This is a genomic window from Alsobacter ponti (assembly GCF_024294805.1).
Classification (GTDB): Bacteria; Pseudomonadota; Alphaproteobacteria; order Rhizobiales; family Beijerinckiaceae; genus Alsobacter; species Alsobacter ponti.
Genome location: NZ_JANCLU010000025.1, coordinates 1 through 54,170, shown reverse-complemented (window position 1 = coordinate 54,170; position 54,170 = coordinate 1). Strand labels below are relative to the sequence as shown.

At 71.4% G+C, this 54,170-nt stretch carries 54 protein-coding genes and 1 tRNA gene; 43 read left to right on the top strand and 12 right to left on the bottom strand.

Translation table 11 applies throughout. The annotated features are described in order from the left end of the window. A partial coding sequence (locus NK718_RS19510; protein WP_254745754.1) for a hypothetical protein occupies positions 1–673 on the top strand: 673 nt, incomplete at its 5' end. An 8-nt stretch (positions 674–681) separates the two neighbouring features. Continuing rightward, complete coding sequence (locus NK718_RS19505) at positions 682–2,175, top strand: M48 family metalloprotease (RefSeq protein WP_254745752.1); 1,494 nt, start codon at positions 682–684, stop codon at positions 2,173–2,175. 18 nt (positions 2,176–2,193) lie between these two features. On the opposite strand, the gene NK718_RS19500 is transcribed toward NK718_RS19505, so the two are convergent. Beyond that, positions 2,194–3,060, bottom strand: a complete 867-nt coding sequence (locus NK718_RS19500) for an RNA polymerase factor sigma-32 (protein WP_254745750.1) — start codon at positions 3,058–3,060, stop codon at positions 2,194–2,196. Positions 3,061–3,224: 164 nt separating this feature from the next. Between NK718_RS19500 and NK718_RS19495 the strand changes: the two genes are divergently transcribed. The 4 genes from NK718_RS19495 (at position 3,225) to minE (ending at position 6,422) form a co-directional block, all read left to right on the top strand. Further along, entirely contained in the window at positions 3,225–4,091 is an 867-nt protein-coding gene (locus tag NK718_RS19495; RefSeq protein WP_254745748.1) for a dienelactone hydrolase family protein, read from the top strand. Positions 4,092–4,493: 402 nt separating this feature from the next. Next, entirely contained in the window at positions 4,494–5,267 is a 774-nt protein-coding gene (minC, locus tag NK718_RS19490) for a septum site-determining protein MinC (RefSeq protein WP_254745746.1), read from the top strand. A gap of 22 nt (positions 5,268–5,289) precedes the next feature. Beyond that, positions 5,290–6,108, top strand: a complete 819-nt coding sequence (gene minD, locus NK718_RS19485; protein ID WP_254745744.1) for a septum site-determining protein MinD — start codon at positions 5,290–5,292, stop codon at positions 6,106–6,108. After that, the gene (minE, locus tag NK718_RS19480) at positions 6,105–6,422 is read left to right on the top strand and encodes a cell division topological specificity factor MinE (RefSeq protein ID WP_254745742.1); all 318 of its coding nucleotides are present in this window, start codon (positions 6,105–6,107) and stop codon (positions 6,420–6,422) included. Before minD ends, minE begins: the two co-directional genes overlap by 4 nt. A gap of 81 nt (positions 6,423–6,503) precedes the next feature. On the opposite strand, the gene NK718_RS19475 is transcribed toward minE, so the two are convergent. Continuing rightward, on the bottom strand, positions 6,504–7,406 hold the full coding sequence (locus NK718_RS19475; protein ID WP_254745740.1) for a CYTH domain-containing protein: 903 nt from the start codon (positions 7,404–7,406) through the stop codon (positions 6,504–6,506). 76 nt (positions 7,407–7,482) lie between these two features. Here NK718_RS19475 and NK718_RS19470 point away from each other — a divergent pair, with 76 nt between their 5' ends. The 4 genes from NK718_RS19470 to NK718_RS19455 all read left to right on the top strand — a co-directional run bounded on the left by NK718_RS19470 (position 7,483) and on the right by NK718_RS19455 (position 10,358). Then, on the top strand, positions 7,483–7,836 hold the full coding sequence (locus tag NK718_RS19470) for a hypothetical protein (protein WP_254745738.1): 354 nt from the start codon (positions 7,483–7,485) through the stop codon (positions 7,834–7,836). Between the two features lie 286 nt (positions 7,837–8,122). Continuing rightward, on the top strand, positions 8,123–8,857 hold the full coding sequence (locus tag NK718_RS19465; protein WP_254745736.1) for a Crp/Fnr family transcriptional regulator: 735 nt from the start codon (positions 8,123–8,125) through the stop codon (positions 8,855–8,857). A 233-nt stretch (positions 8,858–9,090) separates the two neighbouring features. Further along, positions 9,091–9,717, top strand: coding sequence for an undecaprenyl-diphosphatase (locus NK718_RS19460; protein ID WP_254745734.1), 627 nt, complete (start codon positions 9,091–9,093; stop codon positions 9,715–9,717). Continuing rightward, positions 9,717–10,358 (top strand): DedA family protein, encoded by a 642-nt coding sequence (locus tag NK718_RS19455; RefSeq protein WP_254745732.1) that lies wholly within the window; start codon positions 9,717–9,719, stop codon positions 10,356–10,358. The genes NK718_RS19460 and NK718_RS19455 overlap by 1 nt, the downstream gene beginning before the upstream one ends. A gap of 103 nt (positions 10,359–10,461) precedes the next feature. Here NK718_RS19455 and NK718_RS19450 read toward each other — a convergent pair. Together NK718_RS19450 and NK718_RS19445 are read right to left on the bottom strand one after the other, a co-directional pair. Further along, a tRNA-Ser gene (locus tag NK718_RS19450) sits at positions 10,462–10,551 on the bottom strand. Positions 10,552–10,671: 120 nt separating this feature from the next. Beyond that, positions 10,672–11,640 carry an NAD(P)/FAD-dependent oxidoreductase gene (locus tag NK718_RS19445; RefSeq protein WP_254745730.1) on the bottom strand — a complete coding sequence of 323 codons (969 nt, stop codon included), beginning with the start codon at positions 11,638–11,640 and terminating at the stop codon, positions 10,672–10,674. A 121-nt stretch (positions 11,641–11,761) separates the two neighbouring features. On the opposite strand from NK718_RS19445, the gene NK718_RS19440 reads away from it, so the two are divergent. The 15 genes from NK718_RS19440 (at position 11,762) to NK718_RS19370 (ending at position 25,842) form a co-directional block, all read left to right on the top strand. Beyond that, the gene (locus NK718_RS19440) at positions 11,762–13,489 is read left to right on the top strand and encodes a SulP family inorganic anion transporter (protein WP_254745727.1); all 1,728 of its coding nucleotides are present in this window, start codon (positions 11,762–11,764) and stop codon (positions 13,487–13,489) included. 194 nt (positions 13,490–13,683) lie between these two features. Beyond that, the gene (gene rplU / locus NK718_RS19435; protein ID WP_254745725.1) at positions 13,684–14,097 is read left to right on the top strand and encodes a 50S ribosomal protein L21; all 414 of its coding nucleotides are present in this window, start codon (positions 13,684–13,686) and stop codon (positions 14,095–14,097) included. Positions 14,098–14,167: 70 nt separating this feature from the next. After that, a complete protein-coding gene (rpmA, locus tag NK718_RS19430; RefSeq protein ID WP_254745723.1) occupies positions 14,168–14,434 on the top strand; it encodes a 50S ribosomal protein L27 in 267 nt (88 codons plus the stop codon). A 203-nt stretch (positions 14,435–14,637) separates the two neighbouring features. Further along, positions 14,638–15,318 (top strand): GNAT family N-acetyltransferase, encoded by a 681-nt coding sequence (locus tag NK718_RS19425; protein WP_254745721.1) that lies wholly within the window; start codon positions 14,638–14,640, stop codon positions 15,316–15,318. Positions 15,319–15,409: 91 nt separating this feature from the next. After that, entirely contained in the window at positions 15,410–15,946 is a 537-nt protein-coding gene (locus tag NK718_RS19420) for a DUF3833 family protein (RefSeq protein WP_254745719.1), read from the top strand. Between the two features lie 65 nt (positions 15,947–16,011). Continuing rightward, the gene (gene obgE, locus NK718_RS19415; protein ID WP_254745717.1) at positions 16,012–17,046 is read left to right on the top strand and encodes a GTPase ObgE; all 1,035 of its coding nucleotides are present in this window, start codon (positions 16,012–16,014) and stop codon (positions 17,044–17,046) included. Further along, positions 17,043–18,218 carry a glutamate 5-kinase gene (gene proB / locus NK718_RS19410; RefSeq protein WP_254745714.1) on the top strand — a complete coding sequence of 392 codons (1,176 nt, stop codon included), beginning with the start codon at positions 17,043–17,045 and terminating at the stop codon, positions 18,216–18,218. Before obgE ends, proB begins: the two co-directional genes overlap by 4 nt. 5 nt (positions 18,219–18,223) lie before the next feature. Continuing rightward, complete coding sequence (locus tag NK718_RS19405) at positions 18,224–19,507, top strand: glutamate-5-semialdehyde dehydrogenase (RefSeq protein ID WP_254745758.1); 1,284 nt, start codon at positions 18,224–18,226, stop codon at positions 19,505–19,507. Positions 19,508–19,531: 24 nt separating this feature from the next. Next, entirely contained in the window at positions 19,532–20,164 is a 633-nt protein-coding gene (locus tag NK718_RS19400; protein ID WP_254745711.1) for a nicotinate-nucleotide adenylyltransferase, read from the top strand. Positions 20,165–20,304: 140 nt separating this feature from the next. After that, entirely contained in the window at positions 20,305–20,658 is a 354-nt protein-coding gene (rsfS, locus tag NK718_RS19395) for a ribosome silencing factor (RefSeq protein ID WP_254745709.1), read from the top strand. A gap of 18 nt (positions 20,659–20,676) precedes the next feature. Then, entirely contained in the window at positions 20,677–21,156 is a 480-nt protein-coding gene (gene rlmH / locus NK718_RS19390) for a 23S rRNA (pseudouridine(1915)-N(3))-methyltransferase RlmH (protein ID WP_254745708.1), read from the top strand. Positions 21,157–21,167: 11 nt separating this feature from the next. Further along, positions 21,168–22,553 (top strand): murein hydrolase activator EnvC family protein, encoded by a 1,386-nt coding sequence (locus tag NK718_RS19385; protein ID WP_254745707.1) that lies wholly within the window; start codon positions 21,168–21,170, stop codon positions 22,551–22,553. Further along, a complete protein-coding gene (locus NK718_RS19380) occupies positions 22,553–23,899 on the top strand; it encodes a S41 family peptidase (protein ID WP_254745756.1) in 1,347 nt (448 codons plus the stop codon). The genes NK718_RS19385 and NK718_RS19380 overlap by 1 nt, the downstream gene beginning before the upstream one ends. Before the next feature lie 229 nt (positions 23,900–24,128). Beyond that, complete coding sequence (locus NK718_RS19375; RefSeq protein WP_254745706.1) at positions 24,129–25,304, top strand: divergent polysaccharide deacetylase family protein; 1,176 nt, start codon at positions 24,129–24,131, stop codon at positions 25,302–25,304. A 1-nt stretch (position 25,305) separates the two neighbouring features. Next, positions 25,306–25,842 (top strand): RNA pyrophosphohydrolase, encoded by a 537-nt coding sequence (locus tag NK718_RS19370; RefSeq protein ID WP_254745705.1) that lies wholly within the window; start codon positions 25,306–25,308, stop codon positions 25,840–25,842. Positions 25,843–25,852: 10 nt separating this feature from the next. Here NK718_RS19370 and NK718_RS19365 read toward each other — a convergent pair whose 3' ends face one another. After that, the gene (locus NK718_RS19365) at positions 25,853–26,158 is read right to left on the bottom strand and encodes a hypothetical protein (protein WP_254745703.1); all 306 of its coding nucleotides are present in this window, start codon (positions 26,156–26,158) and stop codon (positions 25,853–25,855) included. A gap of 113 nt (positions 26,159–26,271) precedes the next feature. Between NK718_RS19365 and recQ the strand changes: the two genes are divergently transcribed. Next, a complete protein-coding gene (gene recQ / locus NK718_RS19360; RefSeq protein WP_254745701.1) occupies positions 26,272–28,104 on the top strand; it encodes a DNA helicase RecQ in 1,833 nt (610 codons plus the stop codon). A gap of 6 nt (positions 28,105–28,110) precedes the next feature. Here recQ and NK718_RS19355 read toward each other — a convergent pair whose 3' ends face one another. Both NK718_RS19355 and NK718_RS19350 read right to left on the bottom strand, forming a co-directional pair. Further along, a complete protein-coding gene (locus NK718_RS19355) occupies positions 28,111–29,277 on the bottom strand; it encodes an acetyl-CoA acetyltransferase (protein ID WP_254745698.1) in 1,167 nt (388 codons plus the stop codon). A gap of 85 nt (positions 29,278–29,362) precedes the next feature. Beyond that, positions 29,363–30,265 (bottom strand): DMT family transporter, encoded by a 903-nt coding sequence (locus NK718_RS19350; protein WP_254745695.1) that lies wholly within the window; start codon positions 30,263–30,265, stop codon positions 29,363–29,365. A gap of 183 nt (positions 30,266–30,448) precedes the next feature. On the opposite strand from NK718_RS19350, the gene NK718_RS19345 reads away from it, so the two are divergent. The 3 genes from NK718_RS19345 to NK718_RS19335 all read left to right on the top strand — a co-directional run bounded on the left by NK718_RS19345 (position 30,449) and on the right by NK718_RS19335 (position 34,189). Further along, positions 30,449–32,083: a serine hydrolase gene (locus NK718_RS19345; protein WP_254745693.1), complete on the top strand. Its 1,635-nt coding sequence runs from the start codon at positions 30,449–30,451 to the stop codon at positions 32,081–32,083. Positions 32,084–32,189: 106 nt separating this feature from the next. Then, positions 32,190–33,062: an EamA family transporter gene (locus tag NK718_RS19340; RefSeq protein ID WP_254745691.1), complete on the top strand. Its 873-nt coding sequence runs from the start codon at positions 32,190–32,192 to the stop codon at positions 33,060–33,062. After that, positions 33,059–34,189: a CobW family GTP-binding protein gene (locus NK718_RS19335; protein WP_254745689.1), complete on the top strand. Its 1,131-nt coding sequence runs from the start codon at positions 33,059–33,061 to the stop codon at positions 34,187–34,189. Before NK718_RS19340 ends, NK718_RS19335 begins: the two co-directional genes overlap by 4 nt. A gap of 54 nt (positions 34,190–34,243) precedes the next feature. Here the strand turns inward: NK718_RS19335 and NK718_RS19330 are convergent, their stop codons facing one another. Further along, complete coding sequence (locus NK718_RS19330) at positions 34,244–34,480, bottom strand: sulfurtransferase TusA family protein (RefSeq protein WP_254745687.1); 237 nt, start codon at positions 34,478–34,480, stop codon at positions 34,244–34,246. Between the two features lie 134 nt (positions 34,481–34,614). On the opposite strand from NK718_RS19330, the gene NK718_RS19325 reads away from it, so the two are divergent. Further along, complete coding sequence (locus NK718_RS19325; protein WP_254745685.1) at positions 34,615–36,417, top strand: long-chain-acyl-CoA synthetase; 1,803 nt, start codon at positions 34,615–34,617, stop codon at positions 36,415–36,417. An 18-nt stretch (positions 36,418–36,435) separates the two neighbouring features. On the opposite strand, the gene tlpA is transcribed toward NK718_RS19325, so the two are convergent. Then, a complete protein-coding gene (gene tlpA / locus NK718_RS19320) occupies positions 36,436–37,119 on the bottom strand; it encodes a thiol:disulfide interchange protein TlpA (protein WP_254745683.1) in 684 nt (227 codons plus the stop codon). 42 nt (positions 37,120–37,161) lie between these two features. Here tlpA and argH point away from each other — a divergent pair, with 42 nt between their 5' ends. The 11 genes from argH (at position 37,162) to NK718_RS19265 (ending at position 48,404) form a co-directional block, all read left to right on the top strand. After that, entirely contained in the window at positions 37,162–38,553 is a 1,392-nt protein-coding gene (gene argH, locus NK718_RS19315; RefSeq protein WP_254745681.1) for an argininosuccinate lyase, read from the top strand. A gap of 68 nt (positions 38,554–38,621) precedes the next feature. After that, complete coding sequence (gene lptM, locus NK718_RS19310; RefSeq protein WP_254745679.1) at positions 38,622–38,903, top strand: LPS translocon maturation chaperone LptM; 282 nt, start codon at positions 38,622–38,624, stop codon at positions 38,901–38,903. Positions 38,904–38,922: 19 nt separating this feature from the next. Then, positions 38,923–40,215, top strand: coding sequence for a diaminopimelate decarboxylase (gene lysA, locus NK718_RS19305; protein ID WP_254745677.1), 1,293 nt, complete (start codon positions 38,923–38,925; stop codon positions 40,213–40,215). 96 nt (positions 40,216–40,311) lie between these two features. Beyond that, a complete protein-coding gene (locus tag NK718_RS19300; protein WP_254745675.1) occupies positions 40,312–43,101 on the top strand; it encodes a TIGR02302 family protein in 2,790 nt (929 codons plus the stop codon). An 86-nt stretch (positions 43,102–43,187) separates the two neighbouring features. Beyond that, complete coding sequence (locus NK718_RS19295; protein ID WP_254745673.1) at positions 43,188–43,379, top strand: twin transmembrane helix small protein; 192 nt, start codon at positions 43,188–43,190, stop codon at positions 43,377–43,379. Between the two features lie 175 nt (positions 43,380–43,554). Continuing rightward, the gene (locus NK718_RS19290) at positions 43,555–44,166 is read left to right on the top strand and encodes an acyloxyacyl hydrolase (RefSeq protein WP_254745671.1); all 612 of its coding nucleotides are present in this window, start codon (positions 43,555–43,557) and stop codon (positions 44,164–44,166) included. Between the two features lie 76 nt (positions 44,167–44,242). Next, positions 44,243–44,821 carry a cob(I)yrinic acid a,c-diamide adenosyltransferase gene (locus tag NK718_RS19285; RefSeq protein WP_254745669.1) on the top strand — a complete coding sequence of 193 codons (579 nt, stop codon included), beginning with the start codon at positions 44,243–44,245 and terminating at the stop codon, positions 44,819–44,821. A 155-nt stretch (positions 44,822–44,976) separates the two neighbouring features. Next, on the top strand, positions 44,977–45,726 hold the full coding sequence (locus NK718_RS19280) for an electron transfer flavoprotein subunit beta/FixA family protein (RefSeq protein WP_254745667.1): 750 nt from the start codon (positions 44,977–44,979) through the stop codon (positions 45,724–45,726). Then, positions 45,726–46,661, top strand: coding sequence for an electron transfer flavoprotein subunit alpha/FixB family protein (locus NK718_RS19275; protein WP_254745666.1), 936 nt, complete (start codon positions 45,726–45,728; stop codon positions 46,659–46,661). The genes NK718_RS19280 and NK718_RS19275 overlap by 1 nt, the downstream gene beginning before the upstream one ends. Positions 46,662–46,822: 161 nt before the next feature. Continuing rightward, positions 46,823–47,704, top strand: a complete 882-nt coding sequence (locus NK718_RS19270) for a 3-hydroxybutyryl-CoA dehydrogenase (RefSeq protein ID WP_254745665.1) — start codon at positions 46,823–46,825, stop codon at positions 47,702–47,704. A 130-nt stretch (positions 47,705–47,834) separates the two neighbouring features. Further along, positions 47,835–48,404: an HNH endonuclease gene (locus NK718_RS19265; protein ID WP_254745664.1), complete on the top strand. Its 570-nt coding sequence runs from the start codon at positions 47,835–47,837 to the stop codon at positions 48,402–48,404. A 33-nt stretch (positions 48,405–48,437) separates the two neighbouring features. Here the strand turns inward: NK718_RS19265 and NK718_RS19260 are convergent, their stop codons facing one another. From NK718_RS19260 to NK718_RS19250, 3 genes are all read right to left on the bottom strand, one after another. Further along, positions 48,438–49,829, bottom strand: coding sequence for an amidase (locus NK718_RS19260; RefSeq protein ID WP_254745663.1), 1,392 nt, complete (start codon positions 49,827–49,829; stop codon positions 48,438–48,440). A gap of 64 nt (positions 49,830–49,893) precedes the next feature. Next, positions 49,894–50,433, bottom strand: coding sequence for a disulfide bond formation protein B (locus NK718_RS19255; protein ID WP_254745662.1), 540 nt, complete (start codon positions 50,431–50,433; stop codon positions 49,894–49,896). Next, a complete protein-coding gene (locus NK718_RS19250) occupies positions 50,433–51,011 on the bottom strand; it encodes a YqaA family protein (RefSeq protein WP_254745661.1) in 579 nt (192 codons plus the stop codon). Before NK718_RS19250 ends, NK718_RS19255 begins: the two co-directional genes overlap by 1 nt. A 182-nt stretch (positions 51,012–51,193) precedes the next feature. On the opposite strand from NK718_RS19250, the gene NK718_RS19245 reads away from it, so the two are divergent. Both NK718_RS19245 and NK718_RS19240 read left to right on the top strand, forming a co-directional pair. Further along, on the top strand, positions 51,194–52,147 hold the full coding sequence (locus NK718_RS19245) for an acetyl-CoA carboxylase carboxyltransferase subunit alpha (protein ID WP_254745660.1): 954 nt from the start codon (positions 51,194–51,196) through the stop codon (positions 52,145–52,147). Between the two features lie 149 nt (positions 52,148–52,296). Continuing rightward, entirely contained in the window at positions 52,297–53,682 is a 1,386-nt protein-coding gene (locus NK718_RS19240; protein ID WP_254745659.1) for a L,D-transpeptidase family protein, read from the top strand. The last annotated feature ends 488 nt before the right edge of the window (positions 53,683–54,170 follow it).

Here is a 54,170-nt window from a genome sequence, read left to right as displayed (position 1 = left end):
CGGCCCCGTGCGCGTGGTGGAGGCGGGCGGCGCGCGCGGCGACCTGCTGCTGCCGGCCGGGTCGCGCGCCCGGCACGCCGGGCTGGCCTGGCCGCTGCAGCCGGCCGGCGAGGGCGACGGCGTCGCCGACGTGGCGGCGCGGCTCGCCGGCGGCGCGGCGGTCGCGGTCCCGTCCGGCGCGGCGGCGGACCGCTGGGAGAGGCGGCCGGTGCACGTCGTGGCCGGTGGGGCGCTGGTCTCGGCGGAGCTCGTGGCGGAAGGCCGCGCGGCGGTGCGGCCCGGGGACCTGACGCCCGCCTGCCGGGCCACGCTGCTGGCGCTGGAGGCCGAGGCGCGGCGGGCGCGGCGAGGCGCGTGGGCCGAGGGCGGCGTTTTTTGGGCCGCCGGCGACACCGGTGGCTTGCGCGCCCGCGACGGACGTTTCACGGTGGTGGAGGGCCGCGTCGCCAGTATCGGCGAGGCGGGCGGAAGGTTTTACCTCAATTTCGGCGCGATCCGGAGCGAAACCTTCAGCGTATCCGTGGCAAGAGCGGCCTTGCGCAGGTTCGAGGCATCGGGCATGAGGTTGACATCGCTGGAGGGGCGCAGGGTCCGCGTGCGGGGCGTCGTCCTGGACCGAAGGGGGCCCGCGATGGAGATCGCGAGCCCCGACGAACTGGAACGTCTGGACTGAAGCGGCCCGTGTCACTGCCTCGCGTCATGTTTCCCGATCCGACCGTGCGTCCGTTGCGGCGGCTGCTGGCCGCGTGCGGCGTGGCGCTGGCGCTGGCCGGCTGCGCGTCGGATCATGTCGGGGTCGGCACCTTGCGCGGCAAGGCGCCGGCCGGCGCGCCGCGCGTCGCGGGCGTCGACACGCCCGGCTCGCGCGACCACCGCAACCTGGTGTCGATGTTCGGCGGCGAGTACCGCTACGGCCAGGCCGAGCGCATGCTCAACGACGTCATGGCGCGCCTCACCGCCGCCAGCGAGCGGCCCGACCAGTCCTACCGCGTCACCATCCTGAATTCGCCGGCGGTCAACGCTTTCGCGCTACCCAACGGCAATCTCTACGTCACGCGCGGCCTGCTGGCGCTGGCCAACGACACCTCCGAGATCGCCGCCGTCATGGCCCACGAGGTGGCGCATGTCAGCGCCAACCACGCCGTCGCGCGGGCCGAGCTGCAGCGCCGGGCCGAGCTGGTCAGCCGCGTCGTCGCCGAGGTGCTGGAGGATCCCGCGGCCGGGCAGGCCGCGCAGGCGACCGGCCAGTTCAACCTCGCGAGCTTCTCGCGCGCCCAGGAGCTGGAAGCCGACCAGATCGGCGTGCGCACATTGGCCAAGGCGGGCTTCGACCCGTTCGGCGCGGCCCGCTTCCTCGGATCGCTCGGCCGGCAGGCGGCGATGCGCTCCGCCCTGCTCGGCGAGAAGCCGTCGCAGCAGAGCATGAACTTCCTGTCGACCCATCCCTCGACGCCGGAGCGCGTGGCGCAGGCGCTGGCGGCGGCGCGGGCCATCGGCGGGCCGGGGCTCGGCGAGAGCGACCGCGGGCGCTATCTCGCGGCCATCGACGGCATCACCTACGGCGACGACCCGGCCGAGGGCATGGTGCGCGGCACGCGCTTCCTCCACCCGCATCTGGGCTTCACCTTCACGGCTCCGCCCGGCTTCGTGCTGGAGAACTCGGCCGTCGCGGTGGTCGGCCTCGCGCCGGGCGGCGCGCAGGCGCTGCGCTTCGACAGCGTCAAGCTGCCCGACGACACGACGCTGGAGGCCTATCTGTCGAGCGGCTGGATCGAGGGCGTCAAGGTGTCGCCGCCGGAATCGCTGGAGCCCGAGGGGCTGGACGGGCTCACCACAGTGGCGCGGGGCGACGACTGGACCTTCCGGCTCGCCGCCATCCGCTCCGGCGCGGCGGTCTACCGCTTCATCCTGGCGGCCCGCACGCTCACGCCGGAGGTCGACCGCCAGTTCCGCCGCAGCATCGCCAGCTTCCGCACGCTCACCGCGCAGGAGATCGCCTCGATCCGGCCGCTGCGCGTGGCGCTGGCGTCCGCCAAGCCGGGCGACACGCCGGAGACGATGGGCGGACGCATGGCGATCCCGGACCATCCGGTCGAGCGCTTCATGGCGCTGAACGGGCTGGAGCGGAACGCCGCGATCCGTCCCGGGCAAACCTACAAGATCGTCGTGGAGTGAGGCGGCGGCGCGGGGCCGTCAGGCCAGCGCGGCGCCGACGTTCGGGTGGCTCTCCAGCAGGGCGCGGCGGAGCTTCTCCATCGCGCGGCTCTCGATCTGGCGGACGCGCTCCTTGGAGATGCCGAGCCGGTCGCCGAGCGACTCCAGCGTCGCCGAATCCTCCGACAGCCGCCTTGCGCGCAGGATGTTCAGCTCGCGGTCCGACAGCACGGTGAGCGCCGAGCGCAGCCACTTCACCCGCCGCTCCGAGTCGATGGCCTCGCCGACCGTCTCGTCCGGCAGCGGAGCGGTGTCGATGAGGAAGTCCATGCGGGCGCTGGAGTCCTCGCTGTCGCCGAGCGGCGCGTTGAGCGACATGTCGGAGCCGGACAGGCGCGCCTCCATCACCGCGACGTCGGCCCGCGACACGCCCACCGCGGTCGCGATCTGCTGCTGGATGTCGACGAGCCCGTCGCTGCCGGCGGCCTGCGCCATGCGGGCGCGCAGCCGCCGCAGGTTGAAGAACAGCGCCTTCTGCGCCGAGCTGGTCCCGCCGCGCACGATCGACCAGTTGCGCAGGATGTAGTCCTGGATCGAGGCGCGGATCCACCAGGTCGCATAGGTCGAGAACCGCACCTCCCGGTCCGGCTCGAAGCGCGCGCCGGCTTCCAGCAGGCCGACATGGCCTTCCTGGATCAGGTCGGCCATCGGCAGGCCGTAGTGTCGGAAGCGGGCCGCGATGGCGATGACGAGCCGCATATGGGCGGCGGCGAGGCGATGCAGCGCATCCTCGTCCTTCTCGTCCTTCCAGCGCACCGCCAGCGCGTGCTCGTCCTCGCGCGTCAGGAAGGGGGCGTCCATCGCCGCCTTCACGAACTTGCGCCGCACGCCCGCGATCTCACCCATGACCGCCTCCTTTGATTGGAGATGACCGAGATACGCCCGCCGCGGGGCCGCGGATCACAATTGTGGGCCCGCGCCCACGTGAGCGTGATCGCGCCGCGCCTTGACGCGGTTCGCCACGGTCCGGATTCTGGCGGCTCAACCAAGAAGCACGCAGGGGAGGACACATGGCGCTGCACCAGTCGATCATCGATCTCTATGACGAATACACGCACAAGCCGCTGGGCCGGCGCGTCTTCCTCGAGCGGCTGACGGCGATGGCCGGGTCGACGGCCGCCGCCTCCGCCGCCCTGGCGGTCCTCGAACCGAACTACGCCCGCGCGGCGGTGGTTCCCGAGGCCGACCCGCGCATCCAGACCGAGCGAATCAAGACCCGGATCGGCGACACGGAGCTGGTCGGCTATCTCGCCGCCCCCAAGGGCGCGTCCAAGGTCGGGGCCGTCATCGTCGTCCATGAGAATCGCGGGCTGAACGCCCATATCGAGGACGTGACGCGCCGGCTCGCGGTCGACGGTTTCGTGGCGCTCGGCGTCGATTTCCTCGCCCCCTTCGGAGGCACGCCCGAGGACGCCGACGCGGCGCGGGCGATGTTCGCCAAGATCACCGGCGAGCAGGTGGTGGCGCAGGCCTCCGCCGCCGTGACCTTCCTCGAAAAACGAAACGGCTCGAACGGCAAGGTCGGCGCGGTCGGCTTCTGCTGGGGCGGCGGCATGGTCAGCGTCATCGCCGCGCGCGAGCCGCGCCTCGACGCCGGCGTGTCGTTCTACGGCGTCGCGCCGCCGGCCGACGCGGTGAAGAACATCAAGGCCAGCATGATGCTGCACTATGCCGGCCTCGACACGCGCGTGAACGCCACCATGGCCGGCTACGACGCCGCGCTGAAGGCGGCCAACGTGCCGCACACGATCTATGTCTACGAGGGCGTGAACCACGCCTTCAACAACGACACCAGCGAGGAGCGCTACAACAAGGACGCCGCCACGCTGGCGTGGTCGCGCACGGTGGAGTTCTTCCGCCAGACGCTCGGGGGGTAGGCGGGCGCGTCCACGGAAGGGCTTCTCGATGCGGGCCTCCGGCCCGCTTCATGAAGCGCCGCTTCGCGGCATCATCCATGCGCTGGACCCCGGACACCCCTCCGCTTTCGCTCCGGGGTTCCGGGGACGGGCGGACAGGCGTCCGCCCTTTGGGTTCGGGCGACGGACGGGCGAGGGCCCGCCCTTTGCGCTATCGTCCGGCGGCCTGCGAGCAGGGCCAACGTATTTTCATTAACTTTCACGACTTCCCGTAAGATCTTGTAAAATAACGCATTCACCACCTGTTAACGGCGCTCTCGGCCAAGCTCGTGGTTCATTTCGGGTCAAATCCGTCCACTCGTTTACCGCTCGTTAACCGTAGACAGGCCTAATCGATGCACCTCCGGAATCGAGGGTCATCGAGTGTCCATCGCAGAACGTCCCCGCCATGCGCTCCGGTTTCGCGGCCGTTCATTCCTCGCCCTCGCGCTGGCTCCCGAGCCGCCGCTGGCCGACTGGATGGCGGATCTCGACGCCTGGAGCGACAAGTCCCCGGGCTTCTTCGTGTCGCGGCCGGTCGTGCTCGACCTGTCGGCGCTGCCGATCGACCGTGACGGCGTGGCCGCCCTGGTCGCCGACCTCTATCGCCGCGACATCCGGATCATGGGCGTCGAGGGCGTCGACGCAAACTGGCTCGGCCTCGGTCTGCCGCCGCCGCTGACCGGCGGACGCCCGGCCGGTCCGCTGGAGACGATCGACGCGCAGCGCGCGCGGCGCGAGGCGGCCCGCACGGTCGTCGCGCCGGAGCCCGCCGAGGCCGCGCCGTCCGCCGCCGCCCCGGAGCCGCCGGCGCGCGCGCCGGAGGGGCCGCATTCCCTGCTGCTGCGCGAGCCGGTGCGCTCGGGCCAGACCATCATGTTCCCGGAGGGCGACGTCACCGTCGTCGGCTCCGTCGCGTCCGGCGCGGAGATCGTCGCCGGCGGCTCCATCCACGTCTATGGCGCGCTGCGCGGCCGCGCCATCGCCGGGGTCACGGGCAACCCCCGGGCCCAGATCTTCTGCCGCAGGTTCGAAGCCGAGTTGCTGGCCATCGACGGGCTCTACAAGACCGCCGACAGCCTGGAGTCGTCACTGCGCCTCCGCCCGATCCAGGCCTGGGTCGACGGCGACGCCATCCAGATAACAACCCTTGATTAGAAAAGCTTAGGAGACGGCGGCAATGGCCAAGGTTCTGGTCGTCACATCAGGTAAGGGAGGGGTCGGCAAGACGACCTCGACCGCAGCGCTCGGCGCGGCGCTGGCCCAGCAGGGCAAGAACGTGGTCGTCGTCGATTTTGACGTCGGCCTGCGCAACCTCGACCTCGTGATGGGCGCCGAGCGGCGCGTGGTCTACGACCTCATCAACGTCGTGCAGGGCGACGCCAAGCTTGCGCAGGCGCTGATCCGCGACAAGCGCATCGACAATCTGTGCCTGCTGCCCGCCTCGCAGACGCGCGACAAGGACGCGCTGACCGAGGACGGCGTCGCCCGGGTGATGGAAGAACTCAAGGAGAAGTTCGACTGGATCATCTGCGACAGCCCGGCCGGCATCGAGCGCGGCGCGCAGCTGGCCATGCGCCACGCCGACGTCGCCGTCGTTGTCACCAACCCGGAAGTCTCCTCCGTGCGTGACAGCGACCGCATCATCGGCATGCTCGACAGCAAGACGCTGAAGGCCGAGCGCGGCGAGCGCATGGAGAAGCACCTGCTGCTGACGCGCTACGACCCGCTGCGCGCCGAGCGCGGCGACATGCTCAAGGTCGACGACGTGCTCGAGATCCTCTCGATCCCGCTGCTCGGCATCATCCCCGAGAGCCAGGAAGTGCTGCGCGCCTCCAACATCGGCCAGCCGGTGACGGTCAGCAATATCTCCAGCGCGCCGGCGCGGGCCTATATCGACGCGGCGAAGCGCCTGCAGGGCGAGACGCTGGTGGTCACCATCCCGGCCGACCGCCGCGCGGGCCTGTTCGGGAAGCTCTTCGGCCGGAGGGCGGCATGAACATCCTCAGCCTGTTCCTGAAGCGCAACACCGCGCCGGTGGCGCGCGAGCGCCTGCAGATCCTGCTCGCCCACGAGCGCGCCGTGGTGGGCGGATCGGACCTCGTCGCCGTGCTGCGCGAGGAGATCCTGGCCGTCATCGCCAAGCACATGCAGATCGACCCCGGCGCGGTGCGCGTGAAGATGGACCGCAACCAGTCGCTCTCGACGCTGGAAGTGGAGGTCGACATCCCGGCCCCGAGCGGCGCGCGCCCCGGCGACAAGCCGGCCGAGACGGCCGCCGAGGACGAGACGCCGAAGGCCAAGGTCGCCTGAGCGGCCCGCTCCGTCGCAGACCAAAAAAAGCCCCCGGCCTCGGCCGGGGGCTTTTGCTGTTTCAGGGCCGGTCGGCCGCGCTCAGCGGCGGCGGCCGCCCCAGCGGTCCAGCTCGACGATCGCCTCGCCCTCGGCCGGCAGGCCGGGCTCGCGCAGCACCTTCGAGAGGCCCTGGATGATGGTCTCCATGCGCTTCGACGGGGTCTGGTCCTGCGCGGCGGCGGGCTCGGCTTGGGCAGGCGTCTCGGCCTGGGGCTCGGGCGCCCGGCGGGCGGCGGCGGCCGGCTCGCGCGGTGTGGCCGGCGACTGGGCGGGCGCGTCCTGCCGAACCGGCGGCGCGGGGCGCTGGGCGGCGGCGGCCTGCTGGGCGGCGGGAGGCGGCGGCGGCGCGGGCGCGCGCTGCGGCGGTTCCGGCTGGCGCTGCTGCGGCTCGACCGGCCGGCGCTGCGGCTCGGCGGGACGCGCGGGCTCGAACATCGCGCCGAAACGGTTCTCCAGTGTGTCGATCAGCGCCGTGAGCGCCGCGTCCGAGATCGGCGTCTCGACGGGCGGGATTCCCTCCAGCGCCAGGGCGCGGTTGTTGAAGGCGCGTTCCGCGCCAACCTCGCGACCCAGCCACGGCGGGGCCACGAAGTCGCCCTCGGCGTCGACGCTGGCGATGTCGATGCTGCGGCCGTTGCCGGCGATGCGCTCGAAGCGCAGTTCCTTGCCGCCGACCGCGAGCGAGGTGCGCTCGATGTCCAGACGGCCGGCGCACACGTCGAGAAGCGCCTCGGCCGGCTTGCGCGGCACCACGGTGACTTCCTCGACGGTCTGTCCGGCATCGTCCTGTCCGGTGAGGATCAGCTGGCCTTCGTCTCCCTCCAGCCGCACGTGCGAGTTGCGCGATTGCTGCGTCGGGAAATAGCCTTCGACGACGCGGACGCTCCCCCTTTCCCGGCGGATCAGCCTGGCCATCGACGGTGCTACGATGAAACGACGCATGGAAACCCCCTGCACGGACCGGAAACACCAACGCGGCGGCACGCCTTTCGGTTCCATGCCCACGCGCGAGCGGGAGATGGCCCCGAAGCTGACAGGGGAACCGATTCGCCGGGGCCCGGCCTATCGCCGCGCGCTCATGGCGGCATTGCTCGCGATCCCCTTGCTAACCGGAATGTTGCCGCAATCCCAGGTTGCGCGCGGGCTGGCGCAGAGCGAACCGGCGACGGATCGCTACGAGATTACCTCCGGGCCGTTCGGCGCGTCCGGGCCGATCTGGCTGATGTTCGACCGCCAGACGGGCCGCTCGTGGCAACTCGTGTGCGGCGCGGGCGCGCCCAACCTGCCGTCGCCGCCGCCGGGCGGTTGCGCGCTCGAATGGCAGCCGGTGACGCACAGCGCCCGCACTCCGCCGGCCCGCACGCCGCCGTGAGGCCTTGCGGGCCCGTCGTGGTCGACGAAAGACAGCATTCCGCCACTTTTTGAGCGGTTTTTAGGGGTCGTGGTCGCGTCTAGTTGGCCATTGAGCGTGCTTTCGGCCTCGGATTACTGCGCCGCCGGACGATTTCAGTCCGTGCCGCGCTGTGTTCGTTTTCGTACTGGCAATGTTCAAGGTGCCGCCGAAAGTTTATTATTTTCGCGCCGAAGCCGAATCGTGCGCGGATCGCTTCGACCGCAATGCGCAGGCGGCGGTGCCGCTGGCGATCCGAGGATGAGAGTTGACCGGCGGCGTACATAACCTTCTTCTCCGGGTTCTCCCCGAGCGCGAGCGCGGGCTGCTGTTGGCGAACGCCGAGCGCGTCGCCTTCCGCAAGCGCGAAAGCGTCGACTGCGGGCCGGCGGGGCACGAATGCGTCCTGTTCGTCGAGAGCGGCATGGTCTCCGTGATGCGCGAGGCGGCGCCCGGGCTCGCCGCGGAAGTCGGCATGATCGGCTGGGAGGGGCTGGTCGGTCTTCCGGCGCTGCTGGACGCCGATGACACGCTGCATCGCTACGTCGCGCAGACGCAGGTCGAGGCGCTGCGCGTCTCCGCCGCCTCGGTGCGCGCGCTGATGGCGTCGAGCGAGGCCGTCCACGCGCTGGTGCTGAGGCTGGCCCATTGCGCCGCGGCGCAGTTCGCCGCCACCGCCTTCGCCAACGCCGCGTTCAATGTCGAGGCGCGCCTCGCCCGCTGGCTGCTGATGGCGCACGACCGCCTGCCCGGCGGCGACATCGCGCTGACGCACGACATGCTGTCGACCATGCTGTCCGTCCGGCGCGCAAGCATCACCCTGGCCATGCACGAACTCGAGGGGGCGCAGGCCGTGCGCGGCAGCCGCGGGCTCGTCACCATCCGCGACCGCGCGAAGCTCATCGCCATCGCCGGGGCGAGCTACGGGGAGGCCGAGGCCGAGTACCGTCGGCTCATCGGCGCCACGCCCGCCACCGGCCACCTCGCGCCGATGCCGGCGTAGAGCGCTCGCCCCGCCTGCAGGCGGGTCACCAGCATTCGACCCGCGCGAACGGGCGCCGAGCTGACGGGCGCGCGCCTGTCAGAAGGTCGGGCCGGCGAGTCCATCGCGGGGATCCAGGCGCGATGCCCAGACGTTCTGCCGTGGAGCCGATGCTGCTCCGGACCAAGCGGCAGCCTCGAATCCGGCCGATTGTGGAGTGACACTGAAAAATCGACTTCGAAGAACAACGAGCCATGCTGGCGGTCAACGACCATCTTTTCCTGCTGATCAATGCCTCCGAACGCGCTTGGCCGATCACGGTCCTGATCGCTGAGGTTCTTGCCACTGGGCTGGTCTTCGCGGCCGCGCTCTTGCTTGTCGTCCTGTGGGTATGGGGCGCTCCGGCGCGCAGAAGCGCCCTCGCCGCAACCGGCGTTGCGGCCGCGCTGGCGCTGGTCTCAAACCAGATCGTCGGCCTTCTCTGGTACGAGCCGCGCCCGTTCATGGTGGGGTTGGGGCGAACACTGTTGGACCATGCGCCCGAGAACTCGTTTCCGAGCGATCACACCACGTTCATGCTGACCGTGGGGTTCGCGCTGATTGCGACCCGCGCCGCGCCCGGCTGGGGAAAGTTCATCAGCGGCTTGGGCGTGCTGGTCGCCTGGTCGCGCATCTTCCTGGGCGTGCATTTCCCTGTCGACATGCTGGCGTCCGCCCTTGTCGCATCGCTGTTTGGAGGGCTTTCCGTGCTCATCGTCGAGCCGGTACGGCGCTGGATCATGCCGCTGGCCGAGCCTGTCTACGAGGGGACGCTGCGCGCGCTGCGTCTGTCGCCCCGCGTGTTCCCGAGACGGGCGGGGGACGGGGACAACGCGCCCTGATGTCGTGGGCGAGCGAAATCCCGTTTTGGATTTCGAGCTACGGCTACGTTGCGATCGCGCTGATCATAGGGCTGGAGAGCATCGGGATTCCCATGCCCGGCGAGACGGCGCTCGTATCGGGGGCCATTTACGCGGGCGTCACGCATCGCCTCTCGATCGAGAGCGTGATCGTCGCCGCCGCGGTCGGCGCGGCCATGGGCGATAATGTCGGGTTCTGGCTGGGAGCGAAACTCGGATACCCATTGCTGGTCCGGTTCGGGCCCGCCATCCGCATCACCGAGGCGCGCTTGCGCCTGGGCAAGTACCTGTTCCTCCGGCATGGGACGAAGATCGTGTTCTGGGGGCGGTTCGTCGCTCTTTTGAGGACGTTGGCGGCTTTCCTCGCCGGGGCCAACCGGATGGAATGGCCACGCTTCCTGCTTGCCAATTTCGCGGGAGCGGCCGTTTGGGCCAGCGCCGTCGGCTCCGCCGCCTACCTGCTCGGCGAAGAGATCCACCGCTACCTTGGCCCGATTGGCCTTGTGAGCCTCGGCATCGCCGTCACGGCCGTGTTCGCGGGTGGGGTCCTCATGAAGCGCAAGGAAGCGCTTTGGCAAGCGGCGGCCGACCGCACTTTTCTAGAACCGCTTTCGCCTCCGTGACGCACGCGATGCTCTCGCCTCGTCCGGCCAGCGCGGCGGCCGTTCAGGCCTTTCCAGGCGTTCCGACTTCCGGGCTGGGAAGATCGCAGATTTCAGGGATGAGTGGCGGAGAGGGGGAGATTCGAACTCCCGATAGGGTTGCCCCTATGCCGCATTTCGAGTGCGGTGCATTCAACCACTCTGCCACCTCTCCGCGGTGACCCAGGCGGGTCGTGGTTGCGGGCGGGGCAATAGCATGGGGGCGGCGGTTCCACAAGCGCGTCCGCGCCGGAATTCGGCCGGTTTGAACCCGCGTCGCGAGCCGCCGCGCCGGTCAGGGCGCGAGCGCCAGGCCGTCGCGGGCGCGCAGGCGGTTGTGGATGTCGACCGCGGCGATTTCCGCCTGCGCCATGGCGACGCCGAGCTGGTTGAGCCCGGTCACGATGTCGCCCGCCGCGTAGCAGCCCTCCACCGAGGTGCGCTGATGCGGGTCGGTGACGATTCGCCCGTCCTCGTGCATGTGGAGGCCGAGCAGGGCGGCAAGCTCAGAGCGCGGCTGGATGCCCAGCGCCGAATAAATGGCGTCGAATTCCGCCTCGTCGCCGTCGTCGAAGACGAGCCGGGCGACCCGGCCGTCGCGGGTCTCGACCGTCCGCAGGCTGGTCTCGACGAGCCGGATGCCGGCGGCTTGCATGCGCTCGCGGTCCTCGGGTGGCGCGTCCAGAGCCTCGCCCAGCGTCACCAGCGTCAGGTCGCCCGTGTAGGTGCGAATGAAGAGCGCCTCGCCGAGCCCTTTCGGCCCACGCCCCAGCACGGCGACCTTCCGGTCGATGATCTCGAAGCCGTCGCAGATCGGGCACAGCCGCACGAGACCCTGGCGCACCGCGTCCATGGTGTCGGCCAGGGGCGGCTCGACGTCGACGACGCCGGTGGCGATGAGGAGGTGCCGGGCCCGCACGCGCCGCTCGCCGAGCGTCACGGCGAACAGGCCGTCGGCGCTCCGGCTCACCGCCGCGACCGACCCGGACACGGGGTCGTGGCCGTGCGCGGCGAGCTGCTCGCGCATGCGCTCGAGCAGGCGCTCGCCAACGATGCCGTCCGGAAATCCGGGGTGGTTGTGGGTGCGCGGGATCCAGCGCGCCCGGCTCTGTCCGGCGTCGGCCAGCAGGAAGCGGCGGCGGAACCGGGCCAGATAGATCGCGGCGGTCAGCCCAGCCGGGCCGCCGCCGACCACGACGGCGTCGAGCGGGTCGTCGCGTCCGTCGCCGAAGCCGCCGTCCCCGCGCCCCCCGTGCCCGTGCATCGCTCGCCCTCCGGTTGCCAGTTGGTAAGTCGCCGCCCGCCGCCCGGTTCCCTCGAACACCCCCCCGGCGAGGGTGGACAGCGCGGGCGCGGCGGTTAAGGTGGCGGCCGGAGAGCCGGGAATGCCGCTGATGTCGTGGATTCGCCCCGCGAGCCTGCTCGCATGGACGCGGGGCTACGACGCGAGCCGTCTGCGGGCCGACGTCCCGGCGGGCCTGGCGCTCGCCGCCTTCTGCATCCCCGAATCCATCGCCTACGCGACGCTGGCCGGACTTTCGCCCGTCACCGGCCTTTACGCCTATGTGGGCGCGGGCGTCGGCTACGCGCTGTTCGGAGCCTCGCCGCGGCTGGCGGTCGGCCCCACCTCGGCGCTGTCGGTGCTGCTGCCGACGGCTCTGGCCGGTCTCGCGGCCGGCGACCCGGACCGCTACGCGGCGCTGGCGGCGGCAACGGCCATGCTCGTCGCGGCGGTATGCCTGGCGGCGTGGCTGCTGCGGGCCGCGCAGCTCTCCGCCTTCATCTCCGACACCATCCTGCTTGGCTTCAAGACCGGGGCGGCGCTCTACATCGCCTCGACGCAGCTGCCCAAGCTGTTCGGCGTGACGTCCGGCGGGGAGACGTTCTTCCCCCGGCTCGCCGCGCTGTGGACGCAGCTTCCGAACCTGCACTGGCCTTCGCTCGCGGTGGGGCTCGCCGCGCTGGCGCTGTTCCTGCTGCTCGAGCGGCTGCTGCCGCGCCGCCCGACCACGCTGATCGTCGTGGGGCTGGCGCTGGCCGCCAGCCGGTGGCTGGACCTGCCCGGTCACGGCGTGGCGACGGGGGGCACCATTGCGCAGGGCCTGCCGCCGTTCGGCCTGCCCGCCGTCCGGCCCGACGACATCGCCGCCCTGCTGCCCCTGGCGCTGGCGTGCTTCTTCCTCGGCTTCGTCGAGACGAGCTCGACCGCGCGCAGCTTCGCCGCTCGCGAGGGCGCGCCGTTCGATCCCGATCGCGAACTGCTCGGCATCGGCGCGGCCAATCTCGGGGCCGGTCTGGTGCGGGGCTACCCGGTGTCCGGCGGCCTGTCGCAGACGGCGGTGAACGACCTCGGGGGCGCCACCTCGCCGGTGGCGCTGCTGGTCAACTCGGCCGCCATCCTCGTCGTGCTGGTGATGTTCGCCGACGTGCTCGGCGGGCTTCCGGAGCCGGTGCTGGCGGCGCTGGTGCTGGTGGCGGCGCGCCACCTGGTCGGCTTCGACGACATGCGGCGCCTCGGCGCGTCGGCGCGCGAGGAGCTGGCGATCGCCGTCATGGCGATGCTCGGCGTGCTGAGTCTCGGCGTGCTCAACGGCGTGCTGGTCGCGGCGGTGGCGTCGTTGGCGCTGATCATCGCGCGGCTGACGCTGCCGTCCATCGCCGAGCTCGGGCGGGACCCCGAGACGGGCGGCTTCGTCAGCCTGGCCAACCGGCCCCACGCCGAGACCGCGCCCGGAGCCGTGGTGCTGCGCCCGGACCAGCCCTTCATCTACGTCAACGCCGAGGCGGCGCGGCGGGCCTTGCTGGAGGCGGTGGAGCGGACCCCGGACGCGCGCCTGCTGGTGCTGGACTTCTCGCCGGTGACGACCACCGACCTCACCGCGGCCGCCTCGCTGAAGGCGCTGGCGCGTACGCTGCGGGCGCGCGGCGTGGCGCTGCGCATCGCCAATCTGCGGGACGAGGTGGCGGCGCGGCTGGCCAGCCTCGGCGTGCGCCCCGACGAGCTGGATTTAACGCCCCACGTGCGCATCCGCGAGGCGCTCGCCGAGCACGGTTTCGCGCCGGCCGGGCCGCGACGCGAGCGCGACATTGACACGGACGGCCCGCTTCGGTAGGTAACCGGCTTCGCGCGCGGGCTCTCGGCCGGCGCGCTTGTCTTTGGGGCGACGCCCCGGGGCTTCGCCCCGGACCGAACTCCGGGGGCGTCATCCGGTCCGCCGGGTGCAAACTGCAACAAAAAGACGGCCGCCCGCTTCCCGTCATTCGACGGACCGGCGGGCAGGACGGATCGAACACGAGAGACATAAAGATGTTCGCAGTCATCAAGACCGGCGGCAAGCAGTACCGGGTCGCCGCCCAGGACGTGATCACGATCGAGAAGCTGCCGGCCCAGGAAGGCGACGCCGTGTCGTTCGACCAGGTGCTCATGCTCTCGCGCGACGGCGCGACGGAGCTCGGCGCTCCCACCGTGGCGGGCGCCACCGTGGCCGGCGAGATCGTCAGCCAGACGCGCGGCAAGAAGACGATCAACTTCGTCAAGCGCCGCCGCCAGAACTCGAAGCGCAAGAAGGGCCACCGCCAGGAGCTCACCGTCGTGCGGATCACCGAGATCCTGACCGACGGCGCCAAGCCGGCCGCCAAGGCCGCCGCCGGCGAGCCCGCCGAGGCCCCCAAGCGCAGCCGCGCCAAGAAGCCGGCCGCCGAGGCCGGCGCCGAGGCGTAATCGCGAGGCCCGCGAGGGCCGCCAACGGAATGCAACGGGCTGAGGCCCGCACAGGTATCGGAGCAGGATCATGGCTCACAAGAAAGCAGGCGGTTCGTCCCGCAACGGTCGCGACTCGGCCGGCCGCCGTCTCGGCGTGAAGAAGTTCGGCGGCGAGCGCGTCGTGGCCGGCAACATCATCGTCCGCCAGCGCGGCACGAAGATGCACCCGGGCGCCAATGTCGGCATGGGCAAGGACCATACGCTCTTCGCCCTTACGACCGGCACGGTCGAGTTCCAGAACAAATCGAACGACCGCACCTTCGTGGTCGTACGAGCCCAAGAAGCAGCAGAATGACGGCGTAGGTCGAGACGAAGGACCTCCGCCGGCTCCCACGGAACCCGGCGGACCCAAGTCTCGATCACCAGTCCCGATCGACGCTCTACAGGTCCGGAAATCCTCCCCTCGGGGAGGGCGGGGGAGGTGGGAGACCACCTCCCCTTCGTCATTCCAGGGTCACGTTCGCATGTGATCCCCTCTCCCGGATCGGAGGCTCGGTCATGTTTCCCGATATCGCACGCGACGACGTTTTCAGGCTCGAGACGTCCCGGCTCTGGCTGCGCTGGCCGCGCGCCAGCGACGCCGCGGACCTCGCCCGCATCGCCGGCCGCCGCGAGGTGGCCGAGATGACGGCGCGCATCCCCCACCGCTATCCCGACGGGGAGGCGCACGCCTTCGTGCTGCGCGCCCGCGAGCAGAACTGCCGCGGCGAGGCGCTGAACCTCGTGGCGACTCTGGCGCGCGGCGACCGGCGCCCGATCGGCGCGATCTCGGTGACGCGTCCCGCGCCCGAGAGCCCGGTCGACGTCCCGATGCTCGGCTACTACTTCGATCCCGGGCTGTGGGGACGCGGCTTCGCGACGGAGGCGGCCCGCGCCGTCGTCGACGCCGCCTTCCTGCTGACCAGCGCCGACGCGCTCGCGGCGACCGTCATGTCGGACAATCCGGCCTCGGCCGCGGTGCTGGAGAAGCTCGGCTTCGCCTGGCGCGAGTCGGGCGTCGGCGAGGCGGCGGCGCGGGGCGTGCTCGTTCCGGTCGACCGGTTCCGGCTGTCGCGCCGGCAGTGGAGCGCCGACCGGAACGCGCTGGTCGCGGCCTCGCTCGCCGCGCCGAGGCCGACGGCGGTCGGCGCGCCGCCGCTGTTGCGGTCGGGGTGGTCTGCGCAGGCCGCCGCGCCATAACACAAACGCGCCGTCTTCCTGCGGGACAACGGCAGGGTGGGGCGCGCGCGTCCGCTCTCGAGCGGGCGCGCCGTCCGTTTGTGGAGAAGTCATGCTCGTCTCGCGTCGCAATGTCGCCCTCGGCGCGGCCGCGCTCGCCGGCGCGGCGCTTTCGCCCGTGTCGCCGTTCGCGGCTCCCCGCCGCCTGGCGCTGGAGGACGTGCTGCGCGGCCGGCTGGCCGGCGAGGGCGTCTTCACGGACCCGCGCGACGGCTCGTCCCATGCCGTGACCGTGTCGATCCGGGGCGTGTGGAACGCCCGGGCGGCGACGCTCGCGATGACGCGGGAAATCGCGTCCGCCGACGGACGGACGGAGCGCCGGGCCTGGCGTTTCCGGCGTGTCCGCGCGGGGCTCTACCGCGTCACCGGCGACGACGTTGTCGGCGAGGCGTGGGCGCGCGAGAGCGGCGGGATCGTGCGCGTGACCTGCCTGGCGCGGACGCCGACGCCGGCCGGCCCGTCCTGGACCGTGCGGGTGGACGACCGGCTGACGCTGCTGTCCGCCGGCGAGGCGACGGCCGAGACGGCGCTGTCGTGGCGCTACTTCGAGGTGGGGCGGCTCAGCCTGTCGTTGCGCCGGGCCGCCTGACCGGAGCGCGATTTTTTCGACGAGACCCGTCCCACTCGTGGCGAAAATGCACTACAGCTTCGGCCATGAAATTTCTGGACCAGGCCAAGATCTTCATTCGCTCGGGAAACGGCGGCGCGGGCGCCGTGTCGTTCCGGCGTGAGAAGTTCATCGAATTCGGCGGACCCGACGGCGGCGACGGCGGCCGGGGCGGCGATGTGTGGGCGGAGTGCGTCGAAGGCCTCAACACGCTGATCGACTACCGCTACCAGCAGCATTTCAAGGCCAAGTCGGGCATGCACGGCATGGGCCGCAACCGCGCCGGCGGCAAGGGCGAGGACGTAGTGCTCAAGGTGCCCAAGGGCACGCAGATCTTCGACGAGGACGGCGAGACGCTGGTCGCCGACCTCACCGAGATCGGCCAGCGCGTGCTGATCGCCAAGGGCGGCAATGGCGGCTTCGGCAACCTGCATTTCACCACCTCGACCAACCGCGCGCCGCGCCGGGCCAATCCGGGCCAGGAAGGCGAGGAGCGCTGGCTGATCCTGCGCCTCAAGCTGATCGCCGACGCCGGCCTCGTCGGCCTGCCCAACGCCGGCAAGTCCACCTTCCTCGCCACCGTGACGGCGGCTCGTCCGAAGATCGCCGACTATCCCTTCACCACGCTGCATCCGGGGCTCGGCGTCGTGCGCGTGCACGGGCGCGAGTTCGTGCTGGCCGACATTCCCGGGCTCATCGAGGGCGCGCACGAGGGCCAGGGCCTCGGCGACCGCTTCCTCGGCCATGTCGAGCGTTGCCGTGTGCTGCTGCATCTGGTCGACGGCGCCAGCGAGCACGCCGGCAAGGCGTACAAGACCATCCGCCAGGAACTCGAGGCCTACGGCCACGGCCTCGCCGAGAAGCCCGAGATCGTCGCCCTGTCGAAGATCGACGCGCTCACCGGCGAACAGCTCAAGGAGCAGAAGGCGCGCCTCAAGCGCGCCGCCAGGCAGGAGCCGCTGCTGCTCTCGTCCGCCAGCCGCCAGGGCGTCGAGGCGGTGCTGAGCCGCCTGCTCGGCGTCATCGACGCGGAGCGCGCGCCTGTCGAGGCCGAGGTCGAGGCGCGGGAGTGGCGTCCATGAGCGAGCCCGCGCGCAAGCTGGCGGCGGCGACGCCGTCGCTGGACCAGTTCCGCCGCATCGTCGTGAAGGTGGGCTCCAGCCTGCTCGTCGACAACAAGCGCGGCATGCTCAAGCACGCCTGGCTGGCGGCGCTGGCCGAGGACATCGGCCAGCTGCACGCGCGCGGCGCCGACGTGCTCGTCGTCTCTTCGGGGGCCATCGCGCTGGGCCGCACCGTGCTGAAGATGCCGCGCGGCCCGCTGAGGCTGGAGGAGAACCAGGCCGCCGCGGCGGTCGGCCAGATTTCGCTGGCGCGCAGCTGGGCCGAGGTGCTCGGACACCAGGGCATCACCACCGGGCAGATCCTGGTGACGCTCGGCGACACGGAGGAACGCCGCCGCTACCTCAACGCGCGCGCCACGCTGGGCCGGCTGCTCGAATTGCGCGCCGTGCCGGTCGTGAACGAGAACGACACCGTGGCGACCAGCGAAATCCGCTACGGCGACAACGACCGGCTGGCGGCCCGCGTCGCCACCATGGCGGGCGCGGACCTGCTGGTGCTGCTGTCGGACATCGACGGCCTCTACACGGCCCCCCCGCAGACCGACCCGAACGCGACGCTGATCCCGGTGGTGCCGCGCATCACCGCCGAGATCGAGGCGATGGCCGGCGGCGCCGGCTCGGAGCTCTCGCGCGGCGGCATGCGCACCAAGATCGAGGCCGCCAAGATCGCCACGGCGGGCGGCACCCACATGGTCATCGCCGACGGCCGCGTCAAAAACCCGCTCGGGGCGATCGCCTCCGGCGCGCGCTGCACGTGGTTCCTGACGCCCTCCAACCCCGTGGCGGCGCGCAAGAAATGGATCGCCGGCTCGCTGGAGCCGAAGGGCGTTCTGCACCTCGACGCCGGGGCTGCCCGAGCCATCCGCTCGGGCAAGAGCCTGCTGCCGGCGGGCGTGGCCCGTGTCGAGGGCGTGTTCGGCCGGGGAGACGCGGTGCTGCTGCGCGCCGCGGACGGCGAGGAGCTGGGCCGCGGCCTCGTGGCCTACGATTCCGACCACGCGGCGCGCATCGCCGGGCGCTCGTCGCGCGATATCGAGGGCATTCTCGGCTATGCCGGGCGCGCCGAAATGGTGCATAGGGACGACATGGCGCTCGCGGCCGACCAGGACCGCGACAGGGAACGGGCGTGACGACCATGCTGGACAAGGCGAGCGCGACGCTGGACGTCGCGACGGTGATGCGGGACCTCGGCCGGCGCGCGCGCCTCGCCGCGCGGGCCCTCGCCAACGCCCCGTCCGCCACCAAGGACGCTGCCTTGCGGCATGCCGCCGCCGCGCTGCGCGGTTCGGCCGCCGCCATTCTCGCCGCCAACGCCAGGGACGTCGCGGACGCGCAGGCGCGGGGCGTCAAGGGCGCGTTTCTCGACCGCCTGCGGCTCGATCCGGCCCGCCTCGAGGCGGTGGCCGTGGCGCTGGAGGAGGTCGCGGCCCTGGCCGATCCCGTCGGCCGGGTGCTCGCCGCCTGGGAGCGGCCCAACGGCCTGAAATTCGAGCGCGTCGCCACGCCGCTCGGCGTGGTCGGCGTCATCTTCGAGAGCCGCCCGAACGTCACCGCCGACGCCGGGGCGCTGTGCCTCAAGGCAGGCAACGCCGCCATCCTGCGCTGCGGCTCGGAGAGCCTGCGCACATCCCTCGCCATCGCCGAGGCGCTGCGCGTCGGGCTGGCGGAAGCCGGCCTGCCCGAAGACGCCATCCAGCTCGTGCCGACCGCCGACCGGGCCGCCGTCGGCGCGATGCTCGCCGGGCTCGACGGACAGCTCGACGTCATCGTGCCGCGCGGCGGCAAGAGCCTTGTCGCCCGCGTGCAGGACGAGGCGCGCGTGCCGGTGTTCGCGCATCTGGAAGGCGTTTGCCACGTGTTCGTCCACGCCGCCGCCGACCTCGAAATGGCGCGGGCCATCGTGCTCAACGCCAAGCTGCGCCGCACCGGAGTGTGCGGCTCGGCCGAGACGCTGCTGGTCGACCGCGCCTGCGCGGCGACGCATCTGAAGCCGCTCGTGACGGCGCTGCTCGACGCCGGCTGCGCCGTGCGGGGCGACGCCGCGACCCAGGCCGTCGACCCGCGCGTGACGCCGGCCGCGGAGGACGACTGGCGCGCCGAATATCTGGACGCGATCATCGCCGTGCGGGTGGTGGACGGCCTCGACGCGGCGATCGCCCATGTCGAAACCTACGGGTCGCACCACACCGATTCGATCGTCACCGCCGACGACGGGGCGGCGGCGCGGTTCCTGGCCGAGGTGGACTCGGCCATCGTGCTGCACAACGCCTCGACGCAGTTTGCCGACGGCGGCGAGTTCGGCTTCGGGGCCGAGATCGGCATCGCCACCGGCCGCATGCACGCGCGCGGCCCGGTGGGGGTCGAGCAGCTCACCGCGTTCAAGTACCGCGTGCATGGCGCGGGCCAGATCCGTCCCTGACGGCCGCGCCGGCCCGCGCGCGCCATGATCGCCCGCCCGCCGAGCGGCCTTCCGCGCCTGCCGCGCCACGCACCGGGGCTGCGCATCGGCCTGCTCGGCGGCAGCTTCAACCCGCCGCACGCCGCGCACCGCCTCGTCAGCGAGACGGCGCTGCGCCGGCTCGGGCTCGACCGGGTCTGGTGGCTGGTGACTCCGGGAAATCCCCTGAAGGACAATGCCGGCCTGCCGCCACTAAAGGCGCGAATCGAGGCCGCGCGCCGGGTCGCCGCCCACCCGCGCATCGACGTCACCGGATTCGAGGCGGAATTGGGCTCGATCTACACGGTCGACGTGCTCGCCTGGCTGTCGCGCCGCTGCCGGGGCGTGCAATTCGTCTGGCTGATGGGGGCGGACAACCTCGCCGGCTTCCACCGCTGGCGGCGCTGGCGGGAGATCGCCGCGCTGACGCCGATCGCCGTGATCGACCGGCCGGGCGCGACGCTGCGCGCCGCCAGCGCGCCCGCGGCCCGCGCGCTCGCGGCCTTTCGGCTGGCCGAGAACGACGCGCGGCTTCTGCCCGGTCACAAGACGCCCGCCTGGGTCTTCCTGCACGGGCCGCGCTCGCCGCTCTCCTCCACCGCGCTGCGGGCGCGGGGACTGGGCCTGCCGAATCGGTAAGCGTCCCGAAGTGGAACTTCGGCGGGTTTCAGTCTATATAGGGAATGGGCGCAGACACGCGCTCGGCTCATGAGGACTGAAAGCTGACGAGACCTGGTCTCCGCGAAGTCGAACAGACTCCGCCCCCCGCCGCCGGTTCGGTGAAACTGGACGACGGCGCCGCCCTGCCCCTCATTCTCGGCACGCTCGACGATGCCAAGGCCGAGGACACGGTCGTGATCGACCTGACGGGCAAGACCTCCCTGGCTGATTCCATGATCATCACGTCGGGCCGCTCCAACCGGCACGTCGCCTCGATCGCCGATCGCGTCATCGAGGCGCTGAAGGAGAGCGGCCAGCACGGCGTCAAGGTCGAGGGCATGCCACACTGCGATTGGGTGCTGATCGACGCGGGCGATGTGATCGTCCACGTGTTCAGGCCCGAGGTGCGCCACTTCTACAATCTGGAGAAGATGTGGGGTGGCGACCGGCCGGGAGAGCGCGCGGTCTCCTGACCGGCGCGCTTTGTCCGCGTGCGCGTCACGGTTCTGGCGGTCGGCCGCCTCAAGGACGGCCCGGAGCGGGAACTCGTCGCGCGCTACCTCGATCGCGCCAGGGCCGGCGGGCGCACGCTGGGCCTGACCGGCTTCGAGAGCGTCGAATTGCCGGAGAGCCGCGCCGCGCGCCCTGCCGACAGGAAGGCCGAGGAAGCGGCCGCGCTTCGCGCGAGGGCCGGAGACGCAACTTTGGTGGCGCTCGACGAGCGTGGCGCGTCGCTGCCCAGCGACGCCTTCGCGGAGCGACTGGGGCGGCGGCGGGACGAGGGTTGTCGCGCACTGGCCTTCGTGATCGGCGGCGCGGACGGGCTCGACCCCGCGCTCGTGGCGCAAGCGGCCGAGACGTTGTCGTTCGGACGCATGACTTTGCCACACCAGCTTGTCAGAATCGTCGTCGCCGAGCAGCTCTATCGGGCCACGACGATCCTGTCCGGCCATCCCTATCATCGGGCTTGAAGACACCCCGCATGACACGCCCCGCCGGCCCGCGCTCCTTTCCGCCGAAACCGCCGATGCTGGCGGCGCTCGGCCTCGCGCTGGCGCTCGCCGCCGCGCCGGCCGCCGCCCAGCAGAAGCAAAAGCCGCTGACGCCGGAGGAAATCGCCGAGCGGGCGGCCGAAAAGGCGACGCGCGCCCTCGAACTGGAAGAGACGCAGCGTGTCCTGCAGGGCAGCGGCGAGGCGCGGGCGCGTCTCGATGCCGAGGTGGCCGAGCTGCGCGGCGACAGGGCGCGGCTGAATGCCGCACTGATCGACACGACGGGCCGTCTGCGCTCCACCGAGGCGCGGATTTCCGCCATCGAGCAGCGCCTCGCCACGTTCGGCATGACCGAGCAGGCCATCAAGTCGTCGCTGGAAGGCCGGCGCGGCGTCGTCGTCGAGGTGCTGGCCGCGCTGCAGCGCATGGGCCGCAGCCCGCCGCCCGCCGTTCTCGTGCGGCCCGAGGACATGCTGGAGGCGGTTCGCGCCTCGATGCTGCTCGGCACGGTGCTGCCGGAGCTGCGCTCCGAGACGGAGGCGCTGGCTTCCGACCTTTCGGAACTGGTGCGGCTGAAGACCGCCGCCGCTGCCGAGCGGGACACGCTCGGGCGCGAGGTCGCGGCGCTGGTCGACGACCGCCGCCGCGTCGAGGCGCTGGTCGAGGCGCGCCAGGCGGACCTCGCCCGCGCCGAGGCGGTGGCCCGGCAAGAGGCCGACAGGGCCGCTGAACTGGCCGCCAGGGCCCAAACTCTCAAGGATTTGATCAGCCGGCTGGAGAGCTCGATCGACGCGTCCTCGCGCGCCGCCGAGGAGGCGAGGCGGGCCGAGGCCGAATCGAAAACGGCCGAGGCCGAGGCCAAGGCGCGCGACACGCGCGAGAAAATCGCGGCTCTGGCGTTCCGCGATCCGGCCCGTCTGGCCCCCAAAATCGCCTTCTCGGAGGCCAAGGGCCTGCTGCCGCTGCCCGTCAGCGGCGTTTTGGTCAAGGCCTTCAACGCGGTGGACGCGACCGGCGGCACCCTCAAGGGCCACGCCTACGCCACCCGCGCGGGGGCGGTGGTGTCGGCGCCGTGCGACGGCTGGGTAGCCTTCGCCGGGCCTTTCCGGTCCTACGGGCAACTCTTGATCATCAACGCCGGAGGCGGGTACTATCTGCTACTGGCGGGCATGGATCGGATCAATGTCGGCGTGGGACAGTTCGTCCTGGCGGGCGAGCCCGTCGCGGTGATGGGCGAAGCGTCCCAGGCCACGGCTGCATCGGTGGGTAGCGACACCAACCAGCCGGTGCTCTATGTAGAGTTCAGAAAAGACGGTGTATCGATCGATCCCGCACCCTGGTGGGCGGCCTCGACGAACGAGAAAGTCCGCGGATGATGCGCAAGCTATCGATTCTCATGTTGGGCGTGGCGATGGGCGCCGGCGTCTCCACTCTGGCGACGCAAGGCCGGCTGCTGTCGACATCCTCGGCCGTCGCCGCGGCGTCCGACACCTACCGCCAGCTCAACCTGTTCGGCGACGTGTTCGAGAAGATCCGCTCGGACTATGTCGAGAAGCCCGACGAGTCGAAGCTGATCGAGTCGGCCATCAACGGCATGCTGTCGGGCCTCGACCCGCACTCCAGCTACATGGACCCGAAGAGCTTCCGCGACATGCAGGTGCAGACGCGCGGCGAGTTCGGCGGCCTCGGCATCGAGGTGACCATGGAGGAGGGCGTCATCAAGGTGGTGACGCCGATCGACGACACGCCCGCCTCGCGCGCCGGCGTGCTGGCCGGCGACAGCATCACCCATATCGACGACGAGCCGGTGCAGGGCCTGACCCTGAACCAGGCCGTGGAGAAGATGCGCGGCGCGGTCAACTCCACCGTCAAGCTCAAGATCGTCCGCAAAGGCTCGACCGACCCGGTCGAGGTCAAGCTGACCCGCGACGTCATCCGCATCCGCTCGGTGCGCTCGCGCAGCGAGAGCGACGTCGGCTACATCCGCATCACGCAGTTCAACGAGCAGACCTTCGAGAACCTGAAGAAGGCGTTCGACCAGATCGGCAAGGACATCCCGGCCGACAAGCTCAAGGGCTACGTGCTCGACCTGCGCAACAACCCCGGCGGCCTGCTCGACCAGGCGATCGCCGTGTCCGACGCGTTCCTGGAGCGGGGCGAGATCGTCTCGACGCGCGGCCGCAACGCCGACGAAACCCAGCGCTACAGCGCCCGCGCGGGCGACCTCTCCAAGGGCAAGCCGGTGGTCGTGCTCGTCAACGGCGGCTCGGCCTCAGCGTCCGAGATCGTCGCCGGCGCGCTGCAGGACCACAAGCGCGCCACCATCGTCGGCACGCGGTCCTTCGGCAAGGGCTCGGTCCAGACCATCATCCCGCTCGGCGGCAATGGCGCGATCCGCCTGACCACGGCGCGCTACTACACGCCGTCCGGCCGCTCGATCCAGGCCAAGGGCATCGACCCCGACCTGCAGGTCGTCAACGAGGTCCCGCCGGAGCTGAAGGGCAAGGACGAAACCAAGGGCGAGGCGGCGCTGAAGGGCCACCTCAAGAACGGCGACGACGAGCAGGGCGGCTCCTCGGCCTACGTGCCGCCGGATCCGGCCAACGACAAGCAGCTCAACTTCGCCTACGACCTGCTGCGCGGCGTCAAGGTCAACGACGCCCAGGGCAAGGCCCCCGACCAGCAGGGCCAGACCAAGGCGCCCGCCACCGCGCCCAACTGAGCGGCGCGAATTCGAGACGTCACGACGGCGGAGCCCCAGGCTCCGCCGTTTTCGTTTGAAACGGTCGTTTCGCGACCTCGCGGGCCGACCGCGAGCCTGGCCGCTTGCCATGGCCGCGCGACGGTGGCTTGGTTTTCGGCTATGATTCGCGGTGGCTGGAGCGTACTCGCCGGCCCGTGCTTGTCCTGATCATGTTCGGCCGCAGTCTCGGCCATCAAGCGAGTTGGATGTGACGCTCGGGCAAAACGACCTCACGCGGCCGTTGGGACTGGAGACGAACGCGCGCAAGCCGCGCCGGCTCGGCCTTGCCGCCTCGCAGGTCTTCGTGCTCGCCGTCGCCGGCCTGTTTCTGCTGCTCGCCGGCTGGCTGGCGCTCAACCGGGATCCGTTCGCGGGCGAGCCCTTCGCCGTCGCCAGGGTCGAGCGCAGGGCCACGCCAGCGCCCGCGCCCGCCGCGCCGGCGCAGCCGGAGCGCTCCGGCTCGCCCGACCGCACCACCGCCGCCGAGCTTGAAGCGCGGTCCGGCGTCAGCGTCGTCCGCGGCGGCGGAGAGGCGCCGCAGGGCGTCGTCATCCACGTCCCCGCCGAGGTGAAGCTCGCTCCCGCGCCGGACCCGCGCCTCGTGGAGCGCGTCGGCCCCTACGCATTGCCCCGCGTCGGCGCGGACGGCGCGCGGCCGGTGGAGGTCTATGCCCGCCCGGCCCCGCCGGCCTCCGGCAAGCTGGCCGGCCGCATCGCCGTGGTGGTGAACGGGCTCGGCGTCAGCGCCAGCCTCACCGCCGATGCCCTCGCCCGCCTGCCGGGCGAGGTGACGCTCGGCTTCTCCCCCTACGGGGCGGAGATCGACCGGCAAGTGGCGCGGGCCCGCGCCGAGGGCCACGAGGTGCTGCTGCAGACGCCGATGGAGCCGTTCGACTATCCCGCTAGCGATCCCGGGCCGCACACGCTCACCGTCGCCGGCGCGCCGGACGAGACGCTGGAGCGGCTGCGCTGGGTGATGGCGCGCTTCCCCGGCTATATCGGCCTGTCGAACGCGATGGGCGCGAAGTTCACCGCCAGCGAGGCGGCCTTGGCCCCGGTGCTGCGCGAGATCGGCGCGCGCGGCCTCGCCTTCCTCGACGACGGCTCCTCTCCGCGCAGCCTGGTTTCGACGCTCGCCCCCGCCGCCAAGGCGCCGGCGGCCCGCGCCGACCTGACCCTCGACGCGCCGGCGCAGGCCTCAGCCATCGACGCGCAGCTCGCCCGGCTCGAGGCGATCGCCCGCGACAAGGGAACCGCCATCGCCGTCGCCTCGCCGCTGCCGCTCAGCGTGGAGCGCATTGCGCTGTGGGCCCAGACCCTGGAGGCCAAGGGGCTCCAGCTCGTGCCCGTCAGCGCCGTCATCCTCAAGCCCGGACGGACCTGACGTGTCGACCAAGGATCGCAAGGGCGCGCCGGCCGCGCGCGCCGAGGACCTGCCCTATCGCCCCTGCGTCGGCGTCGCGCTGATCAACCGCGCCGGCCTCGTCTTCGTCGGACGCCGCAAGAAGGAGGCGGGCCCCGAGCACGTCGACGCGACGCACGCCTGGCAGATGCCGCAGGGCGGCATCGACGAGGGCGAGGACCCCTACGCGGCGGCGCTGCGGGAGCTCGCGGAGGAGACCAACGTCACCTCCGTGTCGAAGCTGGGCGAGACGGCGGGCTGGCTGACCTACGACCTGCCTCCCGAGATCGTCGGCATCGCCTGGAAGGGCCGTTATCGCGGCCAGAAGCAGAAATGGTTCGCGCTGCGCTTCGAGGGCGAGGACAGCGAGATCGACATCGCCGCGCCGGCCGGCGGCCACAAGCCCGAGTTCGACGCCTGGCGCTGGGAGCGGATGGAGGCTCTTCCGGGCCTCATCATTCCGTTCAAGCGGCCCGTCTACGAGGGCGTGGTGGCAGCCTTCCGGCGCTTCGGGGCCTGAACCCTCCGGCTCAGCGCCGTTTCGGCGGCGGCCCGTAGTCCTTGTCGGGTTTCGGGAACACGCCGATCTGGACGTCGAGCAGCGGCGCGGGCCTCGGGTCCGGCAGGTCGGCGCACGGGTTCCACGAGCGGGCGACCAGTGGCTCGCCTGCCCGCGCCCGCGGCGTCGCGGCATCGTCCACGACGGCGAAGGAGCCGGCGTCCGGGCACGCCTGCTGCGAGGGATCGGCCGCGAGTTCGCCGTCGGCGCGCGCCGGGCCGGCGAGCGCGAGGGCGAGCAGGCCGCACGCGGCGGCGAGGAGAGGCGGGGCGGTCATGCGCCCATCCTGCACCGTCCCCGTTAACCGGCCGACAACGCGCACGCCGGCGTTGCGAAGGCGGGCGATCCGGCCGACAAGGGTCCGTCCCGTCCACGCGAATCACGAGCCCCATGCCGCCAGCCTCCGCCGCCGCCTGCGCGACCGATCCGCACCCGGCCCGCGATCCGGACGACCTGCTGTACCGCGTGTTCGGGCACCGCGCCTTTCGCGGCCGGCAGGAGGAGGTGGTGCGGCAGGTGGTGGCGGGGGGCGACGCGGTGGTGCTGTTCCCCACCGGGGCCGGCAAGTCGCTCTGCTACCAGCTCGCGGCGCTGTGCCGCGAGGGCGTCGGCATCGTCGTGTCGCCGCTGATCGCGCTGATGCGCGACCAGGTGGAGGCGCTGCGCCAGGCGGGGGTGCGCGCCGCCGCCATGCATTCCGGCCTCGACGCGGCCGACCTCGCGGCGATTCGCGCCGCGCTGCAGGCCGGCGAGCTGGACCTGCTCTACGTCACGCCCGAGCGCCTCGTCTCCGGCGGCTTCATGGACATGCTGGGGCGCTGCCGCATCGCGCTGTTCGCCATCGACGAGGCGCATTGCGTCAGCCAGTGGGGGCACGATTTCCGTCCGGAATACGGCCAGCTCGCGGTGCTCGCCGAGCGCTTCCCCGGCGTGCCGCGCATCGCGCTCACCGCCACGGCGGACCCGCAGACGCAGGAAGACCTGCGCTGGCGCCTGCGGCTGGAGGACGCGCCGGTCTTCGCCACCAGCTTCGACCGGCCGAACATCCGCTACACCATCGTCGCCAAGACCGACGCCAGCCGCCAACTCGCGTCCTTCCTCAAAGGTCGACCGGGCGAGAGCGGCATCGTCTACCGGCTGAGCCGCAACAAGGTGGACGAGACGGCGGCCTGGCTGAACGCCCACGGGGTGCGCGCGCTGCCCTACCATGCCGGGCTGGATCGCGCGGTGCGCGAGGCGAACCAGGACGCCTTCCTGCGCGAGGAGGGCCTCGTGCTCGTCGCGACGATCGCCTTCGGCATGGGCATCGACAAGCCGGACGTGCGCTTCGTCGCCCATCTCGACCTGCCGAGCAGCGTCGAGGCCTATTACCAGGAAACCGGCCGCGCCGGCCGCGACGGCCTCCCCGCCGAGGCGTTCATGACCTACGGCATGGCCGACATCGCCCAGCGCCGCCGCATGATCGACGAGCGCGACGTCGCTGCGGAGATCAAGCGCGTGGAGCACGCCAAGCTCGACGCCCTGCTTGGCATCTGCGAAACCGCCGCGTGCCGCCGCCAGGCGCTGCTCGCCCATTTCGGCGAGGCGCACCCGGGCGGCTGCGGCCATTGCGACACCTGCCTCAGCCCCGTCGACACCTGGGACGGCACGGTGGCGGGGCAGAAAGCGCTGTCGGCCGTCTATCGCACCGGGCAACGCTACGGCGTCGCCCACCTCATCGACGTGCTTTGCGGCGAGGCGACCGAAAAGGTCGTCAAGGCGGGGCACGACCGGCTGCCGACCTTCGGCGTCGGCAAGGACATCGACGCCAAGACCTGGCGCTCGGTATTCCGCCAGCTCACCGTGTTGCGCCTCGTCGAGGTCGACTACGAGGAGTATGGCGGCCTGCGGCTGGGCGAAGGCGCGCGCGACGTGCTGCGCGGAGAGCGGCCGCTGCGCTTCGGGCGCGACCGCAAGCCCGTCGCGGAGGGGCCGCGCCGCCCGCGCGCCGCGCCGGAGGGGGAAGCCGGCGCGCTGTTCGAGGCGCTGCGGGCCGAGCGCACGCGCATCGCGCGCGAGCAGGGCGTGCCGCCCTACGTCGTGTTCCATGACACGACGCTGATCGAGATGGCGCGCCTGCGCCCCGCAACGCTCGACGAGCTGGCGGCGGTGCCGGGCGTCGGCCAGGCCAAGCTCGCCCGCTACGGCCGCAGCTTCCTCGCCGCCATCGCCGCCGCCGGCTGACGGCCTTTATTTCACCCGTTCGAGGATGCTGACGTAGTTCGCGACGGCGGCGCCGCCCATGTTGAAGATGCCGCCGAGTGTCGCGGCGGGGATCTGCATGTCGCCGGCCTCGCCCGCCAGCTGCATGGCGGTGAGCGCGTGCATGGATACGCCCGTCGCGCCGATCGGGTGGCCCTTGGCCTTGAGGCCGCCGGACGGGTTGACCGGCAGCTTGCCGTCCTTCTGGGTCCAGCCCTCCCGGATCGCCACAGCGCCCTGGCCCTCCGGCGTCAGGCCCATCGCCTCGTACTCGATCAGTTCGGCGATGGTGAAGCAGTCGTGCGTCTCGACGAAGGACAGGTGCTCCAGCGTCACGCCGGCCTGCATCAGGGCGCGTCGCCACGCCTCGGCGCAGCCCTCGAACTTGAGGATGTCGCGCTTCGACATCGGCAGGAAATCCTGCACGTGCGCGGCGGCCCGGAAGGCGATGGCGCGCTCGTGGCGGGTCGCGGTCTCCATGTCGGCGAGCACGATGGCGGCCGCCCCGTCCGACACCAGGGAGCAATCGGTGCGCTTCAGCGGCCCGGCGACGAAGGGGTTCTTGTCGCTCTCGCGCCGGCAGAACTCGTAGCCGAGGTCCTTGCGCATCTGCGCGTAGGGGTTGGCGACGCCGTTTCGGTGGTTCTTGGCGGCGATCATGGCCAGGGCGTCCGACTGGTCGCCGTGGCGCTGGAAATAGCCGCCGGCGATGCGGCCGAAAACGCCGGCGAAGCCACCGGGCGTGTCGCCGTCCTCGGGCAGGTAGGACGCCTTGAGCAGGTTGCGGCCGATCTCCGGGCCGGGCGTCGTCGTCATCTGCTCGACGCCGACCACCAGCACGGTGCGCGCCGCCTTGGCCGCGATGCTCTTGAGGCCCTGGTGGACGGCCGCCGAGCCGGTCGCGCAGGCGTTCTCGACGCGCGTCGCCGGCTTGAAGCGCAGCGCGGGGTCGGCCTGCAGCACCAGCGAAGCGGTGAAGTCCTGCGCCGAGAAGCCGGCGTTGAAATGGCCGAGCACGATCTCGTCCACCTCGGACGCCTCCAGCCCGGCGTTCTCCAGCGCCTCGTTGGTGACGCGGACGACGAGGCTTTCGACGCTCTCGGCGTCTTGTTTTCCGAACGGCGTGTGGGCCCAGCCCACGATGCAGGCGGTCATGGCGCGCTCCTCGAGACCTCGGGAGTGTGGGGTCTCCCCGGGCCGACTGCAAGCGGGGTCGGCTCCGCCGTTCGGACGAGCCGCCTCAATGAGCCCACAGCAGCAGCACGACGCCGCCGACGATGAGGGCCATCCCGAGCGCTTCACGCGGCGTGGTCGACTGCGCGAACAGGCGGCGCGACACCGCCTGCGCGAACAGCACCTCGACGAGCGCCAGCGTCCGCACGTTGGCGGCGCTGGTGAGCGAGAAGCCGATGAACCAGAACTGCGAGGCGAACGCGCCCATGAAGCCCGCGAACAGGGACGGCCGCCAGGCCTGGAAGCTGCGGGCGAGCGCGCCGCGGTCGAACGCCGCCATCCACGCCATCAGGATCGCCGTCTGCACGCCGAGCGACCACACCAGCGTCGTGGTCGAGCGCAGCACGAACGAGCCTTCGCCGAGATCGAGGATGGCGCCGCGAAAGAAGATCGCCGACAGGGCGAAGAACGCGCCGGCCACGACGCCGAACGCGGCCGGGCGCAGGCCGAGCCCCTCGCCGCGCAGCGAACCGGGCTTCAGCGCCATCAGCACCACGCCCGCCGTGGCGACCACGATGGCCGTGACGGCCATCGGCGTCAGCGTGTCGCCCAGCACCGCGAGGCCGAACACGGCCACCTGCACCGGCTCGGTCTTGATGTAGGCCGTGGTGACGGCGAAGGAGCGCTCGCGCATCGCCGCCAGCATCAAGACGGTGGCGAGGATCTGCGTCACCGCCCCGGCGCAGACGAAGCCGAGGAACGCCGCGGTGGGCGGCAGCGGCTTGCCGCCGCCGGCGGCGAGGACGAGCCCCAGGAACAGAATCGCGAAGGGAAAGCCGTACAGGAAGCGCACCTGGCTGGCCCCGACCGTGCCGAGGGTCTCGGTCAGGCTGCGCTGCATGGCGTTGCGCGCGGTCTGCGCGGCGGCGGCGACCAGCGTCGCCGGAATCCAGAAAAGGCCGAAGGTCACGGGAGATCCTGGCGGAAGGCGTCGTTGGCGGCCGGTCTGCCCGATGGCCGCCACGATCGGTGACTACCAGCCTGCCCGACGCTAGGCAAACTGCGCGACGCGAGTTACCAATGACGTGGCCTGCCGCCCGGAATGGGGCGCTGCTCCGGGTGGGTGTTCGGCGTGCGCACAGCGGATTCGAGAATGACCCACTGGACCGACCGCACGACTTCCGACCGCGCTGCCGCGCGATCCTTCCTTCGCCCGTTCCTGCTCGCGCTGGGGGCGTGCCTCATCGGGACGCTCGTCCCGGCCGCATCCAACGCAGCGACCCCCTACGTGGTTGCCGAGGTGGAATCCGGCCGCGTGCTGATGCAGGAAGACGCCACGATGCCGTGGTATCCGGCCTCGGTCACCAAGCTGATGACCGCCTACGTAGCGCTCAAGCAGATGCGCGCCGGTGCGATCTCGCCCGACACGCCGATCCCGGTGTCGACGCGCGCGGCCTCCGCCCCGCCTTCCAAGATCGGGGCGCGCCCGGGCACCGAGATCACCCTCGACAACGCCCTGAAGATGATGCTGGTGAAGTCGGCCAACGACATCGCTGTCGTGGTTGCCGAGGGCGTCGGCGGCTCGGTCGAGGCCTTCGCGGAGATGATGAACCGCGAGGCCGCCGCCATCGGCATGCGTGAGAGCCGCTTCGTCAACCCGAATGGCCTGTTCATCGAAGGGCAGCAGACCTCCGCCCGCGACATGGCCCTGCTGGCGCGCGCCATCCTGCTCGACTTCCCCGAGCACGCCGACCTGTTCTCCATCGGCGCCGTCCAGCTCGGGCCGAAGATCATGCGCAACACCAACGGTCTGGTGGGGCGCTACCCCGGCATCGAGGGCATGAAGACCGGGTTCATCTGCGCCTCGGGCTTCAACCTCGTGGCCGTGGCGTCGCGCAACGGCCGCCGCATCGTCGCGGTGGTGTTCGGCCAGCCGACGGCGGCCGACCGCACCATCAAGGCGGCGGCGCTGCTCGACAAGGGCTTCAACCAGAGCGGCGGCTTTTTCGGCGGCACGCCGCTCGACGCGCTGCCGCACTCGTCGGTGGCCGCGCCGCCGAACGTTCGCGAGGATGTCTGCGTGCGCCGCAAGGGCCCGCCCGCCTCCGAGGAGGAGCTGGAGACCGCCGCGGGGCAGCAGGCGGCGGTCGGCGACGGCTTCAACATGCTCGGCCCGGTGCCGCAGCTCGGCGGCCTCGCCAGCGTAATGGGCTCGAAGGGGCCGCGCTCGCTGGCCGCGCGCGCCGAGTCGGACCCGATTCCGGTGTTCCTGGGCCGCGCGCCCGGCTCCGCGACGGCTCCGCTCGCGGCCAACGCGCCGCGCGGCGTCAAGCCGCCGGCGACCGCCACCGCCTACGCCAGCGGCAAGAGCGAACTCGACGAAACCCAGACGCCGGTGGTGGGCGGCGCGGCCGGCCCGCTGACGCTGAAGCCCGCCGCCAACCTGCCGCTGCGCGGCCAGGTGCCCGCCGCCGCCAAGGTCGCCCCCGTTCCGGTCGCCCGCGCGGCGACGGGGCCCGTCCCCGCCATGCCGGCCAAGGCCGCGCTCGCGCCGCCCGTCGCCAAGAGCAGCGGGAAGGCCGTTGCGAAGCCTGCGGCCCCGACGACCACCAAGGCCGCGGCCAAGGCTCCGGCCAGCACTCCGGCCAAGGCTGTGGCCAAGGCTTCCGCCAAGCCGACCGCGAAGGCTCCGGCCGCCAAGGCGAAGCTCGAGACCGAGGCCGCCTCGGGCTCCGGCAAGCCGCTCGTGCTCAGCCCGCCCGCGCCGGCGGCCCGCCCGAAGACCTGAGCGGGATTCCAGCGTCCGTGCCGATCTCCTTCGTCTCTCGCCGTGGCCGCGCGCCGCGCGGCCTGCCGCGGTGAGGAGCTCGGCCGCCGCCGGGGCCGGGCTGTTGATGGCGCTCGGGTCCGCCGCCTCGTTCGGCTTCAACATCACCTTCTCGCGCATCGCGGCCCTGTCGGGCGTGCCGGGTCCGACGCTGGTGACGTGGCGCGTGCTGGCCATGATGGCGCTCGGCATCGCTGTGGGCCTGGTGTTGCGCGCCGATTTCCGCATCCCGCGCGGCGAGCGCGGCCCGATGGTCGTGCTCGGCCTCGCCACGGCGGGCTGCGGCCTGTGCTACCTGTCCTCGGTGGCGTTCATCCCCGTCACGGTCGCCGCCGTGCTGTTCTATACGTTCCCGGTGCTGATCGTGCTGGCGAGCCCGTTCGTCGAGGGCGGCCGCATCGGCGGCGGGCTGATGGCGATCGCGCTGCTGGCCTTCTGCGGCGTCGTGCTGGTGGTCGGCCCCGCGTTCGGCGACCTCGACCCCATCGGATTGCTGCTCGCCGCCGGGGCGAGCCTGTCGGCGGTGGCGCAGTTCTTCGCCGCCGTGCGCTGCCCGCGGACCGGCACCGCCGCCAAGGTGGTGTGGCTGCAGCTCATGGTGCTCCCGGTGGCCGCGCTCTCCGCTTTGGCGACGGGCGGGCTCGGCGGCCCCGGAACGCTGCTGCTCGCGCCCTGGTCGGTGGCGTTCAACGTGTTCGGCTTCGTGCTCGGCTTCGTGCTGCAACTGATGGCGCTGTCGCGGGTGACGGCGGTCGCCGGCGGGCTCGCCTTCTGCGCCGAGCCGGTCGTCGCCTCGCTCACCTCCGCGGCGGTGCTCGGCGAGACGCTGATGCCCGTCCAGTACATGGGCGGCGCAATGGTGATCGCCGCCATCGTCGCCAACGTGCTGCGCGACCGACGGCGCTCGCGCCTGGCGCTGACGCCGGAGCCTGCGGCATGACGACGACCGCGCCGATCCCTCTCACCATCCTCACCGGCTTCCTCGGCGCGGGGAAGACGACGCTGCTCAACCGGCTGCTGCGCGATCCCGCGCTGGCGGACACGGTCGTGCTCGTTAACGAGTTCGGCGAGATCGGGCTCGACCATCTGCTCATCGAGGCGGTGAGCGGCGACATGGTGCTGCTGGCGTCCGGCTGCCTGTGCTGCACGGTGCGCGGCGATCTCGTGGCGGCGCTGGAGGACCTGATCGCCCGCCGCGACGAGGGGCGCGTCGCGCCATTCCGGCGCGCCGTGATCGAGACGACCGGCCTCGCCGATCCCGCGCCGGTGCTGCAGGCGGTGATGTCGCATCCTTATCTGGCGACGCGCTACGCCATCGACGGCGTGGTGACGGCGGTCGACGCCGTCAACGGCGACGCGACGCTGGACATGCACGCCGAGGCCGTGAAGCAGGTCGCGGTGGCCGACCGGCTGGCCCTGACCAAGACCGACCTGGCGACCGACCCCGCCGCGCTCGCGGCGCTGAAGGCCCGACTGCGCCGCCTCGCCCCCGGCGCGCGCATCCTCGACGTGGCCAAGGGCGAGGCGACGGCCGAGGCCCTGCTCGACGCCGGGCCGTTCGACGCCAGCGCGAAGATCCCCGACGTCGCGCGCTGGCTCAACGAGGAAGCCTATCGCGACGCCGCCGGGCACGAGGGCCACCACCACGCGCCGGCCGGCGAGGGGCAGGACGCCCATGACGTCAACCGCCACGACGAGCACATCCGCGCCTTCTCCTTCGCCACCGACCGGCCGGTGTCGATGGCGGCGCTCGACATGTTCCTGACCCTGCTCCCCTCGGCGCACGGGGCCAAGATCCTGCGCATGAAGGGCATCGTGAAGACCGTCGAGTCTCCCGACCGGCCGATCGTCGTGCACGGGGTGCAGCACGTGCTGCACCCGCCCGTGATGCTGCCGGCCTGGCCGGACGCCGACCGGCGCACGCGGCTCGTGTTCATCACGCGGGACCTGCCGGAAGACTTCGTGCGCAAGATGTGGGACGCCTTCGCCGGGACGCCTCGCATCGACGAGCCCGACGCCCAGGCCCTGATGCACAACCCGCTGGCGATCCCGCGCGGCGACGGCTGACGCGCGGCCCGGCCGATCCGGCCGCGAATCGCCCGCCCGACTCACCCGCCCAGATCAACCGCCCTTGCGGATGGTGAAGCGCAGCACGTCGCCGTCGCGGGCGGTTGCGGCGAGGATGTCGCCGCCGGTCGCGACGAGGTGCGGGATGTCGATGGCCGCCATCGGGTCCGTCGCCTCGACCACCAGCGTCTGGCCGGCGGCCAGCCGCGCCAGCGCCTTGCGCGTGCGCAGCGCCGGCAGCGGGCACTTCAGTCCGCGCAGGTCGAGAGTGGTGGGGGAGGCGTCCGTCATCGCGTCGTGTGTCCAGGCCGTCGATACGCCCTACCACATCGCGGGCGGGCGGGGCATGATGAAGCGTGCGACGCGGGCCGTTCCCGCGCGCCGCCCCGGCCACCGGTCGCGCCGGGGCGCGGGGGAGGGCATGAATGAGAGCGTTGCAGCGGATCGCGAGCGAACTGGCCTATTTGCGCGGGTCCCTTCGCATCCTGCGGCGCACGTCTCCCATCGCCCGCAACCCGACCTACACGATCGGCGACCTGATGCGCGACGCCGCGAAGCGGCACGGCGACCGGGTGGCGCTGATCTCGGACCGCGAGACCCTGACCTTCCGCGACTATGATGGCCGCGCCAACCGCTACGCGCGCTGGGCGCGCGCCCAGGGCATCGGCAAGGGCGACGTCGTCGCGCTGCTGATGCCCAACCGCCCTGACTATCTGTGCATCTGGCTCGGCGTCGCGCGGATCGGCGGCGTCACCGCGCTCATCAATACCAACCTCACCGGGCAGGGGCTCGCCCACTGCGTCGCCATCGTGCAGGCGCGCATCGTCATCGTCGCCGAGGAGCTGCTGCCGGCGTGGCGCGGCGCCGCGCCCTTCGTCCCCGGCGCGCCCGAGCTGTGGCTGCACGGCGGCGGCGGGGACGGGCGTCGGGTGGACGAGGCGATCGCCTCCTTCTCCGACGCCGACCTCTCGCCGGAGGAGAAGGCGAAGCTGACCGTCGAGGACCGCTGCGTCTTCATCTACACGTCGGGCACCACCGGCCTGCCCAAGGCGGCGAACATCAACCACTACCGCATCATGGCGATGACGCTTGGCTTCTCCGCCCTGATGGACACCGGGCCGGGCGACCGCATGTATGACTGCCTGCCCATGTACCACTCCAATGGCGGCGTGCTGGCCACCTGCGGCACGCTGTGCCAGGGCGGCAGCGTGGTGATCCGGGAGCGGTTTTCGGCGCGCGATTTCTGGGCCGACATCGTGCGGCACGACTGTACGCTGTTCTTCTATATCGGCGAGCTGTGCCGCTACCTCGTCAACACGCCGCCCGGCCCGGACGACCGCCGCCACCGCATCCGGCTCGTCTGCGGCAACGGCCTGCGGCCCGACATCTGGAACGAGTTCTCGTCGCGCTTCGGCATCCGCCACATCCGCGAGTTCTACGCCGCCACCGAGGGCAACGTCGCCCTGTTCAACCTCGATTCGCGTCCCGGCGCGGTGGGCCGCATCCCGAAATGGGCGGAACGCCGCTTCGTGGTGAAGGTGGTGAAGTTCGACGTCGAGAAGGAAGAGCCGGTGCGCGGGCCGGACGGGTTCTGCGTCGAGTGCCAGGCGGGGGAGGTCGGCGAGATCGTCGGCCAGATCCTCAACGATCCCCGCAAGCCGACCAACCGTTTCGAGGGCTACGCCGACCGCGCCGCCACGCAGCGCAAGATCCTGCGCGACGCGTTCGAGAAGGGCGATGCGTGGTTTCGCTCCGGCGACCTGATGAGGCGGGACGCCGACGGCTATTTCTACTTCGTCGACCGCATCGGCGACACGTTCCGCTGGAAGGGCGAAAACGTCGCCACCTCGGAGGTGGCCGAGACGATCTCGGTGTTTCCGGGCGTCGCCCACTGCACCGTCTACGGCGTGCGGCTCGACGGCTACGAAGGGCGCGCCGGCATGGCGGCGATCGTCATGGACGACGCGACGCCGCTGGACCCCGACGCCTTGCGCGCGCATCTCAAGCGGCAATTGCCGGACTATGCGCGGCCGCTCTTCCTGCGCATCCGCTCGTCGCTCGACATGACCGGCACGTTCAAGCAGCGCAAGGTGGAGCTGGTCAAGGAAGGCTGCGACCCGTCTTTGCTCGCCGACCCGATCTATGTCGACCACCCGGCGCAAGGCCGCTACGTGCCGCTCGACCGCGACCTCTACCGCGCCCTGCAGGCCGGAACCGTGCGCCTGTAGGCGCCGGCGAGCCGCGCCTCAGCCCTTGCGGCCGAGCGCGGCGGTGACGAGCCTGAGGGCGTCGTCGGAATGCCATTCCGCGGGGCCCGCCAGGGTCGCCAGCTCGCAGCCCTGGGGATCGACGATGAGGGTCGTCGGCATGCCGAACGCCTTGCCCACCGCCTTCAGCTCCTGGAACGTCTTGGCGGCCGGGTCGGCGTAGTAGGCGAGGCGGGTGATCCCCGTCTCCGCTAGCCAGGCCTTCGGCTTGTCCAGGTTGCGGGTGTCGATGTTGACGGCGACGACCTCGAAATCCTTGCCGCCCAGCTTCGCCTGCAGCGCGTCCAGGGCCGGCATCTCGGTTCGGCACGGCACGCACCACGTCGCCCAGAGGTTGAGCAGCACGGTGCGGCCGCGGAAGTCGGCCAGCGTCATGGGCTTGCCGTCCGGGCCGGAGAAGGCCAGCTCGGGCAGCTTGCGCGGCGCGCGGGCGACCTGCACGGCGGCGACCTCGCCGCGCGCCAGAGGCTGCATCGCCTGCGTGAGCTCGGCCGAGGCGGGGCAGGCGGAAGTGTCCGATTTGCCCCGGAGGCCGAACGTCCCGTATACGACCGCGGACGCCAGCACGACCGCCGCCGCGCCGGCGGCGACCAGCGCGAACAGGCGGCGCGTCGCGCCGTGCTTCGGGTGCCTGGAGGCGGGGTCGGGCGGGGTATCGGTCATCGGGCCTGGGTGACGAACGGGATTGCGGGGCAGGGACGACGCATGAGCAACAGGATGTGGGGCGGCCGCTACGCCAGCGGTCCGGACGCGATCATGGAGGAGATCAACGCCTCCATCGACTTCGACAAGGCCCTGTGGCGACAGGACATCGCCGGCTCGCGCGCCCATGTCGCCATGCTGGCGAAGCAGGGCATCGTCGAGCAGGCCGACGCGGATGCCATTACCAAGGGTCTTGGGCAGGTTGAAGCCGAAATCGAGGCGGGCTCCTTCACGTTCTCGCGCTCCCTCGAGGACATTCACATGAATGTCGAGGCGCGGCTGGCCGAAATCGTCGGCCCCGCCGCCGGCCGCCTGCACACCGCGCGCTCGCGCAACGACCAGGTGGCGCTCGACATGCGGCTGTGGGTGCGCGACACGGTCGACCAGCTCGACGGCCAGCTGCGCGAGCTTCAGTCCATCATGGCAGAGAAGGCGCTGGCCTTCGCCGGCGCGGTGATGCCCGGGTTCACCCATCTGCAATCCGCCCAGCCGACCACGTTCGGGCACCATCTGCTCGCCTATGTCGAGATGCTCGGCCGCGACCGCGGCCGACTGCACGACGCGCGCCGGCGCATGAACGAGTGCCCGCTGGGAGCGGCGGCGCTGGCCGGCACCTCGTTCCCGATCGACCGCCACGCCACGGCGGCGGCGCTGGGATTCGACCGGCCCACCGCCAATTCGCTCGACAGCGTCGCCGACCGCGATTTCTCGCTGGAGACGCTGGCGGCGGCCTCGATCTGCGCCGTCCACCTGTCGCGGCTGGCCGAGGAGATCGTGCTGTGGACGACGCCGCAGTTCGGCTTCGTGCGGCTCTCGGACAAGTTCACGACCGGCTCGTCGATCATGCCGCAGAAGCGCAACCCGGACGCCGCCGAACTGGTGCGCGGAAAGTCCGGCCGCGTCATCGGCGCGCTGAACGCCCTGCTGATCGTGATGAAGGGCCTGCCGATGACCTACGGCAAGGACATGCAGGAGGACAAGGAAGGCCTGTTCGACGCCATGGCGACGCTGTCGCTGTGCATCGCCGCGATGGCCGGCATGATCCGCGACATGCAGCCCGAGCTGAAGACGATGAAGAAGGCGGCCGGCGTCGGCTACGCCACCGCCACCGACCTCGCCGACTGGTTGGTGCGCACGCTGAAGATGCCGTTCCGCGAGGCGCACCACGTCACCGGCCGCATCGTCGGGCTGGCGGCGGACCGCGGCGTCGGGCTCGAAAAGCTCGAGCTCGCCGCCATGCAGGCGGTGGAGCCGCGCATCACGGCGGCGGTGTACGAGGTGCTCGGCGTCGAGCGTTCCGTCCGCAGCCGCACCTCCTATGGCGGCACCGCGCCGGCGGAGGTTCGCAAGCAGGCGAAGCGCTGGCTCGCCCGCCTGAAGCGCGAGTCCGCCTGAGCCCGGGCGCGGCCGCTTCCGCCGCGCCCCGCTTCGTCTATGATGCGTCGCCGTTTCGGAGTCGTCTCGTGTCCACGTCCTTTCCGCGTCCGCCGCTGTCCGCTCCCCTCCGCGCCGTTCTCGTCGGCCTGTGTCTCGGCCTCGCGCTGGCGGGCTGCGGGCGACGCGGGGCGCTGGAGCCCCCGCCCGGCGCGGCCAAGGCCGCGCCGGACACGGTGAACAGGACCGACCCGTCGCTGGAGCCCGCGCCGAAACCGATCGTGCCGTCGGTGAGCCCGGTCGGGACCGGCAAGAAGGGCCAGCCGATCACCGCGCCCAAGAGCGATTTCATCCTCGACCCGATACTCTGACGCCGCGAAAGCCGTTTCGATGCATCATTTTCATTACCGCGACGGCGTCATGCACGCCGAAGACGTCGACCTGAGCGTCATCGCCGAAGCGGTCGGCACGCCGTTCTACTGCTACTCCACCGCCACGCTTGAGCGTCACTACCAGGTGTTCGCCAGCGCCTTCGCCGACGTGCCCGCGCTGGTCTGCTACGCCATGAAGGCGAACTCCAATCAGGCCGTGCTGCGCACGCTGGCGCGGTTGGGCGCGGGCATGGACGTGGTGTCGGAGGGCGAACTCCGCCGCGCCCGCGCCGCCGGCGTGCCGGGCTCGCGCATCACCTTCTCCGGCGTCGGCAAGACGGCGGGCGAGCTGGCGCACGGGCTCGACGAGAACATCCACTGCTTCAACGTCGAGTCCGAGCCCGAGCTGGAGGCGCTATCTGCGGTCGCCATGGCGCGCGGGCGCGTCGCCCCCGTCGCCCTGCGGGTCAATCCGGATGTCGACGCCAGGACCCACCACAAGATCTCGACCGGCAAGTCCGAGAACAAGTTCGGCATCCCGATCTCGCACGCCCGCGAAGTCTACGCGCGGGCGGCGAAGCTGCCCGGCCTGCGGATCACCGGGGTCGACATGCATATCGGCAGCCAGATCACCGACCTGCAGCCCTTCGACGACGCGTTCGCGCTGCTGGCGGACTTCGTGCGCGAGCTGCGCGCCGACGGGCACCCGATCGACCATATCGACCTCGGCGGCGGGCTGGGCGTGCCCTACCGCGAGAACAACGATCCGCCGCCCCACCCGGAGCGCTACGCCGAGATCGTCAAGCGCAACACGGCGGGGCTCGGCTGCTCGCTGGTCTTCGAGCCCGGCCGGCTGCTGGCCGGCAACGCCGGCATCCTGGTCACGCGCGTGATCTACGTGAAGCACGGCGAGGGCAAGACCTTCGTCATCGTCGACGCGGCGATGAACGACCTGATCCGGCCGACGCTCTACGAGGCTCACCATGATGTGAAGCCGGTGGTCGCGCCGCCGCGCCACGCTCCGCGCATGGTCGCCGACATCGTCGGACCCGTGTGCGAGACCGGCGACTACCTGGCGCTCGGCCGCGACATGCCCGAGGTGAAGGCCGGCGACCTGATCGCCGTGATGACCGCCGGGGCCTACGGGGCCGTGCAGGCGGGCACTTACAACACCCGCCCGCTGATCGCCGAGACGATGGTGACCCGCGCGGCCTGGGCGGTGGTGCGACCCCGCCAGACCTACGAGGAACTGATCGGCCTCGACCGGCTGCCCCCCTGGCTCGAGGCCGAAGCGGCGGTCTCGGCTCGCTGACGCCACGGCCCTTCGCGCCCTCGCTTGCGCCGGGGGCTGGCCAGCCCCGTCCGGCGTGCTACCTTATTCAACTGGGGAGCGCGAGAGGACTGCCGAATGAGCGATGGCGCGCGGAGCGTTTCGCCGGGGACTCCCACGCAGCGGGCGTTGCGCGCGGCCGAGCGGATCGCCGCTCTGGGCCGCAAGGCCGCGCTCGCGATCCATTGGGAGCGCGTCTGGCCCGCCCTCGCGGCGGCGCTCGGCGTGGTGGCGCTCTTCCTCGCCTTGTCCTGGCTGGGACTGTGGCTCGCCTTGCCGGTCTGGGCGCGCATCGCGGGCGTCGCCGCGCTCGGCCTCGTCTTCGTCGCGCTGCTCGCCTGGGCCGTGCTGCGGCCGCGCCCGACTTGGCGGGAGAGCCTCGGCCGTCTCGACCGCGATTCGGCGGTGGCCCACCGGCCGGCGACGGCGCTGAGTGACGAATTGGCGCTCAACCCGACCGATCCCGGCACGCGCGCCTTGTGGGAGGCGCACCGCGCCCGCGTTCTGGAGCAGGCGGCCGCCCTCAAGGTCGCCCCGCCGCGCCCGCGCCTCGCCGAGCGCGACCCCTGGGCGCTTCGCTTCGCGGTCGCCCTCGTCGCCTTTGCCGCGTTCTTCGTCGCTGGCTCCGAGCGCGAGGCGCGCCTGCGCGCCGCCTTCGACTGGTCGACGCCGCCGCCGCCGCAGGCGGCTTTCCGCATCGACGGCTGGATCGACCCGCCGGCCTACACCCAGGCGCCGCCGATCCTGCTCGACCTGCGCCGCGTCGCCGGCGGGCCGGAGCCGTCCGCCTCGCTGCGCGTGCCGGCCCGCTCGACGCTGGTCATCCGCGCCTCCGACGCCGCCGGCATCGAGGTGACGGCCAGCGGCGGCGTCGCGGCCAAGGAGGAGCAGCCGACCGACGCGGCCGGCAAGTTCGCCGACAAGCCGAAGGACCCTGCCGCGCCCGACCTCGTCAAGACCGCCGCCGAGGCCAAGCCGGCCGCGCCGCTGGGCTTCGAGGCGCGCTACGAGATCAAGGGCGACGGCGTCGTCGTCGTGCGCCGGCGCGGCGAGACGCTGGGCACGATCACGCTCGCCGCGACGCCCGACACGCCGCCCTCCATCCAGCCGACGGCCGAACCGCAGGCGGATTCGCGCGGCACGCTGTCGCTCGCCTACGAGGTGAAGGACGACTACGGCGTCATCGCCGCCGAGGCGCGGCTCGGCAAGCCGCTGCGCAACGGCAAGCCGATGGAGACGCGCCGGCCGCCGCTGGTCGCCGCGCCGCCGCTGCCACTGGCGCTTCCCGGCGGCGACAACCGCGAGGGCGAGGCCCGCACCACGGCCGACCTCTCGGCGCATCCCTGGGCCGGCGCGCGCGTCGAGATGACTCTGGTGGCGCGCGACGAACTCGGCCAGGAGGGCGAGAGCGTCAGCTTCAACGTCACGCTGCCGCAGCGCCTGTTCACCAAGCCGCTCGCCAAGTCGCTGGTGGAGCAGCGGCGCGACCTCATCCTCGACCCGGCCGGCCGCGGCCGCGTGCTCGGCGCGCTCAACGCCCTGATGATCGCGCCCGAGCGCTTCACGCCCGACGCGTCGGTTTATCTCGGCCTGCGCACCGCCGCGACGCGGCTGCGCACGGCGCGCAGCGACCCGGACCTGATCGGCGTCGCCGACTATCTCTGGGAGATGGCGGTGCAGATCGAGGACGGCGACATGTCGGACGCCGAGAAGGCGCTGCGGCAGGCGCAGGACGCGTTGCGCGACGCCATGGACCGCAACGCCAGCAACGACGAGATCGCCCGCCTGGCCGATGAACTGCGCCGCGCCATGGACCAGTATCTCCGCGAGCTGGCCGAGCGGATGCTCAAGGAGCAGCAGAACAATCCCAACCAGCAGGCCGAGAACGACCGCAACACGCGCACCATCACGCCGCGCGACCTGAAGTCGATGATCGACCGGATGGAGCAGATGGCGCGGGAGGGCCGCATGGACGAGGCCCAGCGCATGCTCGACCAGCTGCGCCGGATGATGGAGAACCTGCGCACCGCCCGTCCCGGCCAGAACCAGCGCAACCAGGCGCAGCGGCAGATGGACCAGGCGCTCGACGACCTCGACCGCATGGCGCGCGACCAGCAGGACGTGCGCGACAAGACATTCCGCGAGGGCCAGCGCCGCCGCGACCAGATGCGCCAGCAGCAGCAACAGGGCCAGCAAGGCCAGCAGGGCCAGCGCCAGCGCGGCCAGCAGGCGCAGCGCGGTCAGCGCGGCCAGCAAGGGCAGCAGGGACAACAGGGCCAGCAAGGCGACCAGGGCGACCAGGACCAGATGGCCCAGGGCGACGGCGAGGGCCAGGAGGGCGAGCAGGGCATGGAGGGGCTCGGCCAGCGCCAGCAGCAGCTTCGCCAGCAGCTCGAACAGCTCAAGCGCCGGATGAAAGAGCTCGGCATGAACGGCGAGCAGGGGCTCGACGACGCCGAGGATGCCATGAAGCAGGCCGAGGGCGCCCTCGGCCAGAGCGACGACGGCCAGGCTGTCGAGCAGCAGGGCCGGGCCCTCGAGGGCCTGCGCCGGGGCGCGCAGGGTCTCGCGCAGCAGATGCAGCAGCAGCAGGGCGACGGCACGGAGCAGGCGGACGGCAGCGATCCGCGCGGTCCCGGCCAGGCCAGCCGCCGCGCCCAGTCCTCCGAGCCGAACGACGATCCGCTCGGGCGGCCGACCCCCACCACCGAGGCGGGCGACCGCTCCAAGTTCCGGCGCGGCGGCAAGGACGGCACGCTGGAGCAGCGCGCCCGCGAGGTGATGCAGGAGTTGCGCCGCCGGCTCGGCGATCCCGCCCGCCCGCAGGAGGAGCTGGATTACCTGCAGCGCCTGATGCCGGCGAACTGAGCCCCGGCCCGCCGACCGTCGCGCTTCACAGCCGCGCGTTCGCCGCGTAAGAAGGCGCGCTTTCCCGACACGACACGGAGAACCGCGTGGCGAACGCCCTCGAAAGTCTCGTCCCGTTCGCGCTCGCGGCGGTGGCCTTGGTGCTGCTCGCCGGGCTGGTCAACATGTTCCGGGGCGGCAGCGGCAACACCTCGCAAAAGCTGATGCGCTGGCGCGTCGGGCTGCAGTTCGCGGCGATCGTGCTGGTGATCACCGTGCTGTGGCTGCGTGGCGGTTGAGCAACAGGTTTACCCAATCGCATCGGCGAACTTGCGGCCCTCTCGACCTTGATGCGAACATTGCCTTGACGTGCGCTCCCCTTCCGGACGCGCGATTCGGTTTGGCGTCCGCGTCGTCGAGGGGTTGGCTCTCGCGCCCCGCGGTTTCGCCTGCTTCTGGAATGAAAGCTTGCCGATGATCCGTTTTCGCCTCAGCGCGCTACTTTTGTCCATTGCGGGCCTCGCCGCGCCGGTTTGCGGCGCCTCCCTCGCGGCCGACCTTCCGTCCGCGCCGGCTCCGATCGCCGTCGCGCCGGGCATCTCGCCGCTGCCGCCGGTCGACACGCTGACGGACCTGCGCCTCGGCGTCTTCGCGCACGACCCGTTCAGCCCGGAGAAGGGCAGCGCCGACATCAACGGCGAAATCCTGTTTCCCAAGTGGTTCGGGGTGTCGTCGGAGTGGTCGTTCCTCTATCCGCGCCTGCATGTCGGCGCCACGGTGAACACGGCCGGCAAGACCAGCTCGGCCTATGCGGGCCTGACCTGGGACTACCAGTTCCAGAGCGGCTTCTTCCTCGAGACCTCGTTCGGCGGGGCAGTCCACAACGGCTATACCGGCGACATTCCGAAGGACGGCTGGAACTCGCTCGGCTGCTCGCCGCTGTTCCGCGAATCCGCCTCGATCGGCTATCGCTTCACTCGCCAGCTCAGCCTGATGGCGACGATCGAGCATCTCTCCAACGCCGGGATGTGCGACCAGAACCGCGGCCTCACCAATGCCGGGTTGCGTCTGGGCTACAGCTTCTAAGGCGACCGCCCTATAAAGGCATCGGGCGGGCCTGAGCCGGGCTCGGGATCCGCCCCTGCCCCGGAAAGCGCGCGCCATGGTCCTTCTCAACCGCATCTACACCCGCACCGGCGACGCCGGCACGACCGCGCTCGGCAATGGCGAGCGCCGGCCCAAGTTCGACCTGCGCGTCGAGGCCTACGGCACCGTCGACGAGACCAACGCGACGCTCGGCCTCGCCCGGCTGCACACCGGCGGACATCCCACGCTGGACCCCATGCTGGCGCGCATCCAGAACGATTTGTTCGATGTCGGCGCGGATTTGTGCACGCCGGACCGGGGCGAGGCGACGGGGCGCGAAGCGCTGCGCGTCATCGACAGCCAGGTCGAGCGGCTGGAGCGGGAGATCGACCAGCTCAACGCCTCGCTGAAGCCGCTGCGCTCCTTCGTGCTGCCGGGCGGCAGCCCCGCATCGGCCTTCCTGCACCTGGCGCGCACTGTGTGCCGGCGGGCCGAGCGGCTGATGGTCGAGCTCGCCGCGACCGAGGGCGAGACGGTCGGCGGCCCGGCGCTGCGCTACATGAACCGGCTGTCGGACTTCCTGTTCGTGGCGTCGCGCGCCGCCAACGACGACGGCGCGCGCGACGTGCTTTGGACCCCCGGCCAGAACCGCTGAGACGGCGTTGCGAAGGCCGGAAATCAACCGTTCGGCCGATTTGACAACGCTTCTCGCCGACGATTACCGTCCCCCGTCGTTTTCGGCCGTGCGTCAGCGCGCGGCGCCGCGCGTCTTGGTCGCCGGGGTCGTCCCCGGCCGTCGGAGGTGAACTGATGAAGGTTCTTGTCCCGGTCAAACGGGTCGTCGACTACAACGTGAAGATCCGCGTGCGGCCGGACGGCTCGGGCGTCGAGCTGGCCAATGTGAAGATGTCGATGAACCCCTTCGACGAAATCGCCGTCGAGGAGGCGATTCGCATGAAGGAGGCCGGCAAGGCGACCGAGATCGTGGTGGTGTCGATCGGCCCGGCGCAGGCCGCCGAGACGATCCGCACGGCGCTGGCGATGGGTGCGGACCGGGGCGTGCTGGTGAAGGCCGAGGGTGCGGTCGAGCCGCTCGCCGTCGCCAAGATCCTCAAGGGAGTGGTCGAGGCCGAGCAGCCCGGCCTCGTCATCCTCGGCAAGCAGGCCATCGACGACGACTGCAACCAGACCGGCCAGATGCTGGCCGCGCTGCTCGGCTGGCCGCAGGGAACCTTCGCCTCGAAGATCGTGCTCGGCGACGGCTCGGCCGATGTGACGCGCGAGGTCGACGGCGGGCTTCAGACCGTGTCGGTGAAGCTGCCGGCCATCGTAACGACGGATTTGCGCCTCAACGAGCCGCGCTACGCCTCGCTGCCCAACATCATGAAGGCCAAGAAGAAGCCCATCGACGAGAAGTCGGCGGCCGACTACGGCGTCGACACCACGCCCCGTCTGACGGTGCTCGGCACCACCGAGCCTCCGGGCCGCAAGGCCGGCGTCAAGGTCGGCTCGGTCGCCGAGCTGGTGGGCAAGCTCAGGAACGAAGCGGGAGTGATCTGATGGCGACCCTTTTGCTGGCCGAGCACGACAACGCGTCGTTGCGGGACGCCACGGCCAAGGCGTTGACGGCAGCCCGCGCGCTCGGGGCCCCCGTCCATGTCCTCGTCGCGGGCGAATCCTGCCAGGGCGCGGCCGAGGCCGCCGCCCGGCTGGAGGGCGTCGAAAAGGTGCTGGTCGCCGACGCGCCGGCCTACGCGCACGGCCTCGCCGAGCCGCTGGCGGCGCTCATCGTCTCGCTCGCCGCGCCTTATACGGCGCTGGTGGCGGCCTCGACCTCGACAGGCAAGAACGTCATGCCGCGCGTCGCCGCGCTGCTCGACGTCATGCAGGTCTCCGACATCGTCAAGGTGGTCGCGCCCGACACGTTTGAGCGGCCGATCTACGCCGGCAACGCGCTGCAGACGGTGCGTTCCGGAGACGCCAAGAAGGTCATCACCGTGCGCACGGCCTCATTCCAGGCCGGTGGCCAGGGCGGCTCGGCGGCGATCGAGGCGGTCGGCGCGGCGGCGGACCCGGGCGTGTCAAGCTTCAAGGGCGAGGAGCTGTCGAAGAGCGACCGGCCGGAGCTGACGTCGGCGAAGATCATCATCTCTGGCGGGCGCGCCATGCAGAACGCCGAGAACTTCAAGACCTATATCGAGCCGGTGGCGGACCGCCTCGGGGCGGCGATGGGCGCCTCGCGCGCGGCGGTCGACGCGGGCTACGCGCCGAACGACTGGCAGGTGGGACAGACCGGCAAGGTCGTCGCGCCGGAGCTCTACATCGCGGTCGGCATCTCGGGCGCGATCCAGCATCTCGCCGGCATGAAGGACTCGAAGGTCATCGTCGCCATCAACAAGGACGAGGAGGCGCCGATCTTCCAGGTCGCCGACTACGGCCTGGTGGGCGACCTGTTCCAGATCCTGCCGGAGCTGGAAAAGGAACTGGCGAAGTAATCGCCTGCGGTTTCCGGCCGCGCCGCACCCAGCGCCGCGCGGCCGAAATCACAGGCAAACGGCCGGATTCGGCCTCGTTCGACGGAAAATTTCGCCACTTCGGCCGCGAGCGGTGCTAGAAGTGGCCTGAGAAACAACGGCGCAGGCGCCAGGCAGGAACCATGTCCAGCGATATTCGACGGATCGGCATCATCGGGGCCGGGCAGATGGGCAGCGGCATCGCCCAGGTCTGCGCCCAGGCGGGCTACGACGTCGCGCTGCACGATGTCAGCGAGGACCGCATCCACGGCGCGCTGGCCACGATCAACGGCAACCTCGCCAAGCTGGTGCAGAAGGCGACGCTCACCGAAGCCGAGCGCCGGTCGGCGCTGGAGCGCATTTCTCCCGCCCCCAAGCTCGAAGACCTCGGCGAGTGCGACATCGTCATCGAGGCCGCGACCGAGAACGAGGAGGTCAAGCGCAAGATCTTCGCCGCGCTCTGCCCGCTGCTGAAACCCTCGGCGATGATCGCGTCCAACACCTCGTCGATCTCGATCACCCGGCTCGCGTCCGTGACCAACCGGCCCGAGCGCTTCATCGGCATCCACTTCATGAACCCCGTGCCGCGCATGCAGCTCGTGGAGCTGATCCGCGGCATCGCCACCGAGGACGAGACCTTCGAGGCGGCGCGCGATCTGATCACCGCGCTGGGCAAGACGGTGACGGTGGCCGAGGACTTCCCGGCCTTCATCGTCAACCGCATCCTGCTGCCGATGATCAACGAGGCGATCTACACGCTCTACGAGGGCGTCGGGTCGGTCGACGCCATTGACACGGCGATGCGGCTCGGCGCGAACCACCCGATGGGCCCGCTGCAACTGGCCGACTTCATCGGCCTGGACACCTGCCTGTCGGTGATGCAGGTGCTTCACGAGGGCCTGGCCGACAGCAAGTACCGCCCCTGTCCGCTGCTGGTGAAGTATGTCGAGGCCGGCTGGCTCGGCCGCAAGACGAAGCGCGGCTTCTACGACTATCGCGGCGAGACCCCCGTTCCCACGCGCTGAACGCGCGCCGCAGCGCCGCATTTCCGACGAAAGCGGGGCGAAGACGCGCCGATAGCGTCTTCACAATGTCATACGCGGGCCTATACTCACCGTAACGGAGCGGATTCGACCTTCCCAGGAAGGAGGCCCGGTGACGTTACACGTGCACCAGCCGGTGTCGCCGGAAGCATGTCCGGCCTTGGTTCTCAACGCGGATTATCGCCCGTTGAGCTATTACCCACTCTCGTTGTGGTCCTGGCAGGACGCAATCAAGGCGGTGTTCCTCGATCGGGTCAACATCGTCTCGCGCTACGACAAGACGGTTCGAAGTCCGTCCTTCGAGATGCGTCTCCCGTCCGTCGTCTCCCTGAAGACCTACGTCAAGCCGTCCCGTTTTCCCGCCTTCACGCGGTTCAACGTCTTCCTGCGCGACAGATTCACCTGCCAATATTGCGGCTCGCGCGACGACCTCACCTTCGACCACCTGATCCCCCGCTCCAAGGGCGGCCAGACGACCTGGGACAACGTGGTGGCCGCCTGCTCCCCCTGCAATCTGCGAAAGGGCGACCGTCTGGCCCACGACGTCGGCATGATCCCGCACCGTCTGCCCTTCGCGCCGACGGTGAACGACCTGCACCAGAACGGGCGGCAATTCCCTCCCAACTACCTCCACGACAGCTGGATGGACTACCTTTACTGGGATACCGAGCTGGACCCGTAGGCCCGGCCCGTTCACCGGTGTCGCGCGCCGTCTTCAGCGCGCCTGCGTCGGCCAGGCGATCGGCGCTGGCCGCGCTGCCTCGACGAAGCGGGCGAGGCGCAGCACTCCGACATCGTCGAAGCGCCGGCCGACGATCTGCGCGCCGATCGGAAGTCCCGCGCCGGTGAAGCCGGTGTTCACCGTCACGGCCGGGTTCTCGGCCATGTTCCACGTCACCGTGTAGCCGATGTGCTCGAAGGGCCTGTCGGGGTCGTCCAGCGGCGAGGCGAGCTCGGCCGGGAAGGCGGGGGCCGGCGCGGTCGGCGAGAGGATGTAGTCGAAGTCGCGGAACAGCAGCGCCGCGGCCTTGCGCATCTCGACCGTGCGGTTGTAGCCGCGCATCACGTCGAGGCCCGAGCGTGTCGCGCCGGATTCCGCCCAGCGCGCGATATAGGGCAGCACGCGCTCGCGCCGCTCGGCCGGCAGGCGGATGAAATCGTCATAGGCGCGCACCCGCCAGAAATCATCCAGCCCGTCGAGCATGTCGCGGGTCAGGACGGCGGGGATCGGTTCGACGCGCGCGCCGGCGTCCTCGAACAGGCGCGCGGCCGCCTTGATGGCCGCCTCCACCTCCGGGTCGAGCGCCATGCCCGCGCCGATGTCGAGCATCAGGCCGATGCGCAGCCCGCGCGGCTCGGCATCGAGCGCCAGCCAGGGCAGGTCGGCCTGCGGCAGGCTGGTGGGGTCGCGCCAGTCGGGGCGCGACAGCACCGCCATGGCGAGCGCCGCGTCGGGGACGGTGCGGGTCATCGGGCCGGCGATGCGGCCGAGATAGGCGGGGTCGATCGGCACGCGGCCGTGGCTGGGCTTCAGGCCCACCAGCCCGCACCAGCCGGCCGGAAGGCGCACCGAGCCGCCGATGTCGGTGCCCAGGTGCAGCGGCCCGTAGCCCGCCGCTCCGGCGGCGCCGGCCCCGGCGCTGGAGCCGCCCGGATTCAGCCGCGTGTCCCAGGGATTGCGGGCCAGGCGATGGAAGCTCGAGAGGCCGGAGGAGAGCATGCCGTAGTCCGGCATGGTGGTCTTGGCGAAGATCACCGCGCCGGCCTCTCGCAGCCGCGCCGCCGGCGGCGCGTCCGCCTCGGCGGGCTTCAGCTCCGTCGCGGCGGTGCCGAGCGGCACGGGGACGCCGCGCGTCGCGATGTTCTCCTTGACCGTCGCCGGCACACCGTCGAGCGGGCCCTTCGGTGCGCCGGCTTGCCAGCGCGCGGTGGACTCGGCCGCATCGCGGCGCGCTCCCTCGGGATCGAAGGCGTAGAGCGCCGCCAGTTCGGGCTCGCGGGCCTCGGCGTGGGCGATCACCGCCTCGATCGCCTCGCTCGGGCTGAGGGCCTTGGTCCGGTACAGCTCCAGCAGCTCGACGGCGGACAGGTCGATCACGGCGGTCACGCGAAAACTCCCTCGGATACGGCAATCCGGGGAGGTTAGACCCGCGCGGCCCGGCTTGTGAAGCTCAGGCGGCGCGAGCGGCGCGCGCCGCGCCCATAAAGGCGACGGCGGCGAGGCCGGTGGCGATCACCGCGTTCCAGGCGGCCAGCGACAGGCCGAAGATCCGCATCGCCACCTCGTCGCAGCGCACCACCTTCACCGTCTCGAGCTGGCGAAGGAAGTCTCCCATCGCGGCGGGCTTGGCGATCGCGCCGGTGCAGTCGGACGGGCCCGCCCACAGCCCCCATTCGACGCCGGCATGGTACGCGCCCAGCGCCGCGCCGGCGGCGAAGACCAGCCCGACCAATGCCAGCAGCGCCACTGTCGCCCCGCTCCGCGGCGCGCGGGCGGCGGCGAAGGCCGCGACCGCCGCCAGCGGGATGCCGCTGTAATAGGGAATGCGCTGCTTCAGGCACAGCTCGCAGGGCTTCACGCCGAGCACGTGCTCGATGAACAGCGCGCCCAGGATGGTCGCCAGCGCGGCCAGCGCCACCAGCAGGGCGGCCCGGACGGGCGTGAGAAGCGTCGCGAGGCCGCGCGGCGCGGCGGCGTCGATCTGGGTCATCAAAACCTCGTGGCGATCCAGAAACCGAAGATGATGAAAGCGAGCACGACCAGCATGAACGTGCCGAAATGCCGGTCGAGGATGGCGCGGGCCTGGTCGCCGTAGCGGTGGAGCAGCGCCGCGAGCAGGAAGAAGCGCGCGCCGCGCGTTACCACGGAAAGCAGCACGAACAGCGGGAAATTATAGGCCAGGAGCCCGCTGACGATGGTGACGAGCTTGTAGGGGATCGGCGTCACGCCCTTGATCAGGATCACCAGCGCGCCCCATTGCGCGTAGGCCTCGCGCAGCGCGTCCATCTTGGCGCCGTAGCCGTAGAGCTGGATGAGCCACTGGCCCACCGTGTCGAACAGCAGCGCGCCGATGCCGTAGCCGACGATGCCGCCCAGCACCGAGAACACGGTGCAGATCGCCGCGTATCGCCACGCCGCCTGAGGCTTGGCGAGCGACATCGGCACCAGGATGACGTCCGGCGGGATGGGGAAAAACGAGCTCTCCGCGAAGGACACGGCGGCGAGTCCCCACGCGGCGCGCGGGCTCTCGGCGAGCGACATCGTCCAGTTGTAAAGGCGTTTCGACATGCGGGCTGCTTAGCTGAAGGGGCGGAACCTGTCCACGCAAGCGCCCGTGACCCCGCCCGGGTTCCACTCCCGCGCGCTTGACTAAGCCCCGCCGCCGCGCCAGAACTCCGCGGCCCGCCCTCCGGGCCGGCGTCCGCCGTCGTCGATGCGTCCATCTGAACCCGGTGCGAACCCAGGCCCGCATGCGCAGCTATCTCGATTTCGAAAAACCCGTCGCGGAACTCGAGGCCAAGGCCGACGAGCTGCGCGCGGTCGCCGAGAGCAGCGGTTCGGCCGCGCTGACCAAGGAAATCGAGGCGCTCGACGCGAAGGCCATGGCTCAGCTGCGCGAGCTCTACGCCGCGCTGACGCCGTGGCAGAAGACCATGGTGGCGCGCCACCCGATGCGGCCGCATTTCCGCGACTACCTCGAGGCGCTCGTCGAGGACTTCACGCCGCTCGCCGGCGACCGCAAGTTCGGCGACGACCAGGCCATCGTGGGCGGGTTCGGCCGCTTCCGGGGACAGCCGGTCTGCGTCATCGGGCAGGAGAAGGGCTCCGACACCGAGACGCGGCTGCGGCACAATTTCGGCATGGCCATGCCGGAGGGCTACCGCAAGGCGGTGCGCCTGATGGAGCTGGCCGACCGCTTCGACGTGCCGGTGCTGAGCTTCGTCGACACGGCGGGGGCCTATCCCGGCATCGCCGCCGAGGAGCGCGGACAGGCCGAGGCGATCGCCCGCTCCACCGATTGCTGCCTGTCGCTCGGCGTTCCCAACTGCGCGCTGGTGATCGGCGAGGGCGGCTCGGGCGGGGCCGTGGCCATCGCCAGCTGCAACACCGTGCTGATGATGGAGCACGCCATCTACACCGTGGCGTCGCCGGAGGCGTCCGCCTCGATCCTGTGGCGCGACTCGGCGCGGGCCCAGGACGCGGCGACCAACATGAAGATCACCGCCCAGGACCTGCTGAAGTTCGGCGTGATCGACGGCATCGTGCCGGAGCCGCCGGGCGGGGCGCACCGCGATCCGGCCGCCGCCGTGGCGGCGGCGGGCGATTCGGTCGCCGCCGCGCTGGCGGAGCTGGCCGGCCTCGGGCGCGACGAGCTGCGCAACCGGCGGGCCGAGAAGTTCCTGGCCATCGGCCGCAAGCTCTGACGCGGCCATTCGTAGCCGGCGGGGCTGCCCGGCGTTGTCCTCGGCGCGGCGGGCTGGCGGGAAGGCCGCGCCTCCGGTAATATTCGGTAAAGGATGCCGGTCGTAAACCGTTCAGGTCACCCCCGGACCGCGGTCTGCGAGGAACGATCATGATGACTGCCTGGACCCGTATCGCGCTCGCGTCGACCGCCGCCGCCCTGCTGGCCGGTTGCAACGCCGACAATGGCCGGTTCCCGGCCCGCGCCTACGCGCCGATCCCCAGCGACACGCTGTCGCTGATGGCGCAGAAGGGGACGAGCCGCGACGCGCCGGTGCTGGTCCGCGCCTACAAGAAAGAGTCCGAGCTCGAGGTCTGGAAGCAGAGCGCCAACGGCCAGTACGTCCTGCTGAAGACCTATCCGGTGTGCCGCTGGTCCGGCCAGCTCGGCCCCAAGAAGCGCGAGGGCGACCGCCAGGTGCCGGAGGGCTTCTACACGGTCACCGCCTCGCAGATGAACCCGAACTCGGCCTACTGGCTGTCGTTCAACGTCGGCTACCCGAACACCCTCGAACGGGCGATGGGACGCAACGGCGGCGACATCATGGTGCACGGCACCTGCTCGTCGCGCGGCTGCTTCGCGATGACCAACGAGCAGGTCGAGGAAATCTACGCGGTGATGCGCGAGGCCTTCGCCGGCGGCCAGAAGCAGGTGCAGTTCCAGTCCTATCCGTTCCGCATGACCGCGGAGAACCTCGCCAGGTTCCGCTACGATCCCAACATGCCGTACTGGAAGAACCTGAAGGAAGGCAGCGACCATTTCGAGGTCGCCAAGACCGAGCCCCGGGTCGGCTATTGCGGCGGCAAGTACGTGTTCAACGCCACGGCGACGAACGGCCGGATGGAGCCGCTGGCTCCCTGTCCCGCGCTCAAGGTGGACGAGGAGATCGCCGCCGCCGTGTCCAGCAAGGAGCGCGCCGACGAGCAGCAGGTCGCCGAATACGTGCAGCGCGGCACGCCGGCCGTGCGCGTGCAGTATTCGGACGGCAGCCAGCACGCCTCGTTCCGCACCACGGCGCTCGCCTATTTCGACACCGGGTCCGACAGTCCGGCCATGGCCCCGCTGCCGTCCGCGCCCAAGCGCGACATCGGCGACGTCAGCCGCCCCGAGGCGATCGGCGCGGTCGAGGAGGTCCATCTCGACGACAGCGGCAAGCCCAAGGTCGCGGCCCGGCCCGCGGCTCCGACGCCCGTCGCCGCCGCGGCGGCGAAGCCCGCTCCGGCCAGCGCCGAGGCGTCCGTCACCTCGGTCGCCAAGGCGGACACCAAGCCGGCCTCGTCCAGCGGCCTGTTCAGCCTGTTCGGCGGGTCGCCGACGCCGGTCGCCGAGACCGCCGCCGCGCCCGCGCCTTCCGTCGATCAGCCCTTCTACAAGCGCTGGCTCGGCCTCGGCGGCGACGCCCCCGCCGCCGCCCCGCAGCCCGCCGCCGTCCCGCTGCCGCCCCGCCGCCAGGCCGACGCCGCCAAGCCGGCCCGGCTGGCCATGACGGCCGAGTAGGCGAGACGGGTTCGTCCTCGCGTCCCCGGAGCGCCGCAGCGTCCGCGGAGGTGTGGCCGGGGTCTAACGTAGGAACGGTGCCCCGAAGCGTCGTTTTATCAGTCCTTTCATATTGACGCGCTGACGCGCGACATATTGCGCTGGGCCCCGGCTCCGGTTCCGCTGGCGCTCCACCGGTCCGGGGACGGGCGGGCTGCTTCGCATCCCGCATGAAGACCCGCTCCACGTGCCCAAAGGGCGGGCTTCGGCCCGCATCCCAAAGGGCGGACCCCGTCCGCCCGTCCCCGGAGCCCCGCAGCTATAGCGGAGGGGCATCCGGGGTCTAGCGTAGGAATGATGACGCGAAGCGGCGCTTCATGCGTTTTTTCCGTAAGTCCCACGTCCCCACGCGCTTCTATCCCGCCATCCTTTCGGATGCGGGGCTTGGCTTGTTCTGCGATGCCCGGAAGGGCGGCGCGGAACGGCGGGGGCCTCGTCCCGCCGGCGGA

Excerpts from the sequence above, each read along its gene's own strand:
- NK718_RS19460 (WP_254745734.1), top strand. The coding sequence starts at position 9,091 with ATGCTGGCGGTCAACGACCATCTTTTCCTGCTGATCAATGCCTCCGAA.
- recQ (WP_254745701.1), top strand. The coding sequence starts at position 26,272 with ATGCCGCCAGCCTCCGCCGCCGCCTGCGCGACCGATCCGCACCCGGCC.
- rplU (WP_254745725.1), top strand. The coding sequence starts at position 13,684 with ATGTTCGCAGTCATCAAGACCGGCGGCAAGCAGTACCGGGTCGCCGCC.
- NK718_RS19270 (WP_254745665.1), top strand. The coding sequence starts at position 46,823 with ATGTCCAGCGATATTCGACGGATCGGCATCATCGGGGCCGGGCAGATG.
- NK718_RS19330 (WP_254745687.1), bottom strand. The coding sequence starts at position 34,480 with ATGACGGACGCCTCCCCCACCACTCTCGACCTGCGCGGACTGAAGTGC.
- NK718_RS19355 (WP_254745698.1), bottom strand. The coding sequence starts at position 29,277 with ATGACCGCCTGCATCGTGGGCTGGGCCCACACGCCGTTCGGAAAACAA.
- proB (WP_254745714.1), top strand. The coding sequence starts at position 17,043 with ATGAGCGAGCCCGCGCGCAAGCTGGCGGCGGCGACGCCGTCGCTGGAC.
- NK718_RS19250 (WP_254745661.1), bottom strand. The coding sequence starts at position 51,011 with ATGTCGAAACGCCTTTACAACTGGACGATGTCGCTCGCCGAGAGCCCG.
- NK718_RS19365 (WP_254745703.1), bottom strand. The coding sequence starts at position 26,158 with ATGACCGCCCCGCCTCTCCTCGCCGCCGCGTGCGGCCTGCTCGCCCTC.
- NK718_RS19470 (WP_254745738.1), top strand. The coding sequence starts at position 7,483 with ATGGCCCCGAAGCTGACAGGGGAACCGATTCGCCGGGGCCCGGCCTAT.
- NK718_RS19245 (WP_254745660.1), top strand. The coding sequence starts at position 51,194 with ATGCGCAGCTATCTCGATTTCGAAAAACCCGTCGCGGAACTCGAGGCC.
- NK718_RS19335 (WP_254745689.1), top strand. The coding sequence starts at position 33,059 with ATGACGACGACCGCGCCGATCCCTCTCACCATCCTCACCGGCTTCCTC.
- obgE (WP_254745717.1), top strand. The coding sequence starts at position 16,012 with ATGAAATTTCTGGACCAGGCCAAGATCTTCATTCGCTCGGGAAACGGC.
- minD (WP_254745744.1), top strand. The coding sequence starts at position 5,290 with ATGGCCAAGGTTCTGGTCGTCACATCAGGTAAGGGAGGGGTCGGCAAG.
- NK718_RS19280 (WP_254745667.1), top strand. The coding sequence starts at position 44,977 with ATGAAGGTTCTTGTCCCGGTCAAACGGGTCGTCGACTACAACGTGAAG.
- NK718_RS19455 (WP_254745732.1), top strand. The coding sequence starts at position 9,717 with ATGTCGTGGGCGAGCGAAATCCCGTTTTGGATTTCGAGCTACGGCTAC.
- NK718_RS19300 (WP_254745675.1), top strand. The coding sequence starts at position 40,312 with ATGAGCGATGGCGCGCGGAGCGTTTCGCCGGGGACTCCCACGCAGCGG.
- NK718_RS19285 (WP_254745669.1), top strand. The coding sequence starts at position 44,243 with ATGGTCCTTCTCAACCGCATCTACACCCGCACCGGCGACGCCGGCACG.
- NK718_RS19345 (WP_254745693.1), top strand. The coding sequence starts at position 30,449 with ATGACCCACTGGACCGACCGCACGACTTCCGACCGCGCTGCCGCGCGA.
- NK718_RS19420 (WP_254745719.1), top strand. The coding sequence starts at position 15,410 with ATGCTCGTCTCGCGTCGCAATGTCGCCCTCGGCGCGGCCGCGCTCGCC.
- minE (WP_254745742.1), top strand. The coding sequence starts at position 6,105 with ATGAACATCCTCAGCCTGTTCCTGAAGCGCAACACCGCGCCGGTGGCG.
- NK718_RS19500 (WP_254745750.1), bottom strand. The coding sequence starts at position 3,060 with ATGGGTGAGATCGCGGGCGTGCGGCGCAAGTTCGTGAAGGCGGCGATG.
- NK718_RS19400 (WP_254745711.1), top strand. The coding sequence starts at position 19,532 with ATGATCGCCCGCCCGCCGAGCGGCCTTCCGCGCCTGCCGCGCCACGCA.
- NK718_RS19425 (WP_254745721.1), top strand. The coding sequence starts at position 14,638 with ATGTTTCCCGATATCGCACGCGACGACGTTTTCAGGCTCGAGACGTCC.
- NK718_RS19255 (WP_254745662.1), bottom strand. The coding sequence starts at position 50,433 with ATGACCCAGATCGACGCCGCCGCGCCGCGCGGCCTCGCGACGCTTCTC.
- lysA (WP_254745677.1), top strand. The coding sequence starts at position 38,923 with ATGCATCATTTTCATTACCGCGACGGCGTCATGCACGCCGAAGACGTC.
- NK718_RS19325 (WP_254745685.1), top strand. The coding sequence starts at position 34,615 with ATGAGAGCGTTGCAGCGGATCGCGAGCGAACTGGCCTATTTGCGCGGG.
- NK718_RS19495 (WP_254745748.1), top strand. The coding sequence starts at position 3,225 with ATGGCGCTGCACCAGTCGATCATCGATCTCTATGACGAATACACGCAC.
- NK718_RS19275 (WP_254745666.1), top strand. The coding sequence starts at position 45,726 with ATGGCGACCCTTTTGCTGGCCGAGCACGACAACGCGTCGTTGCGGGAC.
- NK718_RS19290 (WP_254745671.1), top strand. The coding sequence starts at position 43,555 with ATGATCCGTTTTCGCCTCAGCGCGCTACTTTTGTCCATTGCGGGCCTC.
- NK718_RS19475 (WP_254745740.1), bottom strand. The coding sequence starts at position 7,406 with ATGCGTCGTTTCATCGTAGCACCGTCGATGGCCAGGCTGATCCGCCGG.
- NK718_RS19440 (WP_254745727.1), top strand. The coding sequence starts at position 11,762 with ATGCCGCTGATGTCGTGGATTCGCCCCGCGAGCCTGCTCGCATGGACG.
- rpmA (WP_254745723.1), top strand. The coding sequence starts at position 14,168 with ATGGCTCACAAGAAAGCAGGCGGTTCGTCCCGCAACGGTCGCGACTCG.
- NK718_RS19380 (WP_254745756.1), top strand. The coding sequence starts at position 22,553 with ATGCGCAAGCTATCGATTCTCATGTTGGGCGTGGCGATGGGCGCCGGC.
- NK718_RS19405 (WP_254745758.1), top strand. The coding sequence starts at position 18,224 with ATGCTGGACAAGGCGAGCGCGACGCTGGACGTCGCGACGGTGATGCGG.
- NK718_RS19385 (WP_254745707.1), top strand. The coding sequence starts at position 21,168 with ATGACACGCCCCGCCGGCCCGCGCTCCTTTCCGCCGAAACCGCCGATG.
- NK718_RS19240 (WP_254745659.1), top strand. The coding sequence starts at position 52,297 with ATGATGACTGCCTGGACCCGTATCGCGCTCGCGTCGACCGCCGCCGCC.
- argH (WP_254745681.1), top strand. The coding sequence starts at position 37,162 with ATGAGCAACAGGATGTGGGGCGGCCGCTACGCCAGCGGTCCGGACGCG.
- NK718_RS19445 (WP_254745730.1), bottom strand. The coding sequence starts at position 11,640 with ATGCACGGGCACGGGGGGCGCGGGGACGGCGGCTTCGGCGACGGACGC.
- NK718_RS19340 (WP_254745691.1), top strand. The coding sequence starts at position 32,190 with ATGGCGCTCGGGTCCGCCGCCTCGTTCGGCTTCAACATCACCTTCTCG.
- tlpA (WP_254745683.1), bottom strand. The coding sequence starts at position 37,119 with ATGACCGATACCCCGCCCGACCCCGCCTCCAGGCACCCGAAGCACGGC.